General features: G+C 69.9%; 43 protein-coding genes (1 of these 43 running past the window's edge). 20 read left to right on the forward strand and 23 right to left on the reverse strand.

Annotated elements, in window-relative coordinates; translation table 11 throughout:
- On the reverse strand, nt 1–990 hold the 5' portion of the coding sequence (locus AB0H88_RS43295) for an ROK family transcriptional regulator (RefSeq protein ID WP_357654575.1). It extends 75 nt beyond the left edge of the window; 990 of the gene's 1,065 nt are visible here — the first part of the coding sequence; it begins with the start codon at nt 988–990; its stop codon lies off the left edge, out of view.
- 132 nt (nt 991–1,122) lie between these two features.
- Between AB0H88_RS43295 and AB0H88_RS43300 the strand changes: the two genes are divergently transcribed.
- Nucleotides 1,123–2,379, forward strand: coding sequence for a Gfo/Idh/MocA family oxidoreductase (locus tag AB0H88_RS43300; RefSeq protein WP_357654577.1), 1,257 nt, complete (start codon nt 1,123–1,125; stop codon nt 2,377–2,379).
- Here the strand turns inward: AB0H88_RS43300 and AB0H88_RS43305 are convergent.
- The 3 genes from AB0H88_RS43305 to AB0H88_RS43315 all read right to left on the reverse strand — a co-directional run bounded on the left by AB0H88_RS43305 (nt 2,348) and on the right by AB0H88_RS43315 (nt 5,935).
- Nucleotides 2,348–4,546: a PASTA domain-containing protein gene (locus AB0H88_RS43305; RefSeq protein ID WP_357654579.1), complete on the reverse strand. Its 2,199-nt coding sequence runs from the start codon at nt 4,544–4,546 to the stop codon at nt 2,348–2,350. The two genes, AB0H88_RS43300 and AB0H88_RS43305, sit on opposite strands and share 32 nt — an antisense overlap.
- Nucleotides 4,547–4,666: 120 nt before the next feature.
- Nucleotides 4,667–5,083 carry a hypothetical protein gene (locus tag AB0H88_RS43310; protein ID WP_357654581.1) on the reverse strand — a complete coding sequence of 139 codons (417 nt, stop codon included), beginning with the start codon at nt 5,081–5,083 and terminating at the stop codon, nt 4,667–4,669.
- Between the two features lie 42 nt (nt 5,084–5,125).
- On the reverse strand, nt 5,126–5,935 hold the full coding sequence (locus AB0H88_RS43315; protein ID WP_357654583.1) for a TIGR03619 family F420-dependent LLM class oxidoreductase: 810 nt from the start codon (nt 5,933–5,935) through the stop codon (nt 5,126–5,128).
- 95 nt (nt 5,936–6,030) lie between these two features.
- Between AB0H88_RS43315 and AB0H88_RS43320 the strand changes: the two genes are divergently transcribed.
- A complete protein-coding gene (locus tag AB0H88_RS43320; RefSeq protein ID WP_357654584.1) occupies nt 6,031–7,278 on the forward strand; it encodes an LLM class flavin-dependent oxidoreductase in 1,248 nt (415 codons plus the stop codon).
- Nucleotides 7,275–8,144, forward strand: a complete 870-nt coding sequence (locus tag AB0H88_RS43325; protein ID WP_357654586.1) for a TIGR03619 family F420-dependent LLM class oxidoreductase — start codon at nt 7,275–7,277, stop codon at nt 8,142–8,144. The genes AB0H88_RS43320 and AB0H88_RS43325 overlap by 4 nt, the downstream gene beginning before the upstream one ends.
- A 50-nt stretch (nt 8,145–8,194) precedes the next feature.
- On the opposite strand, the gene AB0H88_RS43330 is transcribed toward AB0H88_RS43325, so the two are convergent.
- Entirely contained in the window at nt 8,195–8,752 is a 558-nt protein-coding gene (locus AB0H88_RS43330) for a TetR/AcrR family transcriptional regulator (protein ID WP_357654587.1), read from the reverse strand.
- 235 nt (nt 8,753–8,987) lie between these two features.
- Between AB0H88_RS43330 and AB0H88_RS43335 the strand changes: the two genes are divergently transcribed.
- The 3 genes from AB0H88_RS43335 (at nt 8,988) to AB0H88_RS43345 (ending at nt 10,883) form a co-directional block, all read left to right on the forward strand.
- Nucleotides 8,988–9,518: a hypothetical protein gene (locus AB0H88_RS43335; protein WP_357654589.1), complete on the forward strand. Its 531-nt coding sequence runs from the start codon at nt 8,988–8,990 to the stop codon at nt 9,516–9,518.
- A gap of 178 nt (nt 9,519–9,696) precedes the next feature.
- The gene (locus AB0H88_RS43340; RefSeq protein ID WP_357654590.1) at nt 9,697–10,509 is read left to right on the forward strand and encodes a HipA family kinase; all 813 of its coding nucleotides are present in this window, start codon (nt 9,697–9,699) and stop codon (nt 10,507–10,509) included.
- Nucleotides 10,506–10,883, forward strand: coding sequence for a DUF3037 domain-containing protein (locus tag AB0H88_RS43345; protein ID WP_357654592.1), 378 nt, complete (start codon nt 10,506–10,508; stop codon nt 10,881–10,883). The genes AB0H88_RS43340 and AB0H88_RS43345 overlap by 4 nt, the downstream gene beginning before the upstream one ends.
- Nucleotides 10,884–11,059: 176 nt before the next feature.
- Here the strand turns inward: AB0H88_RS43345 and AB0H88_RS43350 are convergent, their stop codons facing one another.
- From AB0H88_RS43350 to dxr, 4 genes are all read right to left on the reverse strand, one after another.
- Nucleotides 11,060–11,902 (reverse strand): GNAT family N-acetyltransferase, encoded by an 843-nt coding sequence (locus AB0H88_RS43350; protein WP_357654654.1) that lies wholly within the window; start codon nt 11,900–11,902, stop codon nt 11,060–11,062.
- Nucleotides 11,903–11,938: 36 nt separating this feature from the next.
- Nucleotides 11,939–13,570: an alpha/beta hydrolase gene (locus AB0H88_RS43355; protein WP_357654594.1), complete on the reverse strand. Its 1,632-nt coding sequence runs from the start codon at nt 13,568–13,570 to the stop codon at nt 11,939–11,941.
- 275 nt (nt 13,571–13,845) lie between these two features.
- Entirely contained in the window at nt 13,846–14,997 is a 1,152-nt protein-coding gene (ispG, locus tag AB0H88_RS43360) for a flavodoxin-dependent (E)-4-hydroxy-3-methylbut-2-enyl-diphosphate synthase (RefSeq protein WP_357654596.1), read from the reverse strand.
- Between the two features lie 79 nt (nt 14,998–15,076).
- A complete protein-coding gene (gene dxr / locus AB0H88_RS43365) occupies nt 15,077–16,270 on the reverse strand; it encodes a 1-deoxy-D-xylulose-5-phosphate reductoisomerase (RefSeq protein ID WP_357654597.1) in 1,194 nt (397 codons plus the stop codon).
- Between the two features lie 197 nt (nt 16,271–16,467).
- Between dxr and AB0H88_RS43370 the strand changes: the two genes are divergently transcribed.
- Both AB0H88_RS43370 and AB0H88_RS43375 read left to right on the forward strand, forming a co-directional pair.
- Nucleotides 16,468–16,827: a hypothetical protein gene (locus AB0H88_RS43370; RefSeq protein ID WP_357654598.1), complete on the forward strand. Its 360-nt coding sequence runs from the start codon at nt 16,468–16,470 to the stop codon at nt 16,825–16,827.
- Between the two features lie 56 nt (nt 16,828–16,883).
- Nucleotides 16,884–18,011, forward strand: coding sequence for a hypothetical protein (locus tag AB0H88_RS43375; protein ID WP_357654599.1), 1,128 nt, complete (start codon nt 16,884–16,886; stop codon nt 18,009–18,011).
- A gap of 1 nt (nt 18,012) precedes the next feature.
- Here the strand turns inward: AB0H88_RS43375 and AB0H88_RS43380 are convergent, their stop codons facing one another.
- A complete protein-coding gene (locus AB0H88_RS43380) occupies nt 18,013–19,440 on the reverse strand; it encodes an aldehyde dehydrogenase family protein (protein WP_357654600.1) in 1,428 nt (475 codons plus the stop codon).
- Nucleotides 19,441–19,672: 232 nt separating this feature from the next.
- On the opposite strand from AB0H88_RS43380, the gene AB0H88_RS43385 reads away from it, so the two are divergent.
- Nucleotides 19,673–20,305, forward strand: a complete 633-nt coding sequence (locus tag AB0H88_RS43385) for a TetR/AcrR family transcriptional regulator (RefSeq protein WP_357654602.1) — start codon at nt 19,673–19,675, stop codon at nt 20,303–20,305.
- Here AB0H88_RS43385 and AB0H88_RS43390 read toward each other — a convergent pair.
- Complete coding sequence (locus tag AB0H88_RS43390; protein ID WP_357654603.1) at nt 20,256–21,761, reverse strand: PucR family transcriptional regulator; 1,506 nt, start codon at nt 21,759–21,761, stop codon at nt 20,256–20,258. The genes AB0H88_RS43385 and AB0H88_RS43390 overlap by 50 nt on opposite strands.
- 89 nt (nt 21,762–21,850) lie before the next feature.
- Here AB0H88_RS43390 and gabT point away from each other — a divergent pair, with 89 nt between their 5' ends.
- Both gabT and AB0H88_RS43400 read left to right on the forward strand, forming a co-directional pair.
- Complete coding sequence (gabT, locus tag AB0H88_RS43395) at nt 21,851–23,179, forward strand: 4-aminobutyrate--2-oxoglutarate transaminase (RefSeq protein ID WP_357654605.1); 1,329 nt, start codon at nt 21,851–21,853, stop codon at nt 23,177–23,179.
- Nucleotides 23,180–23,410: 231 nt separating this feature from the next.
- Nucleotides 23,411–23,587 carry a hypothetical protein gene (locus tag AB0H88_RS43400; protein WP_357654607.1) on the forward strand — a complete coding sequence of 59 codons (177 nt, stop codon included), beginning with the start codon at nt 23,411–23,413 and terminating at the stop codon, nt 23,585–23,587.
- A gap of 66 nt (nt 23,588–23,653) precedes the next feature.
- Here the strand turns inward: AB0H88_RS43400 and AB0H88_RS43405 are convergent, their stop codons facing one another.
- The 4 genes from AB0H88_RS43405 to AB0H88_RS43420 form a co-directional block, all read right to left on the reverse strand.
- On the reverse strand, nt 23,654–24,862 hold the full coding sequence (locus AB0H88_RS43405; protein ID WP_357654609.1) for a saccharopine dehydrogenase C-terminal domain-containing protein: 1,209 nt from the start codon (nt 24,860–24,862) through the stop codon (nt 23,654–23,656).
- Nucleotides 24,863–25,032: 170 nt separating this feature from the next.
- The gene (locus tag AB0H88_RS43410) at nt 25,033–26,145 is read right to left on the reverse strand and encodes an extracellular solute-binding protein (protein WP_357654611.1); all 1,113 of its coding nucleotides are present in this window, start codon (nt 26,143–26,145) and stop codon (nt 25,033–25,035) included.
- Nucleotides 26,146–26,231: 86 nt separating this feature from the next.
- Nucleotides 26,232–27,737 (reverse strand): CoA-acylating methylmalonate-semialdehyde dehydrogenase, encoded by a 1,506-nt coding sequence (locus AB0H88_RS43415; protein ID WP_357654613.1) that lies wholly within the window; start codon nt 27,735–27,737, stop codon nt 26,232–26,234.
- Nucleotides 27,734–29,014 carry an aspartate aminotransferase family protein gene (locus tag AB0H88_RS43420; RefSeq protein WP_357654615.1) on the reverse strand — a complete coding sequence of 427 codons (1,281 nt, stop codon included), beginning with the start codon at nt 29,012–29,014 and terminating at the stop codon, nt 27,734–27,736. Before AB0H88_RS43420 ends, AB0H88_RS43415 begins: the two co-directional genes overlap by 4 nt.
- A gap of 198 nt (nt 29,015–29,212) precedes the next feature.
- Between AB0H88_RS43420 and AB0H88_RS43425 the strand changes: the two genes are divergently transcribed.
- The 3 genes from AB0H88_RS43425 (at nt 29,213) to AB0H88_RS43435 (ending at nt 31,698) form a co-directional block, all read left to right on the forward strand.
- The gene (locus tag AB0H88_RS43425; protein WP_357654617.1) at nt 29,213–29,839 is read left to right on the forward strand and encodes an RNA polymerase sigma factor; all 627 of its coding nucleotides are present in this window, start codon (nt 29,213–29,215) and stop codon (nt 29,837–29,839) included.
- Nucleotides 29,832–30,851, forward strand: coding sequence for a CU044_5270 family protein (locus AB0H88_RS43430; RefSeq protein WP_357654619.1), 1,020 nt, complete (start codon nt 29,832–29,834; stop codon nt 30,849–30,851). Before AB0H88_RS43425 ends, AB0H88_RS43430 begins: the two co-directional genes overlap by 8 nt.
- A gap of 148 nt (nt 30,852–30,999) precedes the next feature.
- Nucleotides 31,000–31,698, forward strand: coding sequence for an alternative oxidase (locus AB0H88_RS43435; protein ID WP_357654621.1), 699 nt, complete (start codon nt 31,000–31,002; stop codon nt 31,696–31,698).
- On the opposite strand, the gene AB0H88_RS43440 is transcribed toward AB0H88_RS43435, so the two are convergent.
- Nucleotides 31,695–33,149: an MFS transporter gene (locus AB0H88_RS43440; protein ID WP_357654623.1), complete on the reverse strand. Its 1,455-nt coding sequence runs from the start codon at nt 33,147–33,149 to the stop codon at nt 31,695–31,697. The two genes, AB0H88_RS43435 and AB0H88_RS43440, sit on opposite strands and share 4 nt — an antisense overlap.
- Before the next feature lie 55 nt (nt 33,150–33,204).
- Here AB0H88_RS43440 and AB0H88_RS43445 point away from each other — a divergent pair, with 55 nt between their 5' ends.
- From AB0H88_RS43445 to AB0H88_RS43455, 3 genes are all read left to right on the forward strand, one after another.
- Complete coding sequence (locus tag AB0H88_RS43445) at nt 33,205–33,912, forward strand: TetR/AcrR family transcriptional regulator C-terminal domain-containing protein (protein ID WP_357654625.1); 708 nt, start codon at nt 33,205–33,207, stop codon at nt 33,910–33,912.
- A 13-nt stretch (nt 33,913–33,925) separates the two neighbouring features.
- Nucleotides 33,926–35,545, forward strand: a complete 1,620-nt coding sequence (locus tag AB0H88_RS43450) for an AMP-binding protein (RefSeq protein WP_357654627.1) — start codon at nt 33,926–33,928, stop codon at nt 35,543–35,545.
- Nucleotides 35,546–35,606: 61 nt separating this feature from the next.
- Entirely contained in the window at nt 35,607–37,223 is a 1,617-nt protein-coding gene (locus tag AB0H88_RS43455; protein ID WP_357654629.1) for a PucR family transcriptional regulator ligand-binding domain-containing protein, read from the forward strand.
- A 25-nt stretch (nt 37,224–37,248) separates the two neighbouring features.
- Here the strand turns inward: AB0H88_RS43455 and trpS are convergent, their stop codons facing one another.
- Both trpS and AB0H88_RS43465 read right to left on the reverse strand, forming a co-directional pair.
- The gene (trpS, locus tag AB0H88_RS43460) at nt 37,249–38,211 is read right to left on the reverse strand and encodes a tryptophan--tRNA ligase (protein ID WP_357654631.1); all 963 of its coding nucleotides are present in this window, start codon (nt 38,209–38,211) and stop codon (nt 37,249–37,251) included.
- Nucleotides 38,212–38,424: 213 nt separating this feature from the next.
- The gene (locus tag AB0H88_RS43465) at nt 38,425–38,547 is read right to left on the reverse strand and encodes a hypothetical protein (RefSeq protein WP_357654633.1); all 123 of its coding nucleotides are present in this window, start codon (nt 38,545–38,547) and stop codon (nt 38,425–38,427) included.
- A gap of 219 nt (nt 38,548–38,766) precedes the next feature.
- Here AB0H88_RS43465 and AB0H88_RS43470 point away from each other — a divergent pair, with 219 nt between their 5' ends.
- Nucleotides 38,767–40,245 carry a phosphodiester glycosidase family protein gene (locus AB0H88_RS43470; RefSeq protein WP_357654634.1) on the forward strand — a complete coding sequence of 493 codons (1,479 nt, stop codon included), beginning with the start codon at nt 38,767–38,769 and terminating at the stop codon, nt 40,243–40,245.
- A 230-nt stretch (nt 40,246–40,475) separates the two neighbouring features.
- Here the strand turns inward: AB0H88_RS43470 and AB0H88_RS43475 are convergent, their stop codons facing one another.
- A complete protein-coding gene (locus tag AB0H88_RS43475; RefSeq protein WP_357654636.1) occupies nt 40,476–41,531 on the reverse strand; it encodes an aldo/keto reductase in 1,056 nt (351 codons plus the stop codon).
- 55 nt (nt 41,532–41,586) lie between these two features.
- Here AB0H88_RS43475 and AB0H88_RS43480 point away from each other — a divergent pair, with 55 nt between their 5' ends.
- Nucleotides 41,587–42,015, forward strand: a complete 429-nt coding sequence (locus AB0H88_RS43480; protein WP_357654638.1) for a MerR family transcriptional regulator — start codon at nt 41,587–41,589, stop codon at nt 42,013–42,015.
- Between the two features lie 4 nt (nt 42,016–42,019).
- On the opposite strand, the gene AB0H88_RS43485 is transcribed toward AB0H88_RS43480, so the two are convergent.
- The 4 genes from AB0H88_RS43485 to AB0H88_RS43500 form a co-directional block, all read right to left on the reverse strand.
- Nucleotides 42,020–42,532, reverse strand: coding sequence for an SRPBCC family protein (locus AB0H88_RS43485; RefSeq protein WP_357654639.1), 513 nt, complete (start codon nt 42,530–42,532; stop codon nt 42,020–42,022).
- Nucleotides 42,529–42,906: a metalloregulator ArsR/SmtB family transcription factor gene (locus AB0H88_RS43490; protein WP_357654641.1), complete on the reverse strand. Its 378-nt coding sequence runs from the start codon at nt 42,904–42,906 to the stop codon at nt 42,529–42,531. The genes AB0H88_RS43485 and AB0H88_RS43490 overlap by 4 nt, the downstream gene beginning before the upstream one ends.
- Nucleotides 42,907–43,073: 167 nt before the next feature.
- Nucleotides 43,074–43,262 (reverse strand): hypothetical protein, encoded by a 189-nt coding sequence (locus AB0H88_RS43495; protein ID WP_357654643.1) that lies wholly within the window; start codon nt 43,260–43,262, stop codon nt 43,074–43,076.
- A gap of 16 nt (nt 43,263–43,278) precedes the next feature.
- Complete coding sequence (locus tag AB0H88_RS43500) at nt 43,279–44,184, reverse strand: LysR family transcriptional regulator (RefSeq protein ID WP_357654645.1); 906 nt, start codon at nt 44,182–44,184, stop codon at nt 43,279–43,281.
- A gap of 135 nt (nt 44,185–44,319) precedes the next feature.
- Between AB0H88_RS43500 and AB0H88_RS43505 the strand changes: the two genes are divergently transcribed.
- Nucleotides 44,320–44,733 (forward strand): RidA family protein, encoded by a 414-nt coding sequence (locus AB0H88_RS43505; RefSeq protein WP_357654647.1) that lies wholly within the window; start codon nt 44,320–44,322, stop codon nt 44,731–44,733.
- Nucleotides 44,734–45,347: the final 614 nt, after the last annotated feature.

The raw sequence follows: 45,347 nt of genomic DNA on the forward strand, positions 1-45,347 counted from the left end.
GAACGTCGAGGCGACCACCTCGGGCGCGCTCAGGCAGAGCTCGGCCAGGTGGCGGCGGAGCGGGCCGAGCAGCACGTCGCCCGCCCGCGAGTAGCCGCCGCCGATCACCAGCAGGTCGGGGTCCACGGCCAGCACGAGCGCCGCGGCGCCGATCGCCAGGTTCTCGGCGTACCGGTCCACCCGGTGCGCCGCGTGCGCGTCACCCGCGCCCGCCGCCGCGAACACCTCCGCCGCGCCGCCCTCCTTGACCAGTTCCATCGCGGCGTCCTCCCACCCGACCTGGCGCAGCGTGCCGATCTCGCCCGCGGCGCCCGACCGGCCCCGGTGCAGGCGCCCGCCGATGAGGATGCCCGCGCCCGGCCGGTGGCCGACCAGGATGTAGACGACGTCGGAGGCGTGCTGGGCGCTGCCCCGCCAGTGCTCGGCGAGCGCCGCCAGGTTCGCGTCGTTGGCGGCCAGCGCCGTGCAGCCGAACCACCGCCCGGCCACCCCCGCCAGGTCCACGCCGGTCCACCCCGGCAGCGTGATCGACAGCGACACCCGACCCGAACGGTCGACGACGCCCGGAGTGCCCGCCGACACGGCCAGCACCCGCGCTCGCGAGACGCCCGCGCCGTCGACACAGGCCAACGCGGCGCGGCGGGCCGCCTCCAGCCGCACGGGAGCCGCGGCCTCCTCGGAGACGGCGACCCGCTCGCGGGCGACGACCTCGCCGTTGAGGTCGGCCACCGAGACGACGATCCGCTCGCCGCCCACGTCGACGCCCACCACGTAGCCGGCGTCCGCCCGGAACCCGAACCGGCGGGCGGGCCGTCCCATGACCCCCTCGTCGGGCGGCGCCTCCCGGACCCAGCCCCGGTCCGTCAGCTCGTCGAGCACCGCCTCGACGGTCTGCCTGGACAGGCCGGTGATCCGGCCGAGCCGGGTCAGCGTGGACACGCCCTCGCGCCGCAGGGCGCTGAGCGTCGCCTGGGTATTGACCTTGCGCAACAGCGAAGCGTCTCCCGGCCGGAGTTCGGTCAACTTTCGTGACCCTCTCTCATAACTTCCCTCTTGACGACCGACTCCGCGGATCCTAGCATCGGCCGACATACGGAAACTGGTTACATAAGTGGAGGCGTAATGGTGACTCTCGCCATCGTCGGCGCGGGTTCTCGGGGCACCTCCTACGCTCGCCATGCCGTCGAGTCCGGCGGGGCGCGGGTGGTCGCGGTGGCGGATCCGGTCGAGAGCCGCCGGGCCAGGCACCCCGGCGCGACGCCGTACGCGGACTGGCGCGAGCTGGCGGCGCTCCCCCGGCAGGCCGACGCCGTGATCATCGCGACGCAGGACGCCGATCATGTCGAGCCCGCGGTCCGGTTCGCCGAGCTGGGCTACGACATCCTGCTGGAGAAGCCGATGGCCGTCTCCGAGGACGACTGCCGGGCGATCGTGGCCGCCGCCGAGCGCTCCGACGCGATCTTCGCGGTCTGCCACGTACTGCGCTACACGCCCTACACCCGCGCGCTGAAGGCGCTGCTCGACGCCGGCCGGATCGGCGAGATCGTCAGCATCCAGCACCTGGAGCCGGTCGGCTGGTGGCACCAGGCGCACTCCTACGTCCGCGGCAACTGGCGCAGGTCCGACGAGTCGACGTTCATGCTGCTCGCCAAGTCCTGCCACGACCTCGACTGGCTCGTCCACCTCACCGGCAGGCAGGTCACCAAGGTGTCGTCGTTCGGCGGCCTCCAGCACTTCCGGCCGGAGCACCGGCCCGAGGGCGCGGCCGACCGCTGCCTGGACTGCGCCGTCGAGGACGCCTGCCCCTACTCGGCCAAGCGCATCTACCTGCCGCTGGCGGGCAAGGAGGCGTGGCCGCTGAACGTGGTCACCGACGACGTCTCCGAGCGCGGCGTCCTCGAAGCGCTCAGGACCGGCCCGTACGGCAGGTGCGTGTACGCCTGCGACAACGACGTGGTCGACCACCAGGTGGTGAACCTCGAGTTCGAGGGCGGCATAACCGTCGCGTTCACCATGACCGCCTTCACCCCCGCCGCGCACCGGCAGACCCGGATCTTCGGCACCCGCGGCTCGATCGAGGGCGACGGCGACCGCCTCACCGTCACCGACTTCCTCACCGGCGGCACCGACACGATCGACACCCGCCCCACGGGCGACGCCACCGCCGGTGGTGGACACGGCGGCGGTGACGAGGCGCTGGTGGCGGCGTTCCTGACGGCGGTACGCACCCGCGACCGCGCCCCGATCCTCTCCTCACCGAGCGAGAGCCTGCACAGCCATCTCATCGCCTGGGCGGCCGAGCGGTCCCGCCTGCGGGGCGAGATCGTGGACGTCACACCCGGGGCTGTCAGTCCGTCGGCGGAGGCGTCTCCACGGTGACCGTCGGCGTGGGCTCGGTCGGATCGGGACCGTCCTGGCCCGCGACACCGATGGTCACGACCACGGCGCCCCCCGCCTTGGCACAACTCCCGGCCGCGACGCTCTGCGCGATCGCCACGTCCACCTGCGCGTCGTCCGTGACCACCTGCGTCTTGAAACTCACGACGAACCCGGCCCCCCGCAGCGCCGCCCGAGCCGCCGCCTTGGACTGCCCGACGACGGACGGCACCGTAGCCCCGTTGCGGGCGACGACCAGCGTCACCTTCGCACCGCCCGAAACCCGGCTCCCCGCCCCCGGCTCGCTGGACAGCACCTGCCCCTCCGGCCGATCGGAGCAGGTGCTCTTCGCCGCGCCGACCACCAGCCCGGCCTTGACCAGGACCGCCTCAGCCTGCTTGCGCTCCACCCCGACGACCGACGGCACCGCCAGTCCCGCCGACACCTGAAGCGAGACCGTGCTCCCCCGCGCCACCGTGGCCCCGCCGCTGGGACTGCTGCCCAGCACCTGGCCGATCTTCCGCCGCGAGTCGACCTGCGTGACCTCTCCCACCACGAACCCGGCCCGCTTGATCGCCGCGACCGCCGCCGACCGCCCCATCCCGGCCACCACCGGCACCCGCACCCCGGCGAGTCCGACGGACGGTCCGTGGGTGGAGGGCACATGGCTCTCCCCCGGCTGCTCTCCCCGCTTGCTCCCCGCCCGATCGGGCGGGGACGTGGTCGCGGACGGCTCGGTCGTCACGACCGACGGCCGGACGGCCGCCTGCGGACGCGCCTCCTTCTCATCCCTGAACGTCGGCACCAGCACGCTGACCAGCACGGCGCCGCTCACGAGGAGCGCGGCGGTGACCGCGAGCGCCGCCCGGCCCACCGCCTGACGGGTGCCCTTCCCCTGCTCGCCCAACAGTCCCACGGGAACGCCACCGGAAGAGACGGCACCGCCGCCTGGAGAGACGCCGCCGTCGCCGGGAGAGATGGCGCCGTCATGGGGCGGACCGGCATCCCCGGCACTGTCGTGGGGCAGACCGGCTTTCCCGGCGTTGTCGTGGGGTGGACCGGCTTTCCCGGCACCGTTCCACCAGACGTCCGGCTCCCCGGCACCGTTCCGCCGGACGTCCGGCTCCCCGGCACCGTTCGGCCGGGCGTCCGGCTCCCCGAGGCCCTGCCGCGGGACCGTCGGCGACCACGACGCGACACCCTCTGGCGAGGAGCCCGGCCACCGGTAGCCGCCGGCCGCCCCCGTCGCCTCCGGCTCGGCCATCGGGTAGGGCGGCGGCAGCCGGTCCGGCCCTCCACGCGGCACCGACGGGGCGGACGTCACCCGCAGGATGTGCGACGGCGGCGAGCGCAGCACCTCCGGCGGCGCGGAGCCGGCGTCACCCAGCAGCGCCAGCAGCAACTCCCGGCTGGTCGGCCGGTTCCTGGCGTCCTTGTCCAGGCAGGCCACCACCAGCTCCCGCAACGACCCGTCCAGCCGCCCGAGCTCCGGCGGCGCGGTCAGGATGCGATGCAGCACCGGCGCCACCGAGTCCTGCCCGAACGGCGCCGACGCGTTCGCCGCGAAGCACATCGTGGCGGCCCACGAGAACACGTCCGCCGCTCCCGTGAGCGCCGACGCGGTGATCTGCTCCGGCGCCATGTACGCGGGCGTGCCCACTCCCCGCCCGCTCACCGTGGCCGCCGCGTCCAGCGCCCTGGCCAGCCCGAAGTCGATCACCCGTGGCCCGTCCGAGCCGAGCAGCACGTTCTGGGGCTTGAAGTCACGGTGCACGATGCCCGCCCGGTGGATCGCCGCCAACGCGGTGACCGTGCTCACGGCGAGCCGTTCGAGCGCCGCGCCACGGCGCGGCCCGGTGAGCGCGACCTCGCGCTGCAGCGACGGCCCGTCCACATACTCGCTCACGATGTACGGCCGGCCCTCGTCGAACCCGGCGTCCATCACCTGGGCCGTGCAGAACCGCGCCACGTGCTTGGCCAGCTCCACCTCCCGCAGGAACGCCACCTTCTCGTCCCCCACGGGCCCGTGCAGCAGCTTGACCGCGTAGACGTCCTCGGCCCTCGTCCCGAGGTACACCACGCCCTGGCCGCCCTCGCCCAGACGCCCGGACAGCTCGTAGGCGCCGAGCCGCCGCGGATCCCCCGTTCTGAGTGGCTGTGCCGTTGGCACGGGGTTGCCTCCCCTCGCCGCCACCCACCATCTGCATCCACTCTGCATCCAACTGAAGGCAACGGACGCCGGACAGTCAACGGTGATCGACGCAATGCCGCCTGACCGTGACACATCCCGTCAAGAATGTCGTGAGAGCGTGGCTGAATAGGTAATGTCCGTGTCACCCTGACGTGTCATCTTGATGACCACCTGGTCCGGCTCCGGCGTCGGGAACACCCGCAGCGTCCCCGGAACACACCCTTCGCCCTTGACCCGGTCGAGCGCGAACACGAGCCGGCTCCTGATCGGACTCAGCCGCCCCGAACACCGCAGCCCCGCGCCCCACCGCAGAGCCGAACCGCCCTCCGCCAACTCCATCGCCACCGGGAAGCCGGCGCCCGTATCCGCCGACCTCGTGTCTGCCGACCCCGTCCACTGTCCCGCCAGCCCGGGGCTCTGCGCCCCCCGCAACCAGAGCACGAACCCGGCCACCCCCATGGCCAACCCGACACCGGCCACGACCACCTGCCACGCCCGTCCCCGTGCCCGCCGCATCGCCTCGACCTCCTCCGGGAAGGCTCCGACAGTACGGCAGTCTCAGGTCAGCTGGGCGTACTGGTCGAGCAGCGGCAGGATCTCCTCGGCCGATCCGCTGGGCAGGCTGGCCACCGACTCCTCGATGCCCAGCTCGGCGTAGTAGTCGAGCTTCTCCCTGGTCGGCAATGTCCCGAAGGGGATGACCTTGGCCATCGGCCGCCCGGCCTTCTCGCAGGCTTCGCGCAGGGCGGGTAGCGCGGCCTTGATCCCCTTGCCGCCGATCGGGATCCAGCCGTCGGCCCACTCGGCGACGTGCGCGAACAGCTTCGGACCCGCCGCGCCGCCGATGTAGACGGGCGGCTCGTGGATCGGCTTGGGCCACGACCACGACGGCTCGAACCCCTCGAACTCGGCCACCTCGTCCCGCCACAGCTTCCGCATGGCCAGGACGTTGGCCCGCGCGACCTCGCGCCGCCGGTCGTAGGCCACGCCGTGGTTCTCGATCTCCTCCACGTTCCAGCCGAAGCCGACGCCGACCACCACGCGCCCGCCGGAGAGGTGGTCGAGGGTGGCGATCGCCTTGGCGGTCACGATGGGGTCGCGCTGGGCGGCGAGCAGGATGCCGGTGCCGACGACCAGCCGCTCGGTGGCGGCGGCGGCGAACGACAGCGCGACGAGCGGGTCCAGCACGCGCTTGTACTCCTCGGGCAGCTCGCCCAGCCCCATCGGGTGCGGCGTGCGCCGCGAGACCGGGATGTGCGTGTGCTCCGGTACGTAGAGCGAGTGGAATCCGCGCTCCTCGGCAGCCTTGGCCAGGTCCACGACCGGCATGCCCAGATCCGTGGTGAACATGGTGACACCAAGCCGCATACGACTCTCCTTGACGTCAACCAAGCGATTGCTCGGCTAAGATTTCTAGAGTAGCTTGCCGGACAGAGAAGCGCCCCGCGGAAAGAGGTCTCCCGGTGAAGTTTTCCATCTTCCTGAATCCGCAGATTCCAGGCTCCGGATACGCGGCCGAGGAGAACGCCAAGGCCAAGCGGCCCATCGGACGTGACACGGAGTCGTACCAGAACCTGCTGCACGAGGTGCGGGAGATAGCCGTCCACGCCGACCAGATCGGCTTCGACGCGCTGATGATGACAGAGCACCACTTCCACTCGGAAGGCATGGAGTTCTCGGTCAACCCCCTGATGTTCCTCACCGACCTCGCGGCCAGGACCGAACGCATCCTGCTCGCCCCGCTCGGCATGGTGCTGCCGGCCTGGGACCCCATCCGGGCGGCGGAGGACGTGGCGCTGCTCGACCAGTTCTGCAAGGGACGGCTCCGGCTGGGTGTGGCCAGGGGCTACCAGAACCGGTGGATGAACGTACTGGGCCAGCGCTGGCACGCGGCGGCCGCCCGCTCCGACGGCTCGGCCTCCGACACGCGGAACTTCGACGTCTTCGGTGAAGTGCTGAAGATCATGAAGATGGCCTGGACCCAGGAGACGCTCCGCTACAAGTCCGACGTACTGGACTACGAGGTGCCCTATCCGTTCGACGGCATCGAGGGCTGGCCCGCCTTGGAGTGGACCAAGACGTTCGGCGCCCCGGGTGAGATCTCCGACGACGACAAGGTGCAGGCCATCTCGGTCTGCCCGCGGCCGTACCAGAACCCGCATCCCGAGCTGTGGCAGCCGTTCACGATCTCCGACCGCTCGGTCGTCAGGGCCGCGCAGGAGAACATCCTGCCGTGGATGTTCACCCCGAACCCCGACGACCACGCCGCCAAGGCCAAGCTCTACCAGGAGGAGTCCGCCCGGCAGGGCCGCGACTACAAACTGGGCGAGCACACCGGCATCCTCAAGATCGTCGGCATCGCGGACACGACCGAAGAGGCGATCAACACCTTCGGCCGGAGCATCCCCAAGGACTTCGCCGCCTTCTTCGGCCCGTTCGGCTACCTGGAGGTGCTGCGGAAGAAGGAGGACGAGAAACACAAGCCCATCTCCCCCGAGAAGGGCGACGCCAAGCGCATGAACGACGTGGAGATGGCGCTGTTCGGCACCCCCGACGACGTCAAGCGCGGCATCCAGCGGATGCTCGACCGGATGCCCGACCTGGAGTGGTTCGGCCTCTACATGCAGGGACAGCAGGGCGTGTTGCCGCTCGACACGGTCAAGCGGAACCTGGAGATGTTCGCCACCAAGGTCATCCCGGAGTTCCAGTGAAATTCTGGCTGGGAGCCTCGTTCGCGGACACCGACCAGTTCCTGGAGCTGGCCAGGACGGCTGAAAGGTGCGGGTTCGACACCCTCACCCTGTCGGACCACCTCTTCTACGCCGACTTCGCGACCCCGTACCCCTATTCCAGGTCCGGCCGGCCGCGCTGGACCGCCGAGACGCACTGGCCGGACGTGTGGGTGACGATCGGCGCGATGTCCGCGGTGACCACCACGCTGCGCTTCGCCCCCAACGTCTACATCGCCCCGGCCCGCGACCTGTTCACCGTGGCCAAGCAGGTGTCCACGGCGGCGGTACTGTCGCGGGACCGCGTCACGTTCGGGGTGGGCGTCGGGTGGTGCACGGAGGAGTTCGCCGCCACCGGCCAGGACTTCCACACGCGTGGGCGGCGGCTCAACGAGATGATCCCGGTGCTCCGGGACCTCTGGACCGGCGATACCGTCACGATCGACGACCTGCCCGAGCTGTCCATCTCGCCCACCCCCGCCGAGCCGATCCCGGTCATGGTGGGCGGCGACAGCGACGCCGCGCTGCGCCGGGCGGCCAAGCTGGGCGACGGCTGGATCGGCAACCGCATCTACACAGAGGAGCAGCTCGACACCGTGCTCGACTCCTTACGGGGATGGCTGGACGAGTACGGCAGGACCGGGCCCTTCGAGATCATCGCCCCGCTGGCGGTGCTACCGGACGCCGACACGTTCCGGCACTTCGCCGCCAAGGGCGTCACCGGGACGATGGCCGCCCCGTGGTGGCTGGCCACCCCTGAGGAGAAGCAGCGGTACGGCGAGGGCACCCTGGAGCTCAAGATCGCCACCATGGAACGCTTCGCGGAGGAGGTCATCGCGAAGATGTGACCCCCGGCGCGCTTTCACGAGGGGCGTCGCCTTGGTGAGGGGCGTCGTCGTCATGAGGAGGCGGCCGGGGGGAGGCCCAACTCGGCCATGGCCAGGTCGACCAGGGAGCCCGGCACCTCGTCGGCCGCCCCGATGCGCACGAGGGCGGCCAGTCCGAGGTAGCCGCCGTAGGCCGCCAGCACCCGCCTGCGCGCCTCCTCCTCCGGCTGGCCGAGCTCCCGCAGTACCTCCTGCATGAATTCCAGGCGACGCCGGCTCACCCGCCGCACCACCGCGCCGACCAGCGGATCGTCCACCTCGCTGATCAGCCGGAACGAGATCGCCGCGTTCTCCGCGTCACCGAAGGCCAGGTCCAGCAGGGTCCGCATGCGCGCCACCGGCTCGTCGAGCGACTCCAGCCGGGCGATGACCCGCTCGGTCCCGGCCTCCCAGTACGCCAGGGCTGCCTCGACCAGCGCCCGGCGGTTGGCGAAGTGCCAGTAGAAGCTGCCCTTCGAGACGCCGAGCCGTACCGCGACGGGCTCCACCGCCACAGCGCCCAGGCCACCCTCCGCGAGCGCGGCCAGCGCGGCCCTCGCCCAGTCGTCCGGCCCCAACCGCTCCGCCACCCCACGTTTCCCTCGCTCAGCCACCCCACGCCTCCCCTCGCTCGACCGCCCTCCGCCGACGGACACCGTCCCCGTGCCGCGCGGAACCGCCCCGTGCCGCACGGAACCGCTGAACCGCCCCGTGCCCCACAAAACCGTCCCCCGCTCCGACAGCCTGCCATACGGCGGCGTATAGTCGCCTCCATACGCAACCGTATGGAGGCCGCGAGCAGGCCCCGAGCGCGAGGAGCCCCCCATGCCGACACTGGTAGACGACTTCATCCCCCGCCCGGACGCGGCGGAGCGGCACTCGATCGTGATCAACGCCTCCCGCGACCGCGTCTGGCAGGCGATCACGCACCTCGACCCGCAGGACGTCCGCTTGGCCAAGCCGCTGCTCGCCCTCCGCCGGCTGATCGACCGCTCCCCCGGCGACCGGCCGAAGCGGAACCTGCCCAACTTCACCCCGCTGGCCGAGGACCCGATGCGGGAGCTCGTCGTCGGGACGGTCGGGCAGTGGTGGCGGCTGGGCCGTGCCGAGCGCACCCCGGCGATCGGCGACGTGGCGGCGTTCCGCGCCTTCGACCAGCCCGGGTACGCGAAGGCGACGTTCAGCTTCCTGCTGGACGACGCGGGCCCGGGGCGCGTCCGCCTGGTCACCGAGACCAGGGTCCTGGCCACCAGTCCCGACGCCCGCCGCGCCTTCCGCCGCTACTGGATCGTCATCCGCCTCGGCAGCGGCCTGATCCGTCGCGTGATGCTCTCAGCCATCCGGGCCCGCACCTGACCACCACGCCATACTGTGCGGCCATCCGGGCCCGCACCTGACCACCACGCCATACTGTGCGGCCATCCGAGCCCGCGCTTGACCGCCCGCGCGAGGACACGCCCATGACCATGCCTGTGCACCGCGGCTGGTGAGGCAGTGGGGCGGAAGCGGTCACGCAGGGCGATAACCTCGTGTCGTGCTGGATAAGATCGCGGCGACCCGTTATGTGACGCCGCTGCGTGAGGGCGGGTCGCTGCCGGGTGTGGTCGAGGCGGATGATCTCGGCACCTACGTGGTGAAGTTCCGGGGAGCGGGCCAGGGCCGCCGGGTGCTCGTGGCGGAGATCATCTCGGGCGAGCTGGCCAGGCGGCTCGGACTCCGCACTCCCGAGATCAAGCTGATCGACCTCGACCCGCAGATCGCCGTCCGGGAGCCCGACGAGGAGGTGCAGGACCTGCTCAAGGCCAGCACCGGCCTCAACCTGGCGATCGACTTCCTGCCCGGCTCTCTCGGGTTCGAGCCGCTGACGTGGACGCCCGACCGGATGTTCGCCTCGCGAGTGGTCTGGTTCGACGGCCTGATCCACAACATCGACCGCAGCTGGCGCAACCCCAACCTGCTCGTCTGGCACCGCGACATCTGGCTGATCGACCATGGCGCGGCGCTCTGGTTCCACCACAACTGGCGGACCGCCGACCCGCGACGGCCGTTCGACGTGGGAGACCATGTGCTGGCGCCGTTCGCCACCCACCTGGAGGGCGCGGCGGCCGAGCTGTCCGCGAAGATCACTCCCGAGCTCCTGGAGACCGTCACCGCGCTGGTGCCCGACGAATGGCTCGACGACGAGCCTGGCTTCGACTCGGCGCAGGCCGTCCGCGACGCCTATGTCGAGCACCTGCTCCAGCGCGCGCGGGCACCGTACGAGTGGCTGAGACCGCCCGAGACCCCGGTCGGCGGGCCAACGGGGCCGGGTTCCGTCGGCGAGTTCTGGCGCGGAGGCGACCGATGAGCAGGGACGTCTACGAGTACGCGGTGATCCGCGTGATGCCGCGCGTCGAGCGCGGCGAGCTGATCAACGCGGGCGTGCTGCTCTACTGCCAGCCACGCGACTACCTCTGCGCGCGGGTCGATCTCAACGCGACCCGGCTGCGCGCCCTCGACCCGGCGGTGGACGTCGACGGTGTACGACAGGCGCTCAGTGCCTACGAACTGGCCTGCGGCGAGGAGGCCGGACCGCTGGTCAAGGAGTCGCTCGGCGGAAGGTTCCGCTGGCTGACGGCACCGCGCAGCACGATCGTGCAGACCGGCCCGGTCCACGCCGGTCTCACCGCCGACCCGGACACCGAGTTGGCCAGACTCTTCGACAAACTGGTCCGGCTCTGACCTCTACGTCACACGACCGTCCCCATCCGTGTGACGGTCCGTCGTGGCTGGGGTCCCTAGAAGGGGAACCCCCTCCCGTGGCAGCGGACGAGCACGGCCCATTGTGGCAAGGTCCCTATGAAGGGCCCCCGGAAAGCGGAAGAACGGATGCCCGGCGAGCGTTCGTGGACACCGCGCTAGAACAGCACGGACATGAACGTGTCCACCTCGTGGAAACCCACCTTCCGGTAGACCGCCCGCGCCGAGTGGTTGAAGTCGTTGACGTACAGCGAGACCACGGGAGCGAAGCAGTCAAGGGCGGCGTCCACCACCGCGGCCATCCCGGCAACCGCGTGTCCCTGGCCGCGCAGCGCGGGGTCGACCCACACCCCCTGGATCTGGCAGGCATGGGGAGTGACCGCACCGACCTCGGCCTTGAACACCACGCGGCCGTCGTCGATGCGCGCGTAGGACCTGCCGATGCGGATCAGCTCGGCCACCCTGGTCCGGTAGAGGGCGCCGCCGTCGCCGAGGTTGGGTGAGACCCCCACTTCCTCGGTGAACATCGAGACGCAGGCGGGCAACAGCGTTTCGAACTGGTCCGGGCGTACCCGCTGGACCAGCGGATCGGCGGGCACGGGCGACCTGCGCGAGGTGGCCATGACCGGCTGCGTCCAGCGGATCGTGCGGGCCCGGCCCCAGTACGGCTCCAGGCGCTCCCACAGCAGCGACACCGCGTCGGCGGGGCCCACGATGGACGAGCAGCGGCGGCCCTGCTTGCGGGCGCGGTCGGCGAACGCATGCACGGCTTCGGGACCGGCGTTGACCGGCACCATGTTCGCCCCCGCGTAGCAGAGCGAGACGAGCCCGCCGCGCGGCCCGAACCCCCACATCTGCCCGCCCAGCCGCGCCGGATTGAGTCCGACGGTCCGCACCCGGGAGGAGACGAAGACGTTCGCGACCGGATCGAAGTCGAGCAAGGCAAGAGCTTCGTCCCGGTCGCTGTCATCGAGCACACGCGACGCCGATGTACGCAGCATCACATGGTCAGACTACGCGAACGACCACCGAATAGCTCATCTGGCGAGGAGCTCGGTGCGCCTTTCGTGACCTAGAGGACGAAGGGCCGCCATATGGGCCGTGGGCTTGGGCGCCGGCAGTTTGTCACAGTTGGCGGTGTGCCGCGGCAACGTGCCGTCGACCAGGTACGCGACCAGGTGGCGGTCCACGCACTGGTTCCCCGACAGCGAGGACCCGTGGTTGCCGCCCGCGTCGACGACCATGCGGGCGCTCGGGAACAGCTTGCGCATGTTCAGGGCGCCCTGGTATGGCGTCGCGGCGTCGTCCTTCGACTGGATCATCAGGATCGGGGGCAGCCGCTTGGACGCGTTGATCTTGACCGGAGTGCCGGCCGGTATGGGCCAGAACGCGCACGGGGCGTTGTACCAGGCATTGGACCAGGTGAGGAACGGCGCCTGCCGGTACACCCGGGTCATGTCCGTCCGCCACTTGTCCCAGGACCTGGGCCACTGGGCGTCGCGGCACTGCACGCTCAGGTAGATGGCGTAGCCGTTCTCCTCGTCGGCGTCCGGCTTGCCGTACTTGTTGTAGACGTCGACCAGTGCCTTCGCGTCGGCCTGCCGCACGTACCTGGACCAGGCGGCGGCGAGGTCGGGCCAGATCCTGTCGGTGTAGCCGGCCACGGTGAAGGCGTCGTCGAGCTCGCTGGGGCCGACCACCCCGGCGGCCGGGCGGTCGTGCAGCCTGGAGCGCATCGCGTACCAGGCGAACGAGGTCTGGGTGAGCGAGCCGCCGAGCTTGTAGACGGCGTTGTTCTTGGCGGTCCAGGCCAGGAAGGCGCGGTGCCGGCGCTCGAAGGCGCGGTCCTGGGCCAGGTTGGCCTTGTACCAGACGCCGTCCGGGTCGACCGTGCTGTCCAGGACGAGGTGTTTGACCCGGTCGGGGAAGAGCGTGGCGTAGACGGCGCCGATGTAGGTGCCGTAGGAGTAGCCCAGGAAGCTGATCTGCGGCTCGCCGAGGGCCGTGCGTATGCTGTCCATGTCGCGGGCGGTGTTCTCGGTGGTCAGGTAGGGCAGCAGCCACGCGTACAGGTCGCCGCACCGGCTGGCGTATTCGCTGGCCCTGCCGAGCAGCACCTTCTCGTCTTCCTCATCGCGCGGCACCGCGTCGGGCCTGGGCGCGGCGTAGTAGACGGCGGGATCGACGCAGTGCATGGCGGGCTCGCTGTTGCCCACGCCGCGCGGGTCGAAGCCGATGATGTCGTAACGGTCGGCGGCCTTCTGCGAGAGCGTCGCCGACACGTACTCGGCCAGCGACCGGCCCGAGGCGCCCGGCCCGCCGGGGTTGACCAGCAGCGGGCCCAGGTAGTCGCCCTCGCGCGGCACCTTGGCCTTGATCCGGTTGAGCGCCAGCGTGATCGACTGCCCCAGCGGCTCGTTGTAGTCGAGCGGCACCCGCACGGAAGCGCACTCCACACCGCTCACCGCGGGCGCGGACCGACCGATGGCCGTCCCGGAATCGGCCGTCTCCGTCTCCGTCTTCGACGACGCCGCCGGAGACGACACCGGGCAGGGCCCCCAGCTCAGTCCTGAACTCATGGCGCTCCCAGCGGCCACGGCGCTACTCGCTCCGCCGAGCACCGGCACCAGCATCGCCATCCCGACGACCACTCTTACGACCCGCTTCACACGGCCTCCCATTCGATTGGCAGACCGATGGTCCCTGAGTAACCGACTCATGACGCTGGGTATGGAAGAACGCTTACCAATCTGTAATCGCCCAATTGCACGCCGTAACGAAGTCGCGGACGCCCAGGGTGCCCGGTTTGCCCCGCCACTGGCCAAGAGTGCGCACGTCACGGCGCCGCACCACCTCCACCGGAGGAGCGTGCCCCTGGACAGAGCTCAGCCCGGTCGGTGTCTGGGGCCGACCGGGCTGAGCCGTAAAAAATATGAGTTCTAAATCAGCCGACGACAACCTCAGGCTCGCCATCGAGCTCGATGCCCATCGAGTCGGCGATGCGCAGGGCCTCGTCGATCAGGGTCTCGACGATCTGCGACTCGGGGACCGTCTTCACGACCTCGCCCTTGACGAAGATCTGCCCCTTGCCGTTGCCCGAGGCCACGCCCAGGTCGGCCTCGCGGGCCTCCCCCGGCCCGTTGACGACGCAGCCCATGACGGCCACCCGCAGCGGCACCTTCAGCCCCTCGAGCCCCGCCTGCACCTGCTCAGCCAGCGTGTAGACATCGACCTGCGCCCGCCCGCACGACGGGCACGAGACGATCTCCAGCCCGCGCTCCCGCAGTCCGAGTGACTCCAGGATCTGCGTGCCGACCTTGACCTCCTCGACCGGCGGCGCCGACAGCGAGACGCGGATGGTGTCGCCGATGCCCTCCGCCAGCAGCGCGCCGAACGCGACCGCCGACTTGATCGTGCCCTGGAAGGCCGGACCGGCCTCGGTCACACCCAGGTGCAGCGGGTAGTCGCACTGGGCGGCCAGCAGCCGGTACGCGTTGATCATGACGACGGGGTCGTTGTGCTTGACCGAGATCTTGATGTCGCGGAACCCGTGCTCCTCGAACAGCGAGCACTCCCACAGCGCCGACTCGGTCAGCGCCTCAGGCGTCGCCTTGCCGTACTTCTGCAGCAGCCTGGGGTCGAGCGAGCCGGCGTTGACGCCGATGCGGATCGGCACGCCGTGATCGGCCGCCGCCCGCGCGATCTCGCCCACTTTGTCATCAAATTTCTTGATATTGCCGGGGTTGACGCGCACGGCCGCGCAGCCCGCCTCGATGGCCGCGAACACGTACTTCGGCTGGAAGTGAATGTCGGCGATGACCGGGATCTGTGACTTGCGGGCAATGATGGGCAGCGCGTCGGCGTCGTCCTGCGACGGCACGGCCACCCGCACGATCTGGCAGCCCGAGGCGGTCAGCTCGGCGATCTGCTGCAGGGTGGCGTTGACGTCGGCGGTCACCGTGGTGGTCATCGACTGCACGGAGACCGGCGCGTCGCCACCGACCGGGACGCTACCGACCATGATCTGGCGGGAGTGCCGGCGTTGGGCGAGCGGCTTGGGACGGACCGTGGGGATGCCGAGTGCTACAGAAGACATTTCAACCCTTGAGTTTCGGTAACGGTATCCAGTGTAGGTAGCCCGTGGGACTGCCGGGCTGTGAGCTCCGTCCCAGGTCTCATCCGCCGGCCACGCCCCGTACGAGCTCGCTCGCGCGAGTGCGAGCCCAGGCGTCGGCGGCGAGCACCTCCTCGACCGAGTCCGCGGGGGTCACCCGGTGCTCTTCGACGACCTTGGCGACCGTGTCGACGATCGCCGGGAACGGCAACCCGCCGCCGATGAACGCCTCCAGGCACGCCTCGTTGGCCGCGTTGTAGACGGCGGGCGCGGTGCCGCCCTCGGTGCCGACGTGCCTGGCCAGAGCGACGGCGGGGAAAGCCTCGTTGTCGAGCGGCTCGAAGGTCCACTGCTGGGCCCGGGTCCAGTCGATGGGGGCCGCGGCGCCCGCGATCCGCTCGGGGTGGCCGAGCGCGAGCGCGATCGGCAGCCGCATGTCGGGCGGGCTGGCCTGGGCGATGGTGGAGCCGTCGATGTACTCGACCATGGAGTGGATGATCGACTGAGGATGCACCACGACCTCGATCCGGTCGAAGCCGATGTCGAACAGCAGGTGCGCCTCGATCACCTCCAGCCCCTTGTTGACCAGGGTGGCCGAGTTGATGGTGATCATGGGACCCATGGACCAGGTGGGGTGTGCCAGGGCCATCTCGGGCGTGACGTCGAACAGGTCGGCGCGCTTGCGCCCCCTGAACGGCCCGCCGCTCGCGGTGATGACCAGCCGCTTGACCGCCTCGGGCCGGTGACCGTCGGGGCCGCCCGCCCACAGGCACTGCTGCACGGCCGAGTGTTCGGAGTCGACGGGCAGGATCTGCCCCGGCGCGGCCAGCCGCTTGACCAGCGGCCCGCCGATGATCAGCGACTCCTTGTTGGCCAGGGCGAGTGTCCTGCCCGCCTCCAGCGCGACCAGCGTGGAGGTCAGGCCGAGCGCGCCGGTGATGCCGTTGAGCACCGTGTCGCACGGCCACGCCGCCGCCTCCGCGACCCCCTCGGGGCCCGCGAGCACCACCGGGCTCGCGCCGCGCGCCGCGAGCGCCTCCTTCAGCGCCGGTACGGCGTCGGCGTCGGCCACGGCCACCACCTCGGCGCCGTGCTCGGCCGCCTGCTCGGCGAGTAGCTCGACCTTCCCGCCACCGGCCGCGAGCCCGGCGATCCTGAACCTGCCCGGATCGGCGCCGATGACATCGAGCGCCTGGGTGCCGATCGAGCCGGTGGAGCCGAGGACGACGACGGAGCGGAAGGTGTCTGCGTGCACCCGTCCATTGTCCCCGCTGCCGGAAGCAAACCGGCACGCGGCTCCCCTGCCCCTGAATATGGCAACGCCTGTGACACCAGATATTCATCTACATCAATGCCCAAATATCCCCATATCCGTATGCGCAAATCCCGAGAAATCGGGATATTGGAGCCGCTACCTTCCAGCCTCAGATCTGGGATTTCGGGAGGTACGTAATGCACCGCAGAGTCGCTCTGATTTCCATCCTCACCCTCACCGCCGGGGGCGCCAGCAGATGTACGCCTTCGGCTACCCGGCGGCGGGCCCCCTACGACGGCTCGAAGCTGACCTACTGCGGCGGCCGCGCGTTCGACGATTTCCTGATGTCCAAGGATCAGGGTCTGACCTGCGACATGACCGGCGGTTCGAGCGGCAGTCCATGGTTCCAGAATTTTAATGAAACGACCGGCCTCGGCACCCAGAACTCCGTCAACAGCTTCAAATACAACTTCGCCGCTAAATGGATGTTCGGCCCTTATTTCGGGTCAGAGGCCCAAGCCGTCTACCAAGCCGCCCAGAGCACCAACGCCCCCTGAAGCCATTCACCGAAAGTAGTCACAAGAACACATCTTGTGGTGCACACTCGGGGGTCATGAGCCTGAGCACCCCCTTGCTGACAGCCGTACCGCTCGTCACGGGGCTGATGGGCCCCGCACTCATCGGCGCCATGCCCGTCCAGCATCACGACCCCGCCCATACCGTCGCCAAGCGGGTCGTGCACACGGCCAAGCGGACGGAGGTGGTCGAGCACGTGGCCGCCCGCAGCCCCGCCGAGCAGCGGCGCGTGCTCGACTACTGGACACCGGCCCGGATGGCCGACGCACTGCCGATCGACATGCTCGGCATCGTGACCAAGCGTGACGGCCTGCTGGGCGGCCTCGCCAAGAAGACAGGGATCACCGCGGCGCCCGGTCTGACCGGGGAGACAGCGACCGGCGAGAAAGCGACCGGGGAGAAAGCGACCGGCGACAAGGTGACCGGCCAGAAGGCCAAGATCCCCGTTCCCCGCCTCCAGTCGGCCCGGCCCCTGACCACCACGTCCGGCTCCCGCTGGCTGACCGGCGGCGCGGTGACCCGCACCACCGGCCGCGTCTTCCTGACCGTCAGCGGGATCGACTTCGTGTGCTCCGCGAGCACGGTCAAGAGCGCGAGCAGGGACCTCGTGGTCACGGCCGGCCACTGCGTCAAGGACGGCACCGGCGAGTGGGCGGCCAACTGGCAGTTCGTGCCCGGCTACCGCGGCGGCGGCGGCCACCCCTACGGCCAGTACGCCGCCCGTCGCATGTTCGTCACCGGCCCGTGGGCGCACTCCGCCGACGACAGCTACGACGTGGGCATGGTGGCTCTGACGACCGCGGAGAGCCGGCACGTCACCGACGTGGTCGGCGCCCAGCAGATCGCCTTCAACGCCGCGCGCGGCGGCCAGACGTTCGGCTTCGGTTTCCCGGCCGACCCGCCCTACGACGGCGAGCACCTGGTCTACTGCGCGGGCCGCCTGCACGGCGACCCCTACAAGCAGACCCGCGACCAGGGCATCGGCTGCGACATGACGGCGGGCTCCAGCGGCGGCCCGTGGCTGTCCGGCTTCGACCCCGCCACGGGCACCGGCGAGATCACGTCGCTGAGCAGCTTCAAGTACAGCGACGACCAGCGCACCATGTACGGCCCCTACTTCGGCGACGCCGCCAAGGCCCTGTTCGACACCGCCCAGCGGGCATAGTTCAGAGCGACAGGCCGGTCAGCACCATGACCTTCTCGTAGGTGTAGTCCGTCATCGCCGAGTGCAGGCCCTCGCGGCCGATGCCGGAGTCCTTCACGCCGCCGTAGGGCATCTGGTCGGCCCGGTACGACGGCACGTCCCCGATGATCACGCCGCCCACCTCCAGCTCCCGGTTGGCCCGGAAGGCCGCGTCCAGCGACCGCGTGAACACGCCGGCCTGCAGGCCGTACCTGGAGGCGTTGACCATCGCGTACGCCTCGTCGATGTTCGCGGCGGGCTGCAGCACCATGACCGGCCCGAAGACCTCCTCGCGCAGGACCTTGGCGTCGGGGGGCACGTCGGCCAGGACGGTGGGCGCGTACGTGGCACCCTCGCGGGTGCCACCCGCGAGCACGCAGGCGCCCCCGTCCACCGCCTCCTGGACCCACTGCTCGACGCGTTCGGCGGCGTGGGCCGAGACCAGCGGCCCGACCTGCGTCTTCTCGTCGGCCGGATCGCCGGTGACAAGTCCGGCGACGGCCGGGAGCAGGCGCTCGACGAACGCGTCGTAGACAGGCTGCTCGACGATCACCCGCTGCACGGCGATGCAGCTCTGACCGGCCTGGTAGTTGGAGAACAGGGCGACGCGCTGGGCCGCCCAGTCGAGATCGGCGTCGGCCAGCACGACGGCCGCGGCGTTGCCACCGAGTTCGAGCGTCACACGCTTGCGCGGGATCTGGTCGGCGATCGCGTAACCGACCGGCGCCGAGCCGGTGAACGACACCACCGGCAGCCTGGGATCATCCACCAGGACGGAGGCGCGCTCGTTCTCGACCGGCAGCACGGAGAACATCCCGGCGGGCAGGTCGGTCTCGGCCAGGATCTCGCCGAGCAGGAGCGAGGTGAGCGGCGTGGCGGGCGCCGGCTTGACGATGACGGGCGCGCCGACGGCGATGGCGGGCGCGACCTTGTGGGCGACCAGGTTCAGCGGGAAGTTGAACGGCGTGATCGCGAGCACCGGCCCGTACGGCAGACGGGACACGTACGCCAGGCGCCCGGCGGCGGCGGGCTCGGTGTCGAGCCGCTGCACGCCGCCCGACCAGCGGCGGGTCTCCTCGGCGGCGAAGCGGAAGGTGGCGATCGCGCGGGTGACCTCGCCCCGGGCCCAGAAGATCGGCTTGCCGTTCTCGGCGGTGATCAGGTGGGCGATCTCGTCGGCCCGCTCCGCGATGCGGCGCGAGACGTGGGCCAGCGCTTCGGCGCGTACGTGCGCGGGGAGCGCGGCGGCCTGCCGGGCGACCGCGTGGGCGGCCGCGATGGCCTCCTCGACCTGGGCATCGGTCGGCACGGAACAGCGGCCGACGTCGCGACCGTCATGGGGATTGGTCACGGTGAGCTGGGAGTCGCCGGTGGCTGGCCGGCCCGCGAGCCAGAAGGTACGCACGTCCATGTTCCCGACGTTATGCCAAGGCGACGATCGGGGACGTACACCACCGTGCACAAGACCCCCACCAGACCCCGCCGTTAAGTACAACCTCCCTTGCCTACCCAGGATGTAACAGAAGTAGACCTAATTCGGGATGTTTACCATGCAGGGCGGTTTGAACTTTCTCCCGGCTGGCTAAGTCATCGTGTGCGGGTCCTCAGCGCGGCGGGCCCCCGACGCAGAAAGGCGTGGCCCCATGACCTCCTCGGCGCCTCTCGGGCTCCAAGGCGCCTACTTGCTCGGTGAGCGGGCCACCCATGACGAACTACGTTCCCGGCTTCTCGACGTCGCGGTCAACCTGCTGCTCAGCGACGGCCCCGAGAGCTTGACCATGCGCAGGATCGCCACGGAGGCCGGTTGCACGACAACGGTGATCTACACGATGTTCGGCAACAGGGAAGGGCTGGCGGAGGCCCTCTACCTGGAGGGATTCGAGCGCTTCCGGCGCTTTCTGGACGCGGTCCCACAGCGGCGGGACGCCCTTGAGAACCTCACCGCGCTCGGCCCCGCCTACCGTCAGGCGTGTCTGGCCGAGCCCGGCTACTACAGCTTGATGTTCGAGCGGGCGATCCCCGGTTTCGAACCCAGCGAGCGGGCCAGGACATTGGCCCGCGCGGCGCTCAACATCCTCGACCGGGTGATCGCCGACTGCATCTCCGCCGGCTATCTCGTCCCGACCCAGCCACGTAAGATCGCCGACGCGCTGTGGGCCGCCGCCCAGGGCGCGATCAGCCTGGAGCGGGCCGGTCACCTGCGTGACGGCCGCACCTACGAGGCGGTCACGACGGCGACGATCTGCTGCTATCTGGTGGACAAGCCGAAGAAGTAGCCGCCAGCGCGATCCAGAGCTCGGCGCGCACACCGGGATCGTCCAGGTCCCGGCCCAGCAGTTCGGTGACCCGCTTCATGCGGTAGCGGAGCGTGTGGCGGTGGATGCCGAGCCGCTGGGCCGCCGCGTCCCAGTGGCCGTTGCTGCCGATGTAGGCGCGCAGCGACTCCATCAGGTCGGCCCGCGAGCCGTACCTGGTGAGGGGCGCGAGCAGCGCCGCCGCGAACGCCTGGGCGGCGGCGGGGTCGAGCAGGGCCAGCAGCCCCTGGCCGGCGAGGTCGGCGAACCTGACGAGGCCGTCACGGCCGCTCTCGAAGGCCCGCCTGGCCTGGTCGAGCGCGCCGGGCAGCTCACCGTACGCGCTGGGCGCGCTCATCCCGACGGTCCCCCCGGCGAGCGAGGCCACCCTCTCGGCCTGCGCCGCGGCCACGAGCACCACGACCGGCGATCCGAGCGGAGCGGTTTCAGCGTCAGGGAAGCGGGCGGTGAAAGCGTGCGGCTCCACCGAGTCGAGCGCGTCGCCCGCCACCGCCAGCACCACCACCGGTTCCTCCGGCAGCCGCCCCCCGAGCGGCGCCAGCACCGCGCCCGCCTGCCCCCTTCCACCGTCCAGCAGGAGCCTCAGTACGGCCGAGCGCACCCGCCGCTCGGCCTCCCGCTGCGCGCCGCCCTGCTCGACGGCCAGCGTGAGCAGCGATCCGGCCGCGTTGATGACCGTCTGCGTGACGGGCGAGAACGCCCGGGACGCCCCGACGACGAAGAACCCGCGCGGCCTCGGCCCCCCGCCCAGCGGCTGCAGCACGACGTGCTCGTCCGGCCCGGAGAGTGCCAGGCTCGCGGGCGGCCGCCCGTTCGCTCCGCCGCCCCGCCAGCCACCGTGCTCGCCGCGCAGCCGGGCCAGTTCGCGGGCCGCCGCATCGGCCTTGGCGGCGCGGGTGGCGTGCCGTACCTCGCCGTGCTCGTCCAGCAGAGCGGCCCAGCCGCCGACCTCCTTGGCCAGCCGGTCGATGACCGCGTACGGGCCCTCGGTCCGCAGGGCCGCCCGCGTGAGGCGGCCCTGGGCGGCGAAGGCGCGGGTGATCTCGTCGTACTGCTCGGCGGCGAGCAGGTCGCTGACCGCCTTGCCGACCTCGATGAACGGCGTCTCGCGCGGCACCTCCAGCAGCGGCAGCCCGGCCGCGGTGGCCGCCTCAAGCAGCGCGGGCGGCACCTCTTCGTGCGAGAGCCCGACGCCGAGGGCGAGCCCGGTCACGCCACGCGCCACGAGGCGGGCGACATATTGCGAAAAGTCGCCTTCCAGGCGCATGCCCGTGGTCAGGAGGAGTTCGTCGCCCTCCAGGTAGGGCGTGGGATCCTCCAGCTCGCTGACGGCCACCCAGCGCACGACCGAGTCCAAGGTGCCGACCAGCGGCCGCAGCCCTGTCCGTCGCACCACGGTCCGCAGCGAAGGCGCCATACGAGTTGTCCATTCCGGCAAAGACTGGCACCCCAGTGTGACATATCGACGCATCGGGCCAGGTGAGCGCCCGGCGTACCGTCGGGCCTATGAGCATTCCGCAGGAGCGTCGTCTCGTCACCGCGATCCCAGGCTCGAAATCGCAGGAGTTGCTGGCCCGCAAGCAGGCCGCCGTGCCCCCGGGCATCGGCACCGCGCTGCCGGTCTTCGTGACGCGCGCCGGCGGCGGCGTCGTCCAGGACGCCGACGGCAACTCGCTGATCGACTTCGGCTCCGGCATCGCCGTGACCAGCGTCGGCAATGCCGCGCCCAAGGTGGTCGAGCGGGTCCAGGAGCAGGTCGCCGACTTCACCCACACCTGTTTCATGGTCACCCCGTACGAGTCGTACGTGGAGGTCTGCGAGAAGCTCAACGAGCTGACCCCCGGCGACCACGAGAAGCGCACGGTCCTGCTGAACACCGGCGCCGAGGCCGTCGAGAACGCCGTCAAGATCGCCAGGCACGCCACGGGCCGCCCGGCGGTCGTCGTGTTCGACCACGGCTACCACGGCCGCACGCTGCTGACCATGACGCTGACGGCCAAGAACATGCCCTACAAGCAGGGCTTCGGCCCGTTCGCGCCAGAGGTGTACCGGGTGCCGCTGGCCTACCCCTTCCGCTGGCCGACGGGCCCGGAGAACTGCGCGGAGGAGGCCGCCGCGCAGGCCATCGACATGATCGTCAAGCAGATCGGCGCGGAGAACGTCGCCGCCGTGGTGATCGAGCCGATCGCCGGCGAAGGCGGGTTCATCGAGCCGGCCAAGGGCTTCCTGCCGAGGATCGCCGAGTTCTGCCGGGACAACGGCATCGTGTTCGTCGCCGACGAGGTGCAGACCGGCTTCGCGCGTACCGGGCGGATGTTCGCCTGCGAGGACGAGGGCATCGTGCCCGACCTCATCACCACCGCCAAGGGCATCGCGGGCGGCCTCCCGCTCGCCGCCGTCACCGGCCGCGCGGAGATCATGGACAAGGTGCACTCCGGCGGCCTCGGCGGCACGTACGGCGGCAACCCGGTCGCCTGCGCCGCCGCGCTGGGCGTGCTGGAGACGATCATCGAGGAGGACCTGGTCGCCAAGGCCCGCCGCATCGGCGACATCATGCTCCCCCGGCTGCACGCGCTGCGCGAGCGCTTCGACGTGATCGGCGACGTGCGCGGCCGTGGCGCGATGATCGCCGTCGAGCTGGTCCAGCCGGGCACGAAGGAGCCGAACCCGGCCGCACTCGCCGAGGTCGTCCGGCGCTGCCACGCGGAGGGCCTGCTGGTGCTCACCGCGGGCACGTACGGCAACGTGCTGCGCTTCCTGCCGCCGCTGGTCATGCCCGAGCACCTCCTGGAGGAGGGTCTCGGCATCCTGGAGAAAGCTTTCGCTGAACTGTAGGAAACGTGCGAAACGGGCATCCAGCTTGTGGCTGGATGCCCGTTTTTGTAGGTGTAAGGGGTGTGAGCCGGGTAGAGAATTCACTCGGGCTTGACGCTGCCCTAGACGATCAGGAGCACGCCCGGGCTTATAACGGATCCGGTATACGAGTGGCCTACCGCTGCTGGGAGCATGATGAACTGGGGTCCGACAGGAACGGCACAGAGAATGTTGACGTTCGACCCTGATGGTTTGAGCCGGGCACAGCTCGAGGGTGAAGCCTGCGTGGTCTGCCACAAGAGATGGCCCAGGCCACGCGTCCGCGTCGGGCGCTTCCCCGACGACTCTCCCGTGCTGGCCTGCAGCGACTGCGCCGAAGCGCTCATCCCGGCGCCGATGGCCACCGTGGTCGCCTTCCCCGCGCGCTAGAGCCTTCCCGCGCGCCAGAGCCTTTCCTGCGCGCCAGAGCCTTTCCCCCGCGCGCTGGAGACGGCGTCAGGCGGCCGCCTCGCGGATCCGCCAGGGCGAGCCGTACTCGGTCAGCAGGTCGAGGAACGGCACCGCGTCGAACGCCTCCGGCCCCAGCACGCCCGTGCCCTTCCAGGCGCCGCGGGCCAGCAGTTCCAGCGCGACCACGGGGTGGACGGCGGTCTGCCAGACGACGGCCTGCGAGCCGTACTCGCGCATCGACCAGGCGTTGTCGACCACGTGATAGAGGTAGACCTCGCGGGGCCCGCCGTCCTTGCCGGTGCCCTTCACCCAGGTCCCCGCGCACGTCTTGCCGTGCATCCGGTCGCCGAGGGTGGCCGGGTCGGGCAGGCTCGCCGCCACCAGGTCACGCGGCGCCACGTCGGCACCGCCCACCCTGATCTTGTCGGCGCTGTCCAGCCCGAGCTTGTGAAGGGTCTTGAGCACGCCGATGAACTCCTCGCCGAGCCCGTACTTGAACGTCACCCGCCTGGCCGGGATCCAGCGGGGCACGAGCAGCACCTCCTCGTGCTCGACGTTCACGCACTCCACGGGACCGATGCCCTCGGGGAAGTCGAACACCTCGGGTTCGCTGAACGGCTCGGTCGTGTGCCACCGCCCGTCCTCCCAGACGACGGGCGGGTTGAGGCACTCCTCGATCGTCGTCCAGATGGAGAACGTCGGCGCGAAGTCGTAGCCGTCCACGACCAGGTTCGAGCCGTCCCTGACGCCGATCTCGTCGATGCCGTCGAACAGGTGGTCGGCGGCGTAGCGGGCGAACACGTCGGCCAGCCCCGGCTCCACGCCCATCCCGACGAGCGCGAGCCGGTCCCGCGCCCGCCACTCCTCGTCGCGCGCGAACTGCTCGTCGCCCAGCTTCACCCCCGGCATCTCGTACGGCCGGCTGGAGTGCGGCCTGGACAGCGACATCGCCATGTCCAGGTAGTCCGCCCCGGCCGCCAGCGCCGCCTCGAACAGCGGCATCGTGAACCGCGGATCGACGGCGTTGAACAGCACGTCGCACCGGTGCTCCCGGAGCGCCGCCGCCACCGCCACCCGGTCGGCGGCGTCGAGGCTGATCGCGCTGAAGCGCGGATCGTCCACGCCGGCGACGGCCCGCGCCGCCCGGCTCTGTTGGGAGTCGGCGACCACGATGTGTTCGAAGAAATCTCGGCGCGCGGCGATGGGCACGACAGCGGAGCCGACGCCGCCGGCGCCGACCAGAAGGATTCTCATGAGCAGAACATACTCACTGACTGGTCATTCAGTCGAATTTCCGGCCGGCCGTCCGGAACAGCGAGACGCCCCGGAGCGGGGGGAGGCCCGGGGCGTCTCTGCAGGCACGGCCCAGCGGGGGGACGGGGCGTGCCTGCGGCGAAAGTCATGTGTGGGTAAGCAGCCCCCGCTCAATTCACCAGTGTGCCCCACTGCTTGGTCCAAGTCGCGTAATCAGTGCATTCCCCTATAGATCCCCGGCAACCCCCCGGCGGCCGAGTGGCGAAGGCGACCCGGTCGAGCCACTTCGGCTTGTCGGCGCCGTACGCGTCGCACATCTGCTTGGCCCGCCCTTTGCACGCCTTGGGGTTGGCCGGCGCCAGACCGACCCAGGCGGCCGCGTCGCGCTGGGCCGAAGCCGCCGCCATCCAGCTCAGCCAGCGGTAGGCGCAGTCGGTGTTGGGGATGTTCGCGCCGAGCATCCAGGAGTCGAGCCAGCCGGTCGTCTCGCGCGCGCTGACCGCCTTGATCGGCTTGCCGGCCTTCTGCAGGAGCAGGCGATAGTACGGCGTGGCCTGCGCGTAGTCGAGCGAGCCCGTGGCGAAGCCCTTGACCAGGTCGAGCGGATTCTTCCAGTAGGTGCGGCCCTTGTGCTCGCCCAGCAGCGCCATCGCCCGGTCCAGCTGGCTCTTGGTCAGCTCGAAGGGATCGTCCACGCTGCCGTCGGTGAGCGCCGCGTCGGCGATGGTCAGCGGGCCCTCCTTGAGCGACACACGGTCCGACTGGAAGACCTGCTTGAGGCCGCCGCCCTTGATCCTGGTCGAGTCGTAGAGGAATTCGTGGAACCCCCACAGGTACGGCACGCCGTAGATCTTGCCCGACACCTTGGTCATGTCGCGAAAGCGCTTGGTCAGGTCGTCGTAACCGGTGACCTTGGCCGGCTCGATGGGCTGCACCTGCTTGGCCTCGATCATCGAGGCGGCCAGCACCGGGCCCGCCGAGATCACGTCGTATGAGCGCGAGCCGACGTACTTCGCCATGTCGTCGGCGGTCTGCACGGTGTCGAGGCGGGCGATGCGGCAGCCGGTCGTCTTCTCGAAGTCGCCCACCCAGTTGACCCTGGGGCTGGTGCCGCCGTATTCGGCGTAGCCGCGGTAGGTGAGGATCTGCAGCGTGCCGTCGCCCTGCGTCGGACTCGCCGACGGTGTGGGGGTCGGGGTCTTCTTCGGTGACGGGGCCGCCGCCCCCATGCTGGCGATCAGAGCCGTCATGGCCAGCGCCATGGCAGGTATGCGGCGATCCACGTTCCCCCCTCGTTCGTGTGCTGGAGTTTATCGGGCACACGACGGGGAGGGACGCCTGGCCGCGCCCCTCCCCGGGTGGAGATCGATCACCCGTTGGTGGGGAAGCCCAGGTTCACGCCGCCGTGCGACGGGTCGAGCCAGCGTGAGGTGACGACCTTGCCGCGGGTGTAGAAGTGGACGCCCTCGGTGCCGTGCACGTGCGTGTCGCCGAACAGCGACGCTTTCCAGCCGCCGAAGCTGTAGAACGCCATCGGCACCGGGATCGGCACGTTGATGCCGATCATGCCGACCTCGACCTCGTTCTGGAAGCGCCGGGCCGCGCCGCCGTCGTTGGTGAAGATCGCGGTGCCGTTGCCGTAGGCACCGCCGTTGATGAGCCCCAGGCCCTCCTCGTACGAGCCGACGCGGACGATCGTCAGGACCGGGCCGAAGATCTCCTCGGTGTGCACCCGCGAGCCGGCCGGCACGTGGTCGAGCACGGTCGGGCCGAGCCAGAAGCCGGGCGTCTCCGACGCCTTGCCGCCGCCTTCGACGCGCGTGTCACGGCCGTCCACGACCAGCTTGGCGCCCTCCTCGACGCCGAGGTCGAGGTAGGAGGCGACCTTGTCGCGGTGCGCCTCGGTGACCAGCGGCCCCATCTCGGACCTGGGGTCGGAGCCCGGGCCGATCACCAGCTTGTCGACGCGTTCGACGATCTTCTGGACGAGCTCGTCGCCCACCGGGTCGACGGCCAGCACGACGGAGATCGCCATGCACCGCTCGCCGGCCGAGCCGAAGCCGGCCGACACGGCCGAGTCGGCGACCAGGTCGAGGTCGGCGTCGGGCAGCACGAGCATGTGGTTCTTGGCGCCGCCGAGCGCCTGCACCCGCTTGCCGTGGCTGGTGCCGCTCTCGTAGACGTACCTGGCGATGGGGGTCGAGCCGACGAAGGAGACGCCGCGCACGTCGGGGTGCTCCAGCAGCCGGTCGACGGCGACCTTGTCGCCCTGGACGACGTTGAAGACGCCGTCGGGCAACCCGGCCTCCTGCCAGAGCCGTGCCATCAGCAGCGACGCGGACGGATCCTTCTCCGACGGCTTGAGCACGAACGCGTTGCCGCAGGCGATCGCGATCGGGTACATCCACATCGGCACCATGGCCGGGAAGTTGAACGGCGTGATGCCGGCCACCACCCCGAGCGGCTGGCGCAGCGAGTAGGAGTCGACCCGGGTCGAGACGCCCTCGGAGAAGCCGCCCTTGAGAAGGTGCGGGATCCCGCAGGCGAACTCCACGACCTCCAGGCCGCGGGCGACCTCGCCGAGCGCGTCGGAGTGCACCTTCCCGTGCTCGGAGGAGATGAGCGCGGCCACCTCGTCACGGTGGGCGTACATCAGCTCGCGGAAGCGGAACAGCACCTGCGCCCGTTTGGTCAGCGAAGCGTCACGCCAGGCGGGGAAGGCCGCCACGGCGGCGGCCACGGCCGCGTCGACGTCGGCGGCCGAGGCCAGCGCGACGTGCCCGCTGACCTCGCCGGTCGCCGGGTCGAAGATCTCCTGGGTACGGCTGTCGCCGTCGGCGAGAGCTCCGTTGATCCAGTGCTTGACAAGCTTCACTGCGTCGCTGCCTCTGCGTTGATGACTTCCAGTGCGTGAACGATGATGCCCAGGCCCTCGGTGGCTTCGTCCACCGTGAGGGTGAGCGGCGGCGCCATGCGGATGGCGGTGCCGTACAGACCGCCCTTGCCCGCGAGCAGCCCCGCCTTCTTGGTCTCCTCCATGAACCGCGCGGCCTGCGCGGGGCTCTCCAGCTCGACGGCGAACATCAGGCCCTTGCCGCGCACGGCCTTCATGATCGGCAGCCGCTCGGCCGCCGCGCGCAGGCCATCAGTGATGATCTTGCCGGTCCTGGCGGCGTTGGCCTGGAGATCGTGGTCGAGCACGTAGTCGAGCGTGGCGTTGGCGGCGGCCATGGAGATCGGGTTGCCGCCGAAGGTGGCCAGGCCCACGGCGGGCAGGCTGTCCATCAGGTCACCCCGGGCCACGACGCCGCCGACCGCGAACCCGTTGCCCAGGCCCTTGGCGAACGTCATCATGTCGGGCGTCACGCCATGGTTCTGGATGCCGAAGAACGCGCTGCCGGTGCGCCCCCAGCCCGTCTGCACCTCATCGGAGATGAACAGGATGCCCTGCTCGTCCAGAACCTCCTTGTAGGCGGCGAACAGCCCGTCAGGGGCCATCGTGAACCCGCCCACGCCCTGGATGGGCTCGGCGATCAGCGCGGCCACGTCATTGGAGACGGCCGTGACCAGCACGTGGCGCAGGTCGTCGACGCAGGCCGCGATGTAGTCGGCGTCCGACAGCCCCTTGAACTGGGTGAGCTGCCGGTCGGCGCCGTGCAGGAAGTGCACGTTCAGCGGGGAGAGCGAGTTGTTCTTCCACGTCCGGTTGGAGGTGACGCTGATCGCGCCGAAGCTGCGGCCGTGGTAGCTCTGCCGCATGGCGAGCACCTGGTCGCTCTTGCGCGCGTATGTGGCCAGCAACAGCGCGGTCTCGTTCGCCTCGGTGCCGGAGTTGGTGAAGAAGACCTTGGCATCGGGGATGCCGGAGAGCCTGGCGATCTTCTCCGCCAGCTCGATCTGGCCGCGCAGCAGGTAGACCGTACTGGTGTGGACGACTCCCGTGGCGAGCTGACGCTCGACGGCCTCGCGCACCTCGGGCACGTCGTACCCGATCATGTTGGTGAGGATGCCGGCGAAGAAGTCGAGGTAGCTCTTGCCATCGGCGTCGACGACGCGATTGCCCTTGCCACTGACGATCTCGATCGGCTCGTTGTAGTTGAGTGCCACCCAGTTGGGGATCACGGCCCGGTGGCGGGCGAGAAGCTCCGACATCCTTCGAGTATCCCGGCTCGTCATCGCCACACCCACCTCCAACATGTCCACACGACACCAAATCCCCTTACATGATGTCATGCAGACTCTCGCACCGACTTCGACCTTATGTCAGGACATAAGGACTTACAACTCCCAAGAACTCAAATCCCGCCATCGGGTGAAAGGGGCTGACAGTATCGGCGACAGGAGTACCGGGTGGTTGTGGAAACAGAGTCGGTCGACGGCGCCGACGGAGCGTTGAGCGGCATGGACGACGCCGAGGTGATCCGGCGCTCGCGCAGCGACCCGGGCGCGTTCGCCGTGCTGTTCGACCGGCACGCGCCCGCCTTACATCGCTACGTCACCCGCCGCCTGGGGGATTCGCTGGCCGACGACATCGTCGCGGAGACGTTCCTGGCCGCGTTCAGGCGGCGCGAACACTACGACCCCGGGCGCGCCGACGCCCGCCCCTGGCTGTACGGCATGGCCGCCAACCTCATCGGCCACCACCGCCGCCGGGAGGTCAGGTCCTACCTGGCGCTGGCCAGAACCGGGATCGACGAGGTGGCGGAGGGCTACACGGACCGGGTGGAGGCCAGGGTGTCGGCCTCGGCCGTGCACCGGGAGCTGGCCGAGGCGCTGGCCGCGCTCTCCGCCGACGACCGGGAGGTGCTCTTAGTGGTCGCCTGGGCGCAGCTCAGCTACGAGGAGGTCGCCGGGGCGCTCGACATCCCCCTCGGAACCGTCCGCTCCCGGCTCCACCGGGCCAGGAAACGCACCCGCGCCGCGCTGGGCGGCGTCGACCCCACCGCGATCACCGACGAGGAGGCCGACCGTGGATGACCTGAACCTGCTCCAGGGGCTACGCGCGGACGCGCCGGAGCCCGACGCGGCCCGGCTCGCGGCCCTGCGCGACCGCCTCACTTCGGCCACGACCGCGACGACCGCGACGGCTGCGGCGGTCACGACCCTCGGGCGGCGCCGGCTGTGGCGGCCTCTCGCCAGGCGCGCGCTGCTCGCCGGGACCCTGGCGGCCGGACTGGCGGTCGCGCTGACGCTCGCCAGGCCCACGGACCGGACCCGTCCCGTGCCCCCGGCGCACAGCACGCGGCCGGGCAGCGTCCAACTCCTGGAGCAGGCGGCCCTGGTCGCCGAGCGACGGCCCTTCAGGAAGCCACGGCCCGACCAGTGGGTCTACACCAAGACCAAGGACGTCCAACTCGCCGACGGCGAAACCACGATCAGCGAGAACTGGATGAGGTTCGACGGCAAGCAGGCCGCCTCGATCGACGAGGACGGCGAGTTGCACGTCAGCGACCTCCCGCAACTCGACCCGGGCGACGACGACCTGACGCCGCAGCAGTATTACGAGAAGCTGGCGGCCCTGCCGACCGACCCGTACAAGCTGCTGGCCCACGTCGCGGGCGACAAGCACTGGCTCAAGCCGCTCATGGAGGACGGGGTGCCTATTCCGCGCGCCCCCGCGCCCCGCGACGTCCGGACATTCAACGTGCTGACTCTCTATCTGGGCCAAGGGGCCATCATGCCGCCCAAACTGGAAGCGACCATCTATCGGGCGCTGGCGAAGATCCCAGGCGTCAAGGTGGAGGTGGGGGTCCTCGACGCGGACGACCGTCCCGGCATCGGCCTGTACCACGAGCCGGAGGGCCAGCTGCCCATTACCCGCTACTACGTGCTCGATTCCCAGACCTACCGCCTGCTCGGCACGCGGACCGTCTGGAACCGTGACCAGTATCTCTCCGGCATCTCGAAGCCGAGCGCCCGCAAGGGGAGCGCCTGGCTGAGAGCCGATCTGGCCGGCGGAGTCGTGGACCGGCCGGGCCAGATCCCCTAGGGGATCTCCCGTCCGCCTGCGGGCGTACAGCCGCCTTGATCACTACGCCCGCGGGGGCACCACGATTGCCCACCGGCGGCCGACGACCGGCCACCCCCCGCTCCCCCACCATCGAGTCATCACCAGAGAAGACTCAGGGAGAGCGAACATGACCATCACCGTGGACCACCGGCCCGGCGTGCACCCCGGCCCGCCGAAGCTCGACCGCCACCAGCTGCGCCAAGCCCAGCGGGACACGCTCGACACCCCGCGCATGAAGTACAGCCTGCTGGCCAAGATGATGTTCAAGCCCGTCGACCTCATGTACGGCAAGCAGGGCTCGTTCACCAAGTTCGCCATGCTGGAGATCATCGCCCGCGTGCCGTACCAGGCGTGGGAGCGGATGGGCTACTGGGCCGTACACCGCCACGCGGGCCGCTCGGGCCTGGCCAGACGGGTCTTCGAGCGCATCGTGGAGGCCCGCACCGATCAGGACAACGAGCAGTGGCACCTGCTGATCATGCAGGACCTCGTCCAGCGGCACGGGCTCAAGCAGAACTGGCTGCTGCACCAGGCGGCGCCATGGCTGATCTCCTTCTTCTACTACCACGTGTCGTGGGTGCTGTTCCTGGTCCGGCCCGACTGGAGTTACCGGCTGAACGCGGAGTTCGAGGACCATGCGGAGCACGAGTACATGACGTTCGTGGCGGAGAACCCCGATCTGGACTTCGTCCCCGACCCGGGCACCTACGCCGCCGAGTACGGCCGCTACCGCTCGGTGGCCGACCTGCTGCGGCAGGTCGGCCACGACGAGCGGACGCACAAACTGGACAGCCTGGAGGCCATGCGCGAGCCCCGCATCCGCTAGACCGGGGCGGACTCGGTGGTGTCGGCGACGACGGGAGCGGCCGGTCGCAGCACCGTGAGGGCGAGCAGCGCGGCCGCCACGCAGAACCCGGCCCCGACCCAGGAGCCGAAGTGCATGGCGTCGGTGAAGGCCGCGCGGGCGGGCTCCACGATGCCCAGCTTGAAGGCGCCGCCGATCGACTCCCTGGCCGCCTCGGGCGCGTCGGCGGGCATCGCCGAGGTGAACACCCCGGCCAGCACGCTGCCCAGGATGGCGATGCTCATGGCCATGCCGACCTGCTGCACGGTGTCGTTCAGGGCGGAGCCGACACCCGCGTGCTCCATGGGGATGGCCCCCATCAGCGAGGCGTAGGCCGCGGGCCCGGCCAGACCGCCACCGACGCCCATGATCAGCAGTGCGGTGAGCACCGCGACGTAGCCGGTGGTCGTCGCGAGCACCACGAAACCGCCGCACATGACCACCAGCCCCGAGGAGATCAGCACCCGGTTGCTGGCCTTCTGGCCCAGTCCGGCGCCGACCACGTTGAAGACGGTCGCGGCGATGGCGTACGGCAGCAGCGCCAGCCCGGCCTGCATGGGCCCGTAGCCGAGCACGAACTGCAGATACTGCGTCAGCATCAGCATCACGGCTCCGGCCCCGAACGACATCAGCAGGATCGAGAACGACGCCCCGCTGAAGTTGCGGTTCCTGAACAGTTCGAGCGGCAGCATCGGGTGCTCCGACCGCCGCTCCCAGATCACGAACGCGCCCAGCGCGACCACGGCGATGGCGATGCCGACCGGATTCCACTCTCGCTCGATGATGACGTAGACGGCCGAGGTCAGACCGACGATCGACAGCACCACGCCCACCGGGTCGATCTTCCGGCCGGCGCTGCGGGTCTCCGGCATCAGCGTCACGGCGGCCACGACCGCGACCAGGGCGATGGGGATGTTCAGCAGGAAGACCGAGCCCCACCAGTAGTGGTCGAGCAGGAAGCCGCCCAGCGTGGGGCCCGCGATCACCCCCACCATGGCGACGGCGCTCCACGCGGCCATGGCCTTGCGCCGCTCCTCCTCATCGAAGACGGTCATCAGGATGGACAGGGTCGAGGGCATCAGCAGCGACCCGCCGATGCCCATGAGAGCCCGCGAGCCGATCACCTGCCACGGCTCGGACGACAGCACCGCCAGCAGTGACGCGCCACCGAAGAACAGCAGGCCGATGATCAGGAATCGCCGGCGCCCGAACCTGTCGGACAGGCTGCCCGCGGTGAGCAGCAGACCGGCGTAGGCCAGCACGTAGGCGTCGATGATCCACTGGATGTCGCCGGGGCTCGCGCCCAGATCCTTGATCAGTTTGGGGATGGCCAGGTTGAGGACAGTGTTGTCGACGACCAGGACCAACAGTGACAGACAGAGGACGCCGAGAATCCACCAACGACGGGGATCTCGCACAGTGTTCGATTCCACTCGCACACTGTACGACAAACCTCGTACAGTGTGCGAGTGGAATTATCCTGGAGTCGTGACCAGCAAGCAGTACAACTCCGTGTGGTTCCGCGAGCCGCGCAAGCCGGCCGGCTCCAGCCCCGGCCGCAGCCGCGAAGAGATCGTCGCGGCCGCCATGGAGCTGCTCGACGCCGAGGGCCTGGCCGGGCTGAGCATGCGCAAGCTCGGCGCGAGGCTCGGCGCGGGGGCGACCAGCCTCTACTGGTACGTGGCCCACAAGGACGAGCTGCTGGAGCTGGTCTACGACGAGATCTGGGGCGAGATGACGGCCCCCGACCCCGAGGAGGTGGGCTGGCGGAACGCCGCCTCGATCGTGGCCCACAGCATGCGCCAGGTGATCCTGCGGCATCGGTGGTCGGCCGACCTCATCGGCCGTCTGCCCGCGCTGGGGCCCAACTCGCTCATGGTCGCCGACCAGACGCGCAAGACGTTCAAGCTGGCCGGGTTCGCCGGGGCGGACATCGACTACGCCAACGCGACGCTCACCGCCTTCGTGTTCGGCATGACGATCCCCGAGGTCGCCTGGGACACCGCGATGGCGGGCTACGACTACGACGGGGACGACCTCCGCCAGACCGTCGCCAAGGTCGCGGCCGACTACCCCGACCTCTCGGACGCGATCAGCGCCACCGACTACGAGGATCCGCGCGTGATGCGCGAGCTGTGCTTCGACTTCGGCCTCGTGTCGGTGCTCGACGGCCTTGAGAGGCGGCTGGTGACGTAGCAGGATCCCGGACATGAGCGATTTCCGTGCCGCACGTGACCTCCTCCTCGAAGCCGACTACCCGACGGCTCGCCGCGAGTTCCGCTGGCCGGAGCTGACGGACTTCAACTGGGCACTCGACTGGTTCGACGGCGTCCTGGCCGCCGAGACCCCCGACGCGGTCGCGCTGAAGATCGTCGGCAAGGTCACCTACACCTTCGCCGAGCTGTCCGCCCGCTCCAACCAGGTCGCCAACTGGCTGCACGAGCAGGGCGTACGACGTGGCGACCGGATCCTGCTCATGCTGGGCAACCAGGCCGAGCTGTGGGAGTCGCTGCTGGCGGCCATGAAGCTGGGCGCGGTGATCATCCCGGCCACGACGCTGCTGACCGCCAAGGACATCGTCGAGCGCGTCGAACGCGGCGGCGTCTCCCACGTGATCGCGAACGCCTCCGACGCGGGCAAGTTCGGCGACGGCGGCTACACCAGGATCGCGGTCGGCGACGCCTACGGCTGGCTGCCCTACGCCGAGACCCGCGAGGCGGCCGCGGACTTCACCCCTGACGGGCCGACCCGGGCCGGCGACACCCTGCTGCTCTATTTCACCTCGGGCACGACCTCGCAGCCCAAGCTGGTCGAGCACACCCACGCCTCCTATCCGGCGGGCCACCTGTCGACCATGTTCTGGATCGGGCTCAGACCCGGCGACGTGCACCTCAACGTGTCCTCGCCCGGCTGGGCCAAGCACGCGTGGAGCAACGTGTTCGCGCCGTGGAACGCGGGCGCCACTGTGCTGATCCACGACTACCAGCGCTTCTCCGCCGTCGCGCTGCTGGAGGTGCTGCGCGACGAGCGGGTCACCACCTTCTGCGCGCCGCCGACCGTGTGGCGGATGCTCATCCAGGAGGACCTGGCGGCGTGGCGGCTGCCATTGCGTACGGCCGTCGCGGCGGGCGAGCCGCTCAACCCGGAGATCATCGACCAGGTCGCCAAGGCGTGGGGGCTGACGATCAGGGACGGCTACGGCCAGACCGAGACCACCGCCCAGGTGGGCAATGTGCCCGGTGAGCCGGTCAAGCCGGGGTCGATGGGCCGGCCGCTGCCCGGCTACGACATCGTGCTGCTCGACCCGATCACCGGGGAGGAGGGCAACGACGGCGAGATCTGTCTGCCGCTGGCCGACCGCCCCCTCGGCCTCATGTCCGGATATGTCGGGGGATCTAGTGAAGCAATGCGGGGCGGCTACTACCACACGGGCGACGTCGCGACCCGTGACGGCGACGGCTACATCACCTACGTCGGCAGGACCGACGACGTCTTCAAAGCCTCCGACTACCGCATCTCACCCTTCGAGCTGGAGAGCGTACTCCTGGAGCATGAGGCCGTCGCGGAGGCGGCCGTGGTGCCCGCGCCCGATCCGGTGCGCCTGGCCGTACCCAAGGCTTACGTGACGCTGGCGCCCGGGTTCGAGGCGGACGAGGCGACGGCTCGCTCCATCTTCGAGCACTCGCGGCGCGAGCTGGCACCATACAAGCGCGTGCGCAGGCTGGAATTCGGCGAGTTGCCCAAGACCATCTCCGGCAAGATCCGGCGCGTGGAGTTGCGGGTGCGTAAGGCCGCCCGGGAATTCAGGGAGGACGAACTGGGCTCGTGATTGGCACTCTGTAAATCGGTACCTATCCGATCTTACAGGCTGATCGGCTAGGCTCGGGCGCGTGCTGCCCACCATCGCCGACGTCCTCGCCCTGGACACCGTCCGCCGCGGTAACCCGCGCGTGGTCGCGGGCGGCGACCGGCTGGACACCAAGGTGCGGTGGGTGCACGTCGGCGAGATCGCCGACATCGCCCACCTGCTCCGCGGCGGGGAGCTGGTGCTCACCACGGGAGTGGCGCTGCCCGAGGACCCGGAGAAGCTCGCCGACTACATCGGCGAGCTGTCCGCCGTCGGCGCCTCCGGGCTGATCGTCGAGCTGGGCCGCCGGTTCGTCCGCGAGCTGCCCCGCGCGGTGGTCAAGACGGCGGAGGAGCTCGGGCTGCCGCTGATCGTGCTGACCCGCGAGACGCCGTTCGTGCAGATCACCGAGTCCGTGCACGAGCGGATCATCGACATCCAGCTGGAGGAGCTGCGCGCCTCCGAACAGCTGCACGAGGTCTTCACCGAACTGTCCGTGGAGGGCGCCTCACCCGCCGAGGTGCTCGTCCAGGTGGCCCGGCTGTCCAGCCGCCCGGTCCTGCTGGAGAACCTCGCCCACCAGGTGCTGGCCTGCGAGTCCGCCGGCCGCGACGCCGGCGCGCTGCTGGCCGGCTGGGAGAGCAGGTCACGCGCGGTCGCACCAGCCGAGCGGACCGCCTTCGACGCCGCCTCCGGCTGGCTGGTCACCACGGTCGGCGCGCGCGGACAGGACTGGGGCCGGCTGATCCTGATCTGCGAGAGGCCGCCGTCGCCCCGCGACCTGGTGCTCGCCGAGCGCGCCGCCACCACGCTCGCCCTGGGCCGCCTGCTCGAACGCCACCAGGAGTCCCTCGAACGCCAGGCGCACGGCACGATCATCACCGGCATCCTCACGCACGCCTACGCCGATCCGGACGAGGCCGCCGCCCGCGCCCGCGCCGTGGGCGTGCCGCTCACCGGGCGCAAGCTGGTCAGCGTCGTCATCCGGCCGACCGACCCCGTCGAGCAGGCGCTCGACGGGCACGCGCAGCTCGGCGAGCTGGCCGAGGCCACCGCCGCCGCCTGCCGAGACGCCCGGATGCCCGCCCTCGTGGGCGCGCTCGACCAGGACCGGGTCGGCGTCCTGCTCCCCCTGCCCCCGCGCTCGGGCGCCGAGCCCGCGCTGACGGCGCTCGCCGATCGGCTGCGCGTCCTGTGGAAGCCCGGCGCCGCGTTCGTGCTGGCCTCGGGCTCGGTGGTGGAGTCGATCAGGGACGTACGCCGCAGCTTCCTCGAAGCCGAGCAGGTGGCCGACGTGGCCGTCCGGCAGCCCGACGGCCGGGCCTTCTACCGGCTGCCCGACCTGCGCCTGCGCGGGCTGCTCCACCTGCTGCGCGACGACGCCAGGCTGCAGACGTTCGCCGAGCGCGAGCTCGGCCCGCTGCTGGCGCACGACGCGCAGCGGGGCGGCGACCTGGCCCGCATCCTGCGCATCTACCTGGACGCGGGGCGCAACAAGGCGGTGGCCGCCCAGAAGGCCCACCTGTCCAGGCCCGCCTTCTACGACCGGCTGCGCCGCCTCGAACGCATCCTCGACACCGACCTGGACGACGTCGAGTCGTGCCTGTCCCTGCACGTGGCACTGCTGGCGCTGGAGTCGTTCCGCCGGGACAGCAGATAACCCCAGCGCTGCCCGTACCTGCCCGCTAGAAGCCCATCGCCGCCTGTACCTCCCCGAGCGTGACGATCGCCCGCTCACGGGCGCGCTCGTTGCCGTCCGTCAGCACCTGCCTGGCATCGGCCGCCGAGTGCTCAAGGCGGCGCTTCCTCATCGGGCGCAGGAACTCATTGACCGCCTCGGTGACCAGCCGTTTCAGCGCGGCGGCCCCGCCGTTTCCGATCTCGTCGGCGATGGACTCCGGCGCGCGGCCGAGGCAGAGGCCGGCCAGGGTGAGCAGGTTCGCCACCTCCGGCCGGTTCGCCTCGTCGAAGGTGATGAGCCGCTCAGAGTCGGTACGGGCCGCGCGGATCAGCGCCGCCGTCTCGTCCTCGGTGGCGGACAGGGCTATCGCGTTGCCCCGGCTCTTGCTCATCTTGCCGCCGTCCAGGCCCTTGAGCAGCGGCCGCGCGCCCATCATGGCCTCCGGAAGCGGGAAGACGGCCCCGTAGCGCTCGTTGAAGCGCCGCGCCACCAGCCTGGTCACCTCCACGTGCGGCAGCTGGTCCTTGCCGACCGGCACCAGCGTCCCCTTGCAGAACAGGATGTCGGCCGCCTGGTGCACCGGATAGGTGAACATCAGGCCGTTGACCGCCTGCTGCGTACTGTGCGCGATCTCGTCCTTGACGGTCGGGTTGCGGCTCAGCTCGGCCACGGACACCAGGCTGAGGAAGGGCAGCAGCAGCTGGTTCAGCTCAGGGATCGCGCTGTGCTGGAAGATCGTCACCTTCGCGGGGTCGAGCCCGATGGCCAGGTAGTCGAGGACCAAGGCGGTGATGTTCTGCTGGATCGCGCCGGGAAGATCCCGATCCGTGATCACCTGATAGTCGGCGACCAGCACGTACATCGGGTGAACGTCCTGCAGGGCGACGCGGTTGGCCAGCGTGCCGAAGTAGTGGCCCAGGTGGAGCGGCCCTGTGGGGCGATCTCCGGTGAGCACGACGTGGTTCATGATGGGTTCCTTTCTTCAGGTCATGCCGTCCTGAAGAAGAACCCACGCACCGGGCTCGTCCTGAGGACGGCCCGAGCATGCGGAGATCAGGGGCCGTCTGTCGGCCGCCACCACATGCTGATGCGTGTCATGCGCCTCATTCTAGGTGTAGGCGTAGGGATAGGCGCAAGCCGCACGGAACCCAGAAGCTGTGCGGCTTGCGCCGGCTCGTAGTCACTCGTGAGGATCGCGCGTCACGTCGGGGCGGGTCCGGTCGTCGGGGTACATCACCCATCCGCGCGGACGGGTGATGAACGCGCCCAGGATGAACCCCAGAATCACGCTCGCGATGATCACAAGGAGGATGCTCAGCCCCATCACGGCTGCCTCTCGGACTGGTGCGCCGCTCGGTCGCGGCCTACCGCACGGTAACGCCGCGCCCACAGTGCGCGCAGGAAAATCCGCTGAGGGATGTCAATCTTGTAACCTCTCAGACCGTTTAGCGTGTTTCCCCGCCTCCGCGACCATGATCTCGCCAGGATAGGTCGGTCCCTTTGCCCGCCCTCTGGAGTTTTCATGTCTCGACGCACCTTCGCCGTCGGCCTTTCGATGGCCACGGTCCTCACGGCGACGGCCGTACCCAGCGCGGCCGCCGAGCAGGTTTCGGTCTCGTTCCCCTCGGCCAAGTTCCCGCTGGGTGTCCCGGCCGTACCGGCCAAGACGATGACCAGCGTGGCGCCGGGCATCGACCTCTGGAACGTGAAGGCGGGCACGGCGACCGACGGCTACACCGTCACGGTGCTGATGCCGAGCGGCCGCGACTATGGCATGCAGCAGACGGCCGAGGCCAAGGTCGCCGAGGTCGAGGCCACGGGTGAGACGGCCAGCCTGCAGAAGGTCGTCCGGCCGAAGGTCGCCGATGCCGCCGCCCAGACCGTCTACATGGTGCGGGTCGGGCTCTGGAAGTTCGCGGACAAGGACAAGGCCGCCGAGACGGCCAAGAAGCTCAAGGACGCCGGTCTCAAGGTCAGGGTCGACTACGTCGGCGACGACGGCATGAAGACCACCGGACCCTGGGACGTCAAAGTGGTCATGATCGACGCCAGGAAGTTCCGCGGCTCGTACGGCTCCACGCTCGGCAGCAGCGTCGCCGCCCGCGAGACCGTCTCCTCGATGGCCAAGGCCAACAAGGCGATCGCGGCCGTGAACGGCGGCTTCTTCAACATCCACACCGCCAAGAACCTGCGCGGCGAGCCGGTCGGCATCTCGGTGGTCGGCGGCAGGCTGCTCAGCGAGGCCGTGCCGGGCCGCTCCGCCGTTGTACTGAAGGGCCGTACGGCCCGCATCACCGAGCTCAAGTCGACCGTGACCGCGATCGCGCAGGACGGCCAGAAACTGGTGGTCAACGGCGTCAACCGCGCGGCGGCGGCGGACGAGCTGATCCTCTACACCGCGGAGTACGGCGCCAAGACGCCCACGGACAACGGCGCCGACGCGGTGCTCGACGCCAACGACAAGGTCGTGGCACTACGCGCGCCGGGCGCCGAGGTACCGGCCGGCTCCCGCGTCCTGCACGGCTCCGCCGGAGTCGCCGCCGAATGGCTGAACGCGCACGCGGCGGAAGGCGGAACCGTCAAGGTTGACACCAAGGTCGTGGACGTACGGGCGGGCAAGGCGCTCAAGCTGACGCCCGATCTGAGCGTGATCGGGGGCAATGTCGGCCTGGTCAGGAACGGGCACGTCAAGATCACCGCCAAGCGTGACGGCCACGACTCCGTGAACATGATCCTCCGCCGCCACCCGCGCACGCTGCTGGGCACCACCCGCAACGGCAGCCTGATCCTGGCGACCATCGACGGCAGGCAGCCCGGCGTGTCGGTGGGGGCCAACTTCATCGAGGCGGCGCAGTTCATGCGCTGGCTGGGCGCCAAGCAGGCGGTCAACCTGGACGGCGGCGGTTCCACCGCGATGGTGGTGGGCAACAAGCTGGTCAATCGTCCGTCCGACGGGGTGGAGCGCGGCGTCGGCGACGCCCTGCTGGTCCTGCCGAAGTAACCGGTTGGGTCCCGGAGGGACCCCAACCGCGACGGATTGCCCCCTTCCGCTCCCCCGGAAGGGGGATCCCTCCCCAGGGACCCCAACCACGACAGGCCGTCTTCTTCCACTCCCCCGAAGGGGGATCCCTCTCCAAGCGACCCCAACCACGACAGGCCGTCTTCTTCCACTCCCCCGAAGGGGGATCCCTCTCCAAGCGACGCCAACCACGACGGGCGCCATGCGGCCGATCAGCCTGCGGCGCGCTCCACCAGCGGGCGGCGACGCCGGGCGGGGTCCGACAGCGCCGGCGGGGTCCAGGCGCCGTCCGGGTGGTAGAGGTTGGCCCCCGGCGGCACGATCTCATCGATCCGGTCGAGGACCGCGTCGTCGAGCGTGAGCGAGGCCCCCTTCAGCAGCGACTCCAGCTGTTCCATGGTCCTGGGTCCAGTGATCACCGACGTGACGCCGGGATGCGCCGCGCAGAAGGCCACGGCGAGCTCGGGCAGCGAGCAACCGAGGCCGTCCGCGACCTCGGCCAGCTCCTCCACCGCGTCGAACTTCGCCGCGTTCCCAAGGATCGAGGGATCGAACCGGGCCGGCGTGAGCGAGGCGCGACCGGTGGTGAGATCGATGGCCTGCCCCTTCCTGTACTTGCCGCTCAGGAAGCCGGACGCGAGCGGGCTCCACGTCAGCACCCCCATTCCAAGGCGCTGGCAGAGCGGCAGCACCGAGGCTTCGATCCCCCGGGCGAGCAGCGAATAGGGCGGCTGCTCGGCCCTGAACCTCTGGAGGCCCCGGCGCTCGGCGACGTGATACGCCTGGACGATCTCGTCGGCCGGAAAGGTCGAGCAGCCGAAGGCCCGGATCTTCCCCGCGCGTACCAGGTCGGTCAGCGCGGAGAGCGTCTCCTCGATGTCGGTCGTGTGGTCGGGGCGATGCACCTGGTAGAGGTCGATCCAGTCGGTCCGCAGGCGCCTCAGGCTCTCCTCGACCTCCTTGACGATCCAGCGCCGCGAATTGCCGCCCCGGTTGCGGCCCTCCCCCATGGGAAAGTGCACCTTGGTGGCGAGTACGACGTCGTCGCGGCGTCCCTCGATCGCCTTCCCGACGATCTCCTCGGACTCACCCGCGGAGTACATGTCCGCGGTGTCGATGAAGTTGATCCCCCGGTCGAGCGCGGCGTGAATGATGCGGACGCAGTCATCGTGGTCCTTGTTGCCGACAGCACCGAACATCATCGCGCCGAGACAGTGGACGCTTACTTCTATGCCGGTGCCGCCGAGAGTGCGGTAACGCATGGTCATGCGCGGCATCCTAGGATCTAGAGCCAACTCTAGATCAAGCCCTAACCTGTACGGCATGCCGGATATTTTGAGCATTGGGCAGGTCGCGGAGCGGACCGGGCTGAGCATTCACACGCTGCGCTTCTACGAGCGCGAAGGCATCCTGCACAGTCCGGTGCGCCGCGGTGCCGGCGGGAACCGCCTCTACAGCGAGCAGGACATCGAGTGGCTGTCCTTGTGCATGATCCTGCGCGCCTCCGACATGCCGCTGGCGGCGATCCGCCGCTACACCGAGCTCGTCAGAGAGGGCGCGGGGAACGAGGCGGAACGGCTCGCGCTGCTGAGACGGCACCGCGAGTATCTGATCAACCAGATGGCGAACCTCAGCGAGTGCATGGACCTGATCAACTACAAGGTCGGGGTGTACGAGGACCTCATCGACGAGGGCGCGGCCGACCACTCGTGCAACAGGGAAGCTCTCCCGGCGGACGGAGGGCCAGGCTAGGACACTATTGGGGAATCTCGGCTCCCGACGGCAGGCCGTCCGCGACATAGGCGTCGTAGTGCTCACGCCACGACTCAGCGCTCTCGCCGTGCGGCCCGCCGGCCGGCCGCCCGGCCACGACCTTGTCCAGCTCGGCCAGGCACACCGCCCATCCTGCCGCGTTGCGCGCCGCCGCGTCCCGCGTCTGAATCACGTTGACCAGCGTGAACGTACACCCACCAGCACCGTCAGGCGCCAGCTCCAGCCGCAGCTCGTCCCCGCCCCATGTGAAGGCGAAGCGCCGCGGCGGATCCCAGACCAGAATGGTGCCGACGATGCTGTCCATATGCGGATCGTCGGAGAACTCGATCTTGCCGCCTTCCCGCGCGTCCATCGCCACGGCCTGCGGGAACCAGTGGGCCAGCTCGCCCGGCTCGGTCACCGCCCGCCACACCCGCTCGATCGGGTGGGGGTAAGTGCGCTGGAAGCGTACGGCTGGACGGCCGTCGATCTCGACGTATGTTCCGCGGTCCATCATGACTCCTTGCCTATGTCTGCGCTTATGTCTGCGCCTATGTCCGTGTCCGTGTTCGTGTTCGCGCCTGTGTCCGTCTCGTCGAGGTGGCGCCCGAGGGTGTCGAGCCGGTCGTTCCAGAGCCGCCGGTATGGGGCCAGCCATTGATCGAGCTCGGCGATCGGCTCCAGATCGATCGCGTAGATGCGACGCTGGGCGTCCTTGCGCACCCGGACCAGCCCCGCCGCCCGGAGCACCCGGAGATGCTTGGACGCGGTGGGCTGGGTGACACCGAGCTCGTCGACCAGCTCCGTGACCGACCGATCCCGCTCACGCAGCAGATCGAGCACCGCTCGCCGATGGGGATCCACGAGAGCCGCCCAGATGACATCGCTCATGCCAGCAAACATACCTCAGAGCGTATGTACGCATCAAGGCATGTAGGTCTTAGCGGCCGAACGTCGCCGCTTCTTGGCCTCAGCGGGCCGCGGCTCGACCAGGTCGACGCGGTGGTGATCCCGCCGCTGTCGGCCGATGATGCGCCGGGTCGTTGCGCCTCAGCGGCTCACGGCGGTCTCCCAGCACCAATAAGTTCGCCGTGGTCGCAGCAACCGGGCGGCTGGGACGCCACGTCGTCGACGTCCTCACTGAACGGGGACACCGGGTTGTGCCGATGTCCCGAGCCACCGGCGTGGACATCGACCCCGGTGAGGGCCTGGCCGAGGCCCTCACCGGGGTCGATGAAGTAATCCATCCCATCCCGGCCATGGCTAGAGCGGGCCGGGGAGGCTCCCCCTACCCACCTCCAGAAAACGAGCGACCAGCGGATCCGCATCGTCTCGCCGCCAGCACATCGCCACCGTGGTGCGCGCGCTGTCCGGCTCGATCCGGCGATAGGCCACCCCCTTGAGCCGAATCCGGCGCACGCTCGCCGGTGCGAGGGACACCCCAAGCCCCGCCTCGACCAGCGCAGAGACGGTCGCCCACTCCACCGCGTACTGCCCGATGCGCGGCTCGAACCCCACCGACCGGCACAGACCCACGATCCGATCGTGAACCGTCGGCCCCGCGTCCCGGTTCAGCAGCACGAACGGCTCCTCCGCCAGAGCCGCGACAGGAACCACCCGCCGCCCGGCCAGAACATGACCAACCGGCAGAACAACCACGAACTCCTCCGAAAGCACAACCTCGGCGGCCAGCCCCGGATCGTCAGGCGGCTCCCGCAGGAGCCCGACGTCGATCGAACGCTCCAAGAGCGCGGCCACCTGCGGCGCCGTCGTCATCTCCCTGATCTCCATCTCCACCCCGGGATAGCGATCCCGGTAGGCCCGCAGCATCCCCGGCAGGATCGTCAACGCCAGCGACGCCGCGAACCCGACCCGAATCCGCCCGGCCTCTCCCCCACCGACGCGCCGCGCCGCCTCCAGTCCGTCCGCGACCTCGCCGAGCGCACGCCGGGCGGCAGGCAGCAGTTCGTGCCCCGCCGACGTCAGGACGACTCCGCCGGGCCCTCGCTCGAACAGCGGATGCCCGACCCTCTCCTCCAGCCGCCTGATCTGCTGACTCAGCGGCGGCTGCGCGACACCCAGCCGTATAGCGGCCCGCCCGAAGTGCAGTTCCTCGGCCAGAACGGCGAACGCGTAGAGCTGATGCAGCGCGAGCTGAGGACGTTCCATACGCGCAGAGATATCACACCATCTGGCGAGACGTCTTAGACGTATCACGGCAGCTCGTCTAGCCTTCCGGATGTGACAGAAGACCTTCCGGATGTGACAGAAGACCTTCCGGATGTGACAGAAGACCTTCCGGATGTGACAGAAGAACTGACAGAAGCACGACGCGCGATCTTCAGCGGCTCCACCTTCGAGGAGCAAATCGGATATGCCCGGGCCGTAGTGGACGGCGACTGGGTCCACGTCTCCGGGACCACCGGATTCGACTACGCGACCATGACGATCTCCGACGACGTGGTCGAACAGGCCGAGCAGTGCCTGCGCAACGTCGGGACGGCGCTGACCGAAGCAGGCTGTACGTTCGCCGACGTCGTCCGGGTCCGCTACCTGCTGCCCGATCGGGCGGACTTCGAGCCGTGCTGGCCAACCCTCCGCCGCTACTTCGGCGAGATCCGCCCAGCGGCGACGATGCTCGTGTGCGGCCTCTCCGATCCCCGCATGCTCATCGAGATCGAGGTGTACGCACGGCTCCGCAGAGCGGTCGCAGTGTAGGCACGGCTCCGCAGAGCGGTCGCGATGTAAGCGCACACGACTCCGTCGATCCGGTACCGGTCCGGTACCGGTGTGAGCGCACGTGCACGTCCGCCGGTCCGCTGCCAGCGTGGGCGCACATGCGGGTACACGCAGAGAGGGCCGACCGGATTTACCAGGCCGGCCCTCTCAGTCGTACATTCACAGCGCGGACATTCACAGCAGGACCATTCACAGCACGGCCCAGCCGATTCGGACGGGGATGCGAGCCGAGTAACGCCCCGACATCGTGCCGTACGCATAGGCGTTGGCATTGGCCGGCTTACCGGGGCCGTAGCAGTCGAACTTGCCGGTCTTGTAGCCGACACTGCCACCCGCGTAGCTCGTGCCACTCCTCGTCCTAGCCGCTTGAGGTCCTCGTCGAAGTCGCTTGAGGTGCGGAACCTCATCTGCGGGACGCCCCGTTGCCGCCGACAAAGTTTCCGACATAGGTTTCCGACAAATGCCCCTCGCCTCCGAAGAGCACCTCCAAAGGCCCCATAACGCAGAAAAGGGCCCCACGCGTATGCGTGGAGCCCAATCCCGACAATCAAAGATTGTCCGGCGGTGACCTACTCTCCCACACCCTCCCGAGT

The organism is Nonomuraea sp. NPDC050680 (assembly GCF_040654555.1).
Classification (GTDB): Bacteria; Actinomycetota; Actinomycetes; order Streptosporangiales; family Streptosporangiaceae; genus Nonomuraea.

Bases quoted from the DNA above. Each gene is read 5' to 3' on its own strand.
- AB0H88_RS43490 (WP_357654641.1), bottom strand. From the start codon at position 42,906: ATGAGCGATGTCATCTGGGCGGCTCTCGTGGATCCCCATCGGCGAGCG.
- AB0H88_RS43485 (WP_357654639.1), bottom strand. From the start codon at position 42,532: ATGATGGACCGCGGAACATACGTCGAGATCGACGGCCGTCCAGCCGTA.
- AB0H88_RS43375 (WP_357654599.1), top strand. From the start codon at position 16,884: ATGAGCCTGAGCACCCCCTTGCTGACAGCCGTACCGCTCGTCACGGGG.
- AB0H88_RS43495 (WP_357654643.1), bottom strand. From the start codon at position 43,262: ATGGATTACTTCATCGACCCCGGTGAGGGCCTCGGCCAGGCCCTCACC.
- AB0H88_RS43405 (WP_357654609.1), bottom strand. From the start codon at position 24,862: ATGAGAATCCTTCTGGTCGGCGCCGGCGGCGTCGGCTCCGCTGTCGTG.
- AB0H88_RS43350 (WP_357654654.1), bottom strand. From the start codon at position 11,902: ATGCTGCGTACATCGGCGTCGCGTGTGCTCGATGACAGCGACCGGGAC.
- AB0H88_RS43480 (WP_357654638.1), top strand. From the start codon at position 41,587: ATGCCGGATATTTTGAGCATTGGGCAGGTCGCGGAGCGGACCGGGCTG.
- AB0H88_RS43315 (WP_357654583.1), bottom strand. From the start codon at position 5,935: ATGCGGCTTGGTGTCACCATGTTCACCACGGATCTGGGCATGCCGGTC.
- AB0H88_RS43310 (WP_357654581.1), bottom strand. From the start codon at position 5,083: ATGCGGCGGGCACGGGGACGGGCGTGGCAGGTGGTCGTGGCCGGTGTC.
- AB0H88_RS43435 (WP_357654621.1), top strand. From the start codon at position 31,000: ATGACCATCACCGTGGACCACCGGCCCGGCGTGCACCCCGGCCCGCCG.
- AB0H88_RS43390 (WP_357654603.1), bottom strand. From the start codon at position 21,761: ATGGCGCCTTCGCTGCGGACCGTGGTGCGACGGACAGGGCTGCGGCCG.
- gabT (WP_357654605.1), top strand. From the start codon at position 21,851: ATGAGCATTCCGCAGGAGCGTCGTCTCGTCACCGCGATCCCAGGCTCG.
- AB0H88_RS43470 (WP_357654634.1), top strand. From the start codon at position 38,767: ATGTCTCGACGCACCTTCGCCGTCGGCCTTTCGATGGCCACGGTCCTC.
- AB0H88_RS43335 (WP_357654589.1), top strand. From the start codon at position 8,988: ATGCCGACACTGGTAGACGACTTCATCCCCCGCCCGGACGCGGCGGAG.
- AB0H88_RS43380 (WP_357654600.1), bottom strand. From the start codon at position 19,440: ATGGACGTGCGTACCTTCTGGCTCGCGGGCCGGCCAGCCACCGGCGAC.
- AB0H88_RS43300 (WP_357654577.1), top strand. From the start codon at position 1,123: ATGGTGACTCTCGCCATCGTCGGCGCGGGTTCTCGGGGCACCTCCTAC.
- AB0H88_RS43450 (WP_357654627.1), top strand. From the start codon at position 33,926: ATGAGCGATTTCCGTGCCGCACGTGACCTCCTCCTCGAAGCCGACTAC.
- ispG (WP_357654596.1), bottom strand. From the start codon at position 14,997: ATGTCTTCTGTAGCACTCGGCATCCCCACGGTCCGTCCCAAGCCGCTC.
- AB0H88_RS43370 (WP_357654598.1), top strand. From the start codon at position 16,468: ATGCACCGCAGAGTCGCTCTGATTTCCATCCTCACCCTCACCGCCGGG.
- AB0H88_RS43420 (WP_357654615.1), bottom strand. From the start codon at position 29,014: ATGTCGGAGCTTCTCGCCCGCCACCGGGCCGTGATCCCCAACTGGGTG.
- trpS (WP_357654631.1), bottom strand. From the start codon at position 38,211: ATGAACCACGTCGTGCTCACCGGAGATCGCCCCACAGGGCCGCTCCAC.
- AB0H88_RS43385 (WP_357654602.1), top strand. From the start codon at position 19,673: ATGACCTCCTCGGCGCCTCTCGGGCTCCAAGGCGCCTACTTGCTCGGT.
- AB0H88_RS43500 (WP_357654645.1), bottom strand. From the start codon at position 44,184: ATGGAACGTCCTCAGCTCGCGCTGCATCAGCTCTACGCGTTCGCCGTT.
- AB0H88_RS43475 (WP_357654636.1), bottom strand. From the start codon at position 41,531: ATGACCATGCGTTACCGCACTCTCGGCGGCACCGGCATAGAAGTAAGC.
- AB0H88_RS43345 (WP_357654592.1), top strand. From the start codon at position 10,506: ATGAGCAGGGACGTCTACGAGTACGCGGTGATCCGCGTGATGCCGCGC.